The organism is Sinorhizobium americanum (genome assembly GCF_001651855.1).
In the GTDB taxonomy this organism is placed as follows: Bacteria; Pseudomonadota; Alphaproteobacteria; order Rhizobiales; family Rhizobiaceae; genus Sinorhizobium; species Sinorhizobium americanum.
Window position 1 is genome coordinate 1 of sequence record NZ_LNQC01000073.1, and the last position, 57,671, is coordinate 57,671.

Consider the following 57,671-nt stretch of genomic DNA (forward strand, 5'->3'; position numbering starts at 1 on the left):
TCCCAAGAAACGATGTCAGCCGGCAAACAACCTTGCAAAACCGCAGAAAAACAGGCGTTTATGGATGGGCACTAGCTAGCGGTTTCGCTTTACCTCGTCGGCCAAATGCGCTCGATCATTACGGAATCGCATTGCTCGTCAATGAGAAACTGACGTAAACGCTCATTTTCCTGCACGTTGACGCCCGCGATATCGACGGAATGTGTGCTAATGGGAAGGCATCCGGTTTGATCAGGCCGGTGAGGCTTTGGGGAAGTTGAAGGGCAGCAGGTCGGTGATATCTGCATCTTCGGTGCGTCAAGGCCATACGGTGAGGACGTGGCGCAACCACGCTAATGGCTCGACGTGTGAGGCGCGGCAGGTCAGCATGAGGCTGTAAATGACGGCGCTGGCCTTGGCTCCATCGGCGGTATCGCTGAAGAGCCAACTCTTCCTGCCGGTGGCAAAAACTCTGATATCCTGTTCGAGAAGGTTGTTGTCGATCGGCATGCTGCCGTCTTCGGCGTAGCGCGTCAAATATTCCCATTGGTTCAGGGTATAGGAGACTGCATCGCCGAGCTTGCTGTCCGGCAAGACCTTCGGGGCGATTTCGTCGAGCCATGTCTTGAGGGCATTCAGGATGGGTACGCTGTGTTGCTGGGGAAGCCGCGAATGCTGTCGGCCTGCGTCTCGCCGTGCTCCTGCTTCTTGTCCCCTGCCTGCCTTTCAACCCGATAGAGCTGTTCGAAGAACCGGAGCGCCTGCTCCGGCGGCGCGCCGGGTTTGTTCCTCGTATTGAGAGCATTGACAAAACGTCGTCTCGAATGGGCCATACATCCAAGGCGGATCGCGCCCTCCAAGCGTGCACCCGGCGGAATAGCCGTGGCTCATCAAGATGCCGCGGTAATCGTCGAGGAAGGTCTGCGGGTGGCGCCGCGCTGCATGTCTGCTTCGACTACATGCTGTTCCGGCACTAGGGTCAACTTCGATGTCAAGAAGCTTTTCTTGGAACGTAAGCGGCAAGCTGAGGCCGTTCAGCGGGTGTAGTTCCACGGCATCAGCGCGTCGATTTCGCTGCTCGGCCAGCCACTGGCGATGCGCTCGAGCGTTTGGGTGAGCCAGGCGAGCGGATCAACGTTGTTCATTTTTGCCATTTATGCCGACCGTCGAACTATGCCGAACGCCTCTTCTGACGGGGACGGTACGCCGCGCGTTCCCGGCCAGTTCGGCCGGGAAGCGGTGGTTGACACTCGGCATAGTTCTCATGCTCAGAGGGCGTTCAGGAATTCCAGAAGCCGGTCGTTTGGTCGAAATCGCTCGGTCTTGGCGCGTTCGTACGGCTTCAGCTTTGCGAGTGCGGATTCCTTCAGTTCAAGATGTGCATGAAGATAGGTCAGTGTCGTTTCCATCGCCTCATGGCCCAGCCACAGGGCAATGACCGAGCAGTCGACGCCCGCCTGTAGCAACTCCATGGCAGCGCTGTGCCGCAAGACATGGGGCGATACCCGCTTTGAGCGAAGGGAGACGCAGTGCTCGCGCGCTTTGGCGACATATTTGTTCAACAGTGCCTGCACGCCGTCGGCGCTGAGCCTGCCACCGTGCATATTCGGAAAGAGAGCCGTTGCGCCTCGCTTCCCTGGTTCCTTGAGCCAACGCCGGAGGGCTTGCTGTGCAACCTTGGTGAGCGGCGTACTTCGCTCTTTGCGGCCCTTGCCGACGCATTGCACATGCGCACCCTGGCCGAGCATTATCGAGTCTCGGTCAAGATCGATGATCTCCGAGACCCGCAGCCCCGTTTGCGCGGCCAGCAATAGCAGTGTGTAATCGCGGCGTCCCAACCACGTGCTTCGATCCGTGCAGTCCAGGATCGCTTCGATCTCGGGCCTGGTTAGAAACTGAAGCTGCCGCTTGTCACATCGCTTGCTGGGGATCGCGAGCACACGTTGAATGTGGGCGCTATGTGTGGGCTCCTCGAACGCCGCATATCGGAAGAAGGAGCGAATTGCCGTGAGGCGGAGATTCCGGGTCCTCACCGAAGCGGCTCTCTTCGTCTCAAGGTCCTCCAGGAATGCGCCGATGAAAGGGGCGTCCAGATCCCGCAGTGTCAACTGAGATGGGGACCTCCCAAGGCGCGTCTGTGCGAATGCAAACAGGAGCCTGAAGGTGTCGCGTTAGGAGGCAATGGTGTTGGAACTTACACCTCGATGCTTCATGAGCCGATCTGTGAACCACCGTTCGATCAGCACGGGTAGGTCGTTCGTGCGCCTCATGACCGAACCTCCCAGCGCTTATCCAATCGCCGCACCGCATGGTTCATCAGTTCCGGCGCGGCGGACAGATACCAGTAGGTGTCGCGATCATTGGCATGGCCGAAGAAGGTCGAGAGAACCGGCAGTTCGCGTTCCACATCTTCGCCAGCGCGATGCCAGTTGATCAGGGTCTGGACGGCGAAACGGTGACGGAGATCATGAATCCGTGGGCCTTCGCGATTCCCCTCCTGCCGCAATCCGATTTGGCGGGATAGTCGCCAGAACACGCGGTGCACGTATTGATGCAGCAATCTGCCGCCCCGTTCGGCGACGAAGAAATAGGGACTGCGTGGCGTACCAAGGTGTGCATCGCGTCGGGCGGCATAGTCTGACAGGACAGCGATTGTCGTGGCATGCAGCGGGACCAGCCGTGACTTGCCGAACTTTGTCTCTCGGATGGTGAGAATGCCCTGGTCGAGATCGACATCGGCCCGGAGCAGGCCGAGCGCTTCGGAATGGCGCAGTCCAGCGACCGCTATCAGTCCGAACAGACAATGATATGTCCAGCGTCGAAGAGCGTTGGCCGGCGGCAGCGACAGGGCCGCCGCCAGAAGCGCCTGAATCTCAATGTCGCTGTAGATGTAGGGCCTTGTCCGCCGTGCCGGCGGCACAGCGTCGCTTGGTGGCACTTCCGTCAGAGGATCGAAATGAGTGAGGTGCTGGGCAAAACAGCGCACATCGCCAGGCGGATGGACCAACTCGGCTGCCGGCCCATCAACGTCACCCACTCCATTGCCAGCTCAGTCGTGATTGTCTCGGCGCCGCGGGCTTCCATGAAAGCGACGAACTCCGACAACCGTCGTGCCGGACCGTCATATTTGTATCCCAGCCCTTGGCGCATGCCGACATAGCGGTTGAGCGCAGTGCGAAGCCGGCTCATTGGGCACGTCCCGGCCACGGCAGGCTCAGTTCACGCAGCTTCTCAACATCGAGCTTGGCATAGATCCTTGTACTGTCGATGCTTCGATGGCGGAGCAGTTGGCCGATCTCGGCAAAGCTGGCGCCCGACCGCAAAAGGTCGGTCGCGAGGCTGTGGCGGAAAAGATGGGCGCCGTGATGCGCATAGCCGTCAATGCCGGCCCGGTCGAGTGCTTGCTTGGCGATCATGGTGATAGCACAACCGGAGGCAAAACCGACGTGCGGAGCGAGCGTCCTCAGAAATAGTCGACGGCACGCTGAAGCTGGCCGCTCATGCCGAATATAAGTCGCGATAGCTGTTCCGACGTCGTGACGTAGCGGCATAATTGCTTGCCGCCGCCCCTTACCGTGCACGAGGATCGTGCCCGACTGCCAGTCGATATCGTCAAGATTGAGGGTGGCAACTTCGCTGGCGCGCAAACCGAGCTTGGCCAGGATCATCAGAACCGCATAGTCCCGATAACCCATTGCCGTCGTCCGATCACAGGCATCGAGAACCTTCTGGATCTTCTCCGGCGGCAGGAATGTTGGAAGACCGGCAAGTCGCCCGACGGATGGACGGCACGCAATCGGCCAACGCCGTGGAAATAAAGCCCTTCAAATGCAAGTAGCGCAGGAAGGCACGCACCACTCCGCACATTGCTTTGCCACTGTCGGCGGAGCCATCGAGCGCATGTCGCTCGACATAACCGATGACGATCTCCGGGGTGAGCGCTACAAATCCATCTGCGCCGGTAGGGCAGACCTCCAGCAGAAATCGATGTGACAGAAGCTTGTGGCTTCCCACCGTCGAGGCGGCAAGCCCTCTCTCATTCGACAGGTATGCCGCGAATACTCCGACAATCTGCTCGTGCTCCGTGCGCTCAACCGGCAGGGCGGCCGGTATTAAGCCCTCTTGCCGTAGCGCTGAAAGCAAGCGTCGGAGCGCCGATCGGTCGCCCGTGTCGGGACTCCAATGTTTGAAACGATGCTCAAGAAAACGGTCGACATGACCTTCGCTTAAATCCTGCGGATCATGTCCATCGCCGACGTGCCAGTCCATCAGGTCTCGAAACAGGCTCAGCGACCGCCAAGTGCATCGCCTACCCAGGCCTTCGTTCGACATCTTGGCGGCGTAAACGCGCGCAAACTCCCGATACGGACCGTGGATCAGCTTCCGATATAGGGCGCTGCGCTTCAAATAGTCACTTGCGTTCATGCGTCCTCTCCTTCGCGTCAATTGCGACGGAGAGACCCTACGCCATGCCGATTAGGCTACCGCTGTGCTACCGAAAACGTTGGCAAAGCTTGCTTGATCGGCATAGTTCGACGATCGGCATAAAGCGCCTTATGCCGCGCGCGGCATAATGCCGTCTGCAGCAGCGTCGCGATGGTCGCCCAGCTCCTTCCGCCGCCGTCGCTGCTGGCGAAGAGTGAGTTCTTTCTCGTAATCGCCTGGGGCCTGATTGCTCACTCGACGATGTTGGAGTCTAGCTCGATGCGGCCATCGGTCAGGAAGCGCTCGAATTTGGCGCGCCGCGAGATGGCATAGCGGAGCGCCTCAGCCAGCTTCGATTTGCCGGAGACCCGCGGCAGGGTCTTCTGCCAGAGGGCGAAGAACTCGGCGACGACCGCCGCAGAGGTTTGCTGACGCGCCGCGACACGGGCGTCAGGGCTTTTGCCGCGGATGGTCTCCTCGACCTGCCAGAGCTTCGCCATCCGCTCGACCGTCGTCGTTGCGATCTTCGAGCTTTCCGCGACATGCAGCTCATAGAACTTGCGCCGACTGTGTGACCAGCAGCCAGCCAATGTGACGCCGTCATTGCCACGATCGGAGCGGATCAGCTTGTTATAGGCGGCATAGCCGGTGGAGTGGACGCCCCCCGACGGCATCAATTGTGCCAGAATGCGGGTGTGCTTAGGACCTGCAAGGAGGACGTCCAAGAATGAGATTAGCAACATCGGCTTGGATCTGGCAAAGAACGTGTTCCAGATTCACGGCGCTGGCCCCGACGGAAGAGTTGCTCTGCGCAAGAAGTTGAACCGCGGAAGATTGCTTGCGTTCTTTGCCAACCTTCCCATTTGTGTCGTCGCAATGGAAGCCTGCGCCAGCGCCCATTATTGGGGACGGGAGATCGGCAAGCTGGGCCATGAGATCAGGCTGATTAACCCGTCCTACGTGAAGCCCTTCGTTAAACGCCAAAAGAACTATGCTGCCGACGCTGAAGCCATTGCAGAAGCGGCGTCGCGACCGACGATGCGGTTCGTGAGTGTCAAAAGTGCCGAGAAACAAGCAGCCTCCATGGCATTCAAGGTTCGTGACCTGCTCGTCCGTCAGCGCACGCAAACAATCAATGCATTGCGCGGGCATCTTATGGAGTATGGGCTGATCGTTCCCCAGGGGATAAAATACATTCCGCTCCTGCGCGAGCAGATCGCGACAACCTGATTTGCCTGAAGTGGCGAGGGTGCTGTGCAACGGATTGCTGGACCAGGTCGTGTTTCTCTCGGAACAGATTGCCGTGCTGGAGAAGGAGCTACGCACACGTGCCCGACAAGATGAGGTCGCTTCGCGACTGATGACCATCCCTGGCGTCGGCGCGATTTGCGCCACGGCTATCGAGGCGTTGGCGCCATCGGCCGAGACCTTTTCCAAAGGGCGCGATTTTGCAGCATGGGATTGGGCTCACGCCTAAACAAAGCTCTTCCGGCGGCAAAGACCGCCTCGGCAACGTCTCCAAGATGGGCCAGCGTGATCTTCGTCGTCTACTTGTCCTTAGTGCAACCGCCGTTGTCCGTTGGGCAAGACGATACGGAGTGCCGGCCGGTTCTTGGTTGGCAAGAATGCTTTCGAAGAAACCGCTGAAGCTTGTTGCAGTTGCCTTGGCAAACAAATTGGCGCGGACCGCTTGGGCTTTGATGGCTCGCGGCGGCGTCTACCATGCTCCGGCGCCTGGCACTGCGTAAGCAGCTCCAGAAGTCGCGAGACGTCGGAAGTGTGTAAGGTCTAACGGAGGATTATGGGCAATCGGTCAGAGACAGGATCAGAAGAACCATTAAGTCGATGAGTGCTCAGAGCACGCGTAGCCGAGTTGGATCTGATCCACGTATTCCATAAGGGCCCGCGACGTGTGGAAGTCGCTTTTTGAGGCCGGACACACGTCAGAACCCGACCACATGCCTGTACCGAAGTAAGATTTTGCTTGCATTTACCGGGGCGTCCACACACGTCGACTTGCAGGATGCCGCGGTAGCCCTTGAGATGCCGTGCGACGCACTTGCCGGCCCGACTGTCCTCCAAGCGGTAGACGACCATGGGCGGGCTGCCGCCAAATGGTCGGTCATCCCTGGCATAGGCCCATAGATAGGCTGTCTTCGTCGATCCGGAGCCGGGAGCGAGTGTCGGCAAGGTGGTTTCGTCGGCGAAGATCCGCTCCCCCTTCTTGATCTCATCAAAGAGGTAGTCGGCAAGGATCTCCAGCTCAAAGCCGAGCTTGCCCATCCATTGCGCCATCAGCTTGCGGTCGAGGTCGACCTTGTCGCGGGGTAGATCGCCTCCTGTCGGTAGAGCGGCAGGCCATCGGCATATTTGGAGACGGCGATCTGGGCCAGAAGTGCTTCCGTCGGAATGCCGCCTTCGATGATGTGTGCCGGCGCCGGTGCCTGGATGACGCCGTCCTCGTTTTTAAAGGCATACTTCGGGCGGCGCGTGACGATGACGCGGAACTTCGCCGGCATGACATCCAGCCGCTCCGAGACGTCCTCGCCGATCAGCACCTTCTGCTTGCCAGCGTGCTCCGGCAGCTCCTCCGGCTCGATGACGACTTCGACCCGCTCCAGATGGGGTGCGAAGCCCTTGCGTGGCCGCGGCGGACGTTTGCCATCCGGACGCTCGCGGCCCTTGTTGACCTGTGCCCGGATCGCGGCGATGCCGGTCTCGATTTCCTCGAAGACAAAGGCCTGCTGCTCGTCGTCGGTGCTTGGGGAGCCGAGCTTTTCCGATCGGCGGCCGAAGCGGGCGCGATCGAAGGCTTTCAGGATCTGCGTCACCCCCTCCGCCAGACGGGGTCTGCTTGCCGCTTACCTTGGAACCAGACTTTACCGTCAAAGTGGCCGGCGCCGGTCTGAGGGGTAATATACAAGGCCAAGCTGGACCCTTGGCTAATTGGTGCAGGCGTCAAATACCGCTTTTACTGGATGGCTGGGTGCACCTAACAACCGGAAGAGACCGAAAACGCCCGTTGAAAGGCTTGAGGACAGACCTGATCTGGTTGAAGCTGATTGCTCAGCCGAGGCCGTGTGATATGGGCCGTTACCTGATCTGCAAGGGCTGGTCCCGGCGCCGACCTCTTCGACGCCTTGGCCGGAATAGCTTCTTCGGATTCGCTCGGCCGGCCGTTGTTCTCTGGTTGGCCTGACGTTAAATGTTGCAGCGACCGCCCTCCGCGGACACTCGGAGAGTCAACCTTCGTAACGGATGGCCTGCCACGAAAGCCGAAACTTTCCCCGGGTCGATGCCATATCAGTCGGTCTGTCTTTAAACGTCGATAATTCCAAAGGTTATGGCTTTTATAGCTGCGGTCGTTCTGCTGCCGGTGTCCAGTTTTCTCATCGCGTTTTTAATGTGGAAATTTACGGTATTTTCGGATATTCCAAGAATTGTTCCCACTTCCCACGACGATTTACCTTTCGCCGCCCAGAGTATACACTCTTTTTCTCTTGATGAAAGGTCGGGAGCTTCATCGGCCCCATCCAAACTTGCTAATTTTGTCAATCTTACATGGAAATGAAATGCAGCAAGTTCCAAGTATGTGCCGGTTCTATCTTGGAATTCGCGGTCCTTAGGGAAAGCGAAGCTCATGATCGCGATACTTCCATTGGGGTCATGCAACGGAACGCTAATGCCTGACCTTAAGCCGAACGTCGCAGCCTCATCGAAAACGCGTCGTTCTTGGTTAGTCGTGCTTGCGTCGTCGTACACCTCACTCCATTGAAAGGCGCCTGCGCGCTTCCGACTCCTCTTGATGATCGGGTCTATCCTGTCATAACGCATTTTTAGATAGCGCTCCTGCCATTCGACAGGGTAATTCAGCATGACCGCTGAATCGAATCGGACCGGCTTCAAGATTCGTGGTTCAGGAGTAAGCGAGCCATAAGCGATCCACCGACAATCAAAATTTAGTGCAAAAGTACATAATAGATCGAACAACTGCTCAGATTGAGCGACGCCATCGGTCTGCTCTAGAAATCGGCCGAACTCTACCGCAAACGCCCCACTGGTTCCGTTGGGAAAATTCATCGAGCGAGCCAAAGAAGACCGGTCGGATACTTCGATTGCCGGTCCTCGAACTTGAGCGGCGGCAGGTATCGGCGAGCGTTCCATAGTCTCTGCTCCGCAGCCATTCGCACCGGCTATTGTCACCGGCGCACAAGCGGCCGGATAAGATTGCGGCACTGCACGTGGTTCTTTGCCGGCCGCCATCCGCGAAAGTTCTACCACCCGGTTTCTGCTTTAAGGGTTATTTAAACATAAATTTGTGCTTCGCCAGCTTTATACGGGTGTAACATACGAAATACACATGAATTGCAGCTTCGGGAGCCGAGTGCTAGTCTTAGCCGAGCACTACTTTGGCAGAATTTCTTTTAGCGTTCGGAAGCGAATTCGGCAGTGTGGACATCGCTCTGGAGCTGCCGGTGGTAAAAGCGCGTTTACGACCGCGCGTCGGATGGCTGGCAGTGTCGGTTTAGGCGGGCCGTGTCTCTTCCTTTTTTTCCCGCTTTGCCTTGTGTAGGGGTTGATGTTGCAGGAAGGCATACGCGATCATGGTCATCAGTGCGTGTCGATGCAGACCTTGCCATGATCGACCCTCGAAGTGGTCGAGACCGAGTTCTTCCTTCATCTACTGATGGGCCTGCTCGCAGACCCATCGCGCTTTGATGGCAGCCGCGGGAGCTTTCAAGGTCGTAGCTCTATTGCACCGCGCAGGACCTGGCACGAGCTTCCTCGTGCGGGGCAGACGAACAGGCGGGCGAGCGGCCTGCCGATGCTGCCCCCCACGATGCTGCTCATCGCGTCTTTACCCAACTTCCGGCGCCCTGGGCGGGACGTCATCGCATTACCGTCGATCAGGACGAGACGACCTGGCTGCAGGTGAAGTTCGCCGCCATCAAAACATTGCCGCCCGCGGGCAAACAGAAGCGCTACGGTCCGCAGGTTCTGAACTTACATCCATGCCCTCGAAGAGGATCCGCTGGCTGGTCGCGAGCCAGTCGACTGGGATCCAGTAACCTCCTGCCGCCGAAGATCTCTCCGGAGCGGCCGAGAAGCTCGGCTTGTACGCCCTGCGCTGGAAGTCGGCCGAGCGCATTGCGACGGGGTGCGGTCACTCTGGCGCGGCTGCATCGGGTGGGCGAACTGATTGGTTGACTCTGCTCGCCGGCAATGTACGTCAACTACCAGATGCCGTAGTATCGACATCCGCGCGAACCCTTTAGAACTGAGCCAGTTCCACACGCACCGACCGGGAGATAACGACGCCTGAAACACGTGACGACGGCGATGGTGTCCAAATGCAACTGCACAGCAAGGAGCTGCGCGCAAGTCTGTGTCCCTTTGTCGCGGCTTCGAGCTCAGGGCCGGGGATATCGCCCTCCGACGGTGGTTTCGTCCACGGGGCCCCCGGTCAATCCGGCAACGAAAGGCTTTGCCTAGTGCTGAACAGCTTTTTCGGGTTTGCGCGGTCAAATCTAGAACTCTGGTGGACTCGATGTTGGATGTTGTATCAAATGGCTGAGTCCCGTCGATAGTAAACATCTGTCACGTAGATTCTCATCAGATGTGGCAACCTCTGCCCGATTGTCGCGCTATACCCGGCAATTCGGCAAGCTCAGGCAGAGGTCTTATTTCTGCATTGACTAGGCGAAGGTGGAGGCGGAATTGACAAGAATTGCAGTCGGGCGGCTATTCCATGAATCCCACGCCTACGCACGCCCGACGATGTCGGAAAGCATCACGGTCGTGCGCGGAGATAAATTGATTCAGGACGCGAGGGGAAATGGCACAACGCTTGGCGGCATTGTAGACGCGTTGACGGAGCGGACCGACGTTGAGCTCTTGCCGATCTCGGACTCGATGATCGCGCCGAGCGGCCCGATCAATCATGTCTTCTACCTTGACCAACGGCGTTTTTGGGAAGAGCAGGTCAATAACTTGAGCCCTGATGCGCTCATAATCGACCTCCACGGAGCAATGGGAACAACGGAGCTTGACGACGTCGAAGGTGACTTCCTCGCCCATATGCGAACCATCGCAGGAGAGAACGTTGTAATTGGCGTCGGACTGGACCTTCACGCCAACATAACGCCAAGCATGCTGTCAGCCGCAGACATTTGCATCGCCTGCAAACATAATCCGCACGACGACTATCACGACACTGGCAAACGTGTCGTCGAATTGGTCTTCGAGGTGCTTGATGGCAGGCTTGATCCGGTTTACACGCTCGCCAAGGCGCGCATGATCGCGCCCGGCAAGCTGGAGACACATCTGGATCCACTAAAGCAACTGCACGCGCGCGCTCGGACGTTGGAGCAGTCAACACCGGCGATCGTCGATATCAGCCTTTACAACGCCTATCGTTTCGGCGACTTTACGGATATGGGCCAAGCAGCGGTATTGCTGAGCAACGGACGCTATCCCCAATCTGAAGAACTCGTCTACGAATTTGCCCAAGAATTTTGGGCGCGACGTGACGAATTCAATGATGACCTTCTGACCATTGAGGAGGCACTCGATGCGGTGGCAGAAAGGCCGGAGCGATTACCCAAAGCCTTGGCCGACCTTGGAGATCGGACACTTGCTGGCGCACCTGGCGACAGTACTTTGATCCTTCAGGCGGCGATGAATTATCAGCCCATCCTCAAAGGCGCTATGACTGTGCACGATCCCGAAACCGTTGCACAGGCGCATACCGCCGGCGCGGGAGCCACCCTCGCGATGCGGCTCGGTGGCAAGTTGACTCCACAATTTGAGCCGTTCGATATCGTTGGCGTCGTGAAGGTTATCAATCACGAAGACGTCAAACTTATCGGCCCGAATTTTGGCGGCGAGTCAGCGGCGATGGGCGACACGGCTCTTATTGAAATCGACAATCGCTTACAAATTATCGCCACATCGAAACCTGGCTTCATCAGCGACCCCAATATATTCGAATTTCACGGGGTTCGTATTAGAGAGCAGGACTTTGTTGTAGTCAAGTCTCAGTATCACTTCAATGCCAACTTCAACGGTTTTGCTACTTCTTTGTATATTGCTAGCCCCGGACTCGCATTCTATTTACCGGGTGTTTTCAAGAAGAATCGGGCGCGCACTTGGCCTGACGTCGACGTTAGCGCTGATCCGATTATTGCACCACGGGTGCTTGATCGAAAGGGACGTTCTCAAAACAAATTCCGACCCTGACGCGGACTGTCCATTGCCTTATGCAGCACGGACATCGTTGCAGACGACGGGCTAGGGCCACAGTCACAGTCAGGCGTCGCCAGCGTTGGGATCGAGGTCGGGACGTGCCGCTCTGTTCGGATCGGAGGATCCGCTGGGTCGATAACCGTCGGTAAGACCAGGTGTTTGGCAGCCCTTGGGCGCGAGTTGGAGTTGAGGGAGGATCGTCTCCCTCAGAGAGACCAGGAAGCCATGGGCGGCGATACAGAGGCTGGCGCCGCTGGATCACGGCCGCGATCCGATCACCGTCGATCGTAAGCGTCACGAGCACCGCACAGCTATCCTTGCTTTACAGAGGCAGGTTTCAGAATTCAGACGCGGGCCGCTTCGACCCGCTTGGGCATGAAGCGGATGGCGACGATCGCCTTTGCACGGCGGCGACGCCCGCGTCGTGAGACGGGAGTTCACCCCTGTTGTGTCCCGGGTCGGGGCGATGTTGTCGCCGGTTGCGGCATAACTCCGGAGAACGGGCCGCCAGAGCCTTATGGCATAGCCGGTAGCGAGCAGGAAGGCAGTCGACCAGTGGATGGGCTCGAACGAACCGTCGTTGCGCCGCCAAAGCGCGGGCGCCACGTTTCCGGCGTTTCGGCAAGCCCGCTCCGGCGCGGGTCGATGAAGCGGGGCCCGATGAGGGTGGTGCCGTCGAGCCCATACTTGCCGAAGACCGGCGGATACGGCCGCTGCTTTTGCAGGAACGTCTCGAAGGCCGCATCGTCCAGCATCGGGCGCGAAGGCGCAACCGAGGACCCGCGGCGGGCCGAGCGGCGGCGGGCGGCGGCGGGCGGCGAGTATGTCGCCACACGCTCCAGTTGGCACCGTGCTTCCCGGCCTGCCTTCCAATACCACGGCAAGAGCTCGTCGGGCCGATTGACCGATTTACCGGATGGAACCCGAGACGATCTGCTCGAGCACGTCGGCGAGCCAGGTTTCGGGACCGAGACCATTGAGCCGTGCCGAGTTGACCAGTGCTAGCACCGCCCATGTCTCGCCACCACGAGCGGATCCTGCAAAGAGGCTATTCTTCTATTCTTCCTCGTCAGGCAAACTGGTTTAAGCGCACGCTCGACAACGTTGCGATCGACTTCGGTCCATCCGTCCTCGAGGAAGGCGATCAGCGCATGCCAATGCGCCAGCGTGTCATCGATGGCCTTGCCGAGCGGCGAACTTGGCCGAGACCTCATTCGATCCAGCCGCGCCCTCAGTGCCGCCATGGCCTTACGCACCGACAGGCGCTGCTCGGCGCTTATGCGCGGATACATTCCTCGGTCCGGTAGGTCTCGGCAGTAGCGGCGATCACCGCCAGGGTTCTCATTCCACGAAAAATCACAAATGGCATGTGGTGACGCTGCCAGTATTACCACTACGCCCTGCGACAGCGATGCTTGCGAAACGAGCATCAGGTCGCGTGCCGCAGCGGTGCGGGGCATCAGCGTCATCAGCGGACGGGGCGCTGAACGCCTCCAGCGGCTTGCCAGCCATGACGATGATGAGGCAAGACTTGACTGCCGGCCATTGGATGTCCCAACCTGCACATCAGGCAGTCCGGTTCCTATCAATGAGTTCTTGCACCAGCTGTTTGCGGTGCATCTCAGCGCGAGCCCAATGTGCCCGTATGTCCGCGCATTGCAGCTGCGTGTTCCGAAAAAGTGTTCTTGCCGCGAAGATTTGGTCATCTACTGATCTTTTGCCGGGTCCGCCTCCGAACTGCAGAGCATCTCTGCACTCTTCAAGAGTGGCCGGCACCACACCAGCGAGGTGGCTGGCCAACTCGCTTCGCGACTCCGCTGCGCTACTCTTCTGCGATACGCCCTTCGCGATGTCGCCAACTAATGTGTGAGCCCTTCTAAAAGGAACACCTTGCGACGCCATACGTTCAGCGGCGACGACCGTCATCGATGAGCCGTCTTCCAGATTTTGGCGCATCGGCCGAACGTTAAAAGACAAGTACTTCACGATTAGCGACGTTAGGATTATGCCGCGATTTAGCGCTTCTTCTGCTGGGCCTAGTGAAGAGCAGCCGTAGTTGCTTACCTCGATGGCGTTGCTGAAAGGTGCTTTGCAGGTTGCCGTTGCTGCGGAAATATACGCGCCAATGACGGTGCTTGCCGACCCCTTGATGTGTTCAAGCAAAAACGGGTTCTTCTTTTGGGGCAGCATGGAAGAGCCGCCAGCAAGATTGTCAGGAACATCGATAAGCGCGAACTCCCGCGTTGTCCACACCTGCAGGTCTTGGGCCACACGGCTGAGCAAAATCGAAACACCAGCGAAAAGCGAAAGCGCTTGCAGGTGATGGTCACGGCTTGCAACAGTATCAAGCGAGTTGAATGACGGCAGTTCGAATCCCAGAAGATTTGCTGTCTTCGTGGGATCTATGGGCATGCTGGTGCCTCCGCCGGCACAAGCCCCCATAGGGCAATTCCTGATGTCCTCCAGGAGCCAATGGAGGCGCTGGCGCTCGCGCGACAAAGCGAAGAAGACGCCAAGCAGGTAGTGCCCCGGCGATCCGGGGAGTGCGATCTGATACTGACTGTACAACGGAGCCACTAGTCTCGATGCTTCCTCCACCCGCTGAAGTAGGGCATCTTGTGCAGTTCCTATCTGTTGCGAGATGGAACACGCAGTTTCCCGCAGCACAAGGAGGGAAATTGTCGCGTTCAAGTCGTTGCGAGACCTCGCAAGGTGCAGCCAGCCAGCCTTTTCGGGACCAGCTCTCGCGGTAAGTTCTGCCTCATAGGCCAGATAGACACCGCGCGGAGCATCCCGGCCATCCAAAGATTGAAAGCCCTCGTCTTGGAGGGCTAAGATGTGCTTGAGGAGATCGGCAGCCACTGCTTGGCTGACCAAGCCCTGGTCCGCGAGCATCACTAGATGTGCTTGGTCTATGGACGCTTGGTGCCGCAGAAGGCGACCGTCACGCGCGATTTGGATCGGCGGAGCGAGCAACTTCATCGCGTCGGGATGCAGGTTCCACTTGCTCTGGCTTGACCCAGCGACTTTGTCGTTGTCCGCTTCGCAGGCAGCCGCCTCGATATCGATCACAATCGAATCGATCATCCGTTCAGCTGCCATGGTGGCGGCATTGAGTTCATCTGCGATCCCTATGGCGTAGGCTACTCGGTCTCTAAAATCGCCACTTATTTGAAGTTCCTCCCCTTCAGATTTCAGCAGACCCGCCTCCGGCACTGTCTCGTCTGCACTTCGAGAAAAGCTCAGGCGTTTGAGCTCGCCAGGCTTATCCGTGAGGCAGAAACGAATGGCTCCCGCCCTCGTGCTAGCCCCGAGAGGCGCGAATGCCTCCCCTGCGTAAAGTTTGATCACCGTATCCAGAACTGACGTACCCAAGGCATGTGAAAGCATGACTGGAATCATTCCTCCAGCCAGCCTGGGATTGACCTCGATGATGACAGGCCCCGCCTCCGTTATGACGAACTCCACATGAGCCGGTCCGAACTCCAAGCCCAGAGCCGATGCCGCGCCCGCAGCAAAAGAAGCCAGGTCCTTGAGAGACGACTGCGGAAGCGCGGCCGGGAAGTCATGCCCTATTTCAATAAAGCTGGGGATCGGTCCTTTGTGCTTGGCAAGGATTCCAAGGCAGTGTAGCGCACCATCATAGGCAATTAACTCCGCAGAGTATTCTTTCCCCTCCACGTATTGCTGAACGAGGATCTCGGGACTGGTCAGCTCCACTTGATCCAACAGTGCGTTCTTTGCGCTTTCAAACGCTTTAATGGCGGCTGTGGCACTATCGCACAGTCGCACGCCGCTACTACCGCTTCCGGAGACTGGTTTCACCACCACGGGCAGAGCGACTTGCGTAAGAATGTTCTCGACGTCAGTGACGGATGCGGCCAGCCGAGTTGCAGGAATTGCGATTGATTCTCGCTGCAACTGGAGTGCTTGTTTCCATTTATTTCGGCATGTCGATATGGCCTCAGGATTTGCAGCTGGTAATCCCATTGCCGTCGCGGCACGTGACGCAGTTTCCACGAAATAATCGGACGATGAGTATATTCCCTTCAGCCTTGCTATTTTGCTGGCCACTTCGATAACGTCATCTGAATTGCGAGTTTCAGCTTCGATCACTTGAGGCGCCGCGGAGTCTTCTAAAAACGGATAGCGCGCTCGATTGCGTACCACGAGATACGGTTCAAAGCCTAAAGCTCGGGCCCGCTTCAAAAATAGTTCGCCAGTGCCCGTCGTGTTGCTTTCTACGAAAAGGAAGCTACCTCGGCTCATCAAACTTGCTCCAAATCGTTTAAGACAGCTTCCCGGGTTTTCCGCTTCCAAAGATATCGGTTCCAGGGTGGGAGAGCTACCGACGGATGATTTTCGGTCGCCGGCTCATCCAGCACGTCGGCTTCATTTAAAGATCCGTACTGCTTGAGCCACTCGCGGTCGTATACAGCCTCGACGTAGCGGTGGCCTTCATCCGGGCAAATGACTACTACGGTCTCTTCTGGATATCGCCGAGCGCGCCACCGTCCCACGATGTAGCTCGCTCCGGACGTCGGACCGGCGAAGACGGCGTGCCGCTCGTGGAGGAGTCGCGTCGCAGAAAATGCGAGCGAAGCCGAGATGAGATGCACTTCGTCATACAGTTCATGCTTCACGTTCTTGGGCACAAGACTGTTCCCCAGCCCCCGCAGGTTGCGTTCGCCATCCTGTTGGCCAAAAATGACGCTATTGAAGGTGTCCACTCCAATCAGGCGCGCGCCAGGAGCTTTTTGACGGAGGCCCTCTATCGTTCCACAAGTAGAGCCGCCTGACCCCACAGAACCGACCAAAGTTACGTCGGCGTCCAGCATCCGCCATATTTGATCGGCGAAGAGCTTATAGGCTGCAGGGTTGTCTGGTGTTTCGTATTGCCGGGGCCAGAAACAGGAGTGCCCCAACTGTCTCATCCTAGCGTGCAATGCATCTAGGCGGCTTCTTTGATAGCCACCCTGCTCCGCCTTTGCGGTTATTATGAAGACTTCGGCTCCCAAGGAGCTCAGCCTGTTTTCTAGGCCCTTGTCCATCACTGGGTCTGTGAAGATTTCGAGCTCGAATCCACGTTCCCGGCAAACTACGGCCAACCCCAGCGCGAAGGTTCCGCTCGAGGTCTCGAGAACTTTCATGCCATCCGTCAGAGTTTTTCGAGCCAGCGCTTGGTCAATAATGTACTTCGCGGGCAGAAGCTTCATGAACGCGAACTGCGCCAGATAAAGGTTTGGCTCACACCTAATAATGCTGGGGAGAGCATATGCGTCAGAATAGCCGGAAAATGGCAGGCGTTTGCGAACAGCGTCCATATTGCTTACCTCACCGGCAGCCGGTCATGGTCAGATATATTTTTGGCGAGTTGTCGAGGGGCGATACATGGGCGAGCAAGGACCTAAGCTTCCGTGGAAAGTCAGCCGCCATTCGATCAAGCAGGATCCCAATCATTGTGCCGCTGTGCGCGACTATGACCCCGAGAGCGTCAGTGGCCTCGGATGCTTTCAGCATCGAGTTCAGATGCTCCTTTGGGACCCGCTCTTGATGCAGACGCGCACTGGCCGTAGCGATCCTGCCTATTGCGGCCGTGTCGCCCCGCGGAATTGCTATCCGTGCGTGGTCGAGTAATATTTGATACTCTGCTCTGTGACTGGCGGAGATTTCACCTCGCCGTTGATCATAGTCGACGGTTTCGACCGTCCCTCCTTCATCGATACCAACGATTGCAAGCGGCGGCATTTGCCCAAGGAAGGAGAGAAGGCTACATGCTCGCTGCTGATATGCGACCACTCCTGGGTACATCACCCCGTCGGATGGCTCGATCTCCGCCATTAGCTTCTCGACGAATGATGTCCGGACTGTACGCTTAAAGCAGCGGGCGATCGATCGTGCAGCCGCAACAAGATCCGCAGACGAACTCGCCAAACCTTTGCCTTCGGGGAGCTCAGATTGCAAAAGGAGGATGCCTCCTGAGGCGCCGAGCGCAACCACGAGATTCTCAGCCAGCTGTTTTGCTTTGAGTTTATGTGACGGATAAACGGTCACGGATCGTGTGCCTGCAATCGGTATGAAGTGAGCTCGCGCAAAGACCGCGATGGGCATCGTGACCAGGAAGTGTGGGTCCCCGGGAACGGAGCCGCTCGGTAGCTGGCCTTGCAGCAACTCGCCGAATGTGCCACAACAAAGAGCTTCACTAGAATGAACCTTTGGCTGCTGCCCGTTCGCAGCGATCTCGGCCGCTTCTGCGCCATCGAACGTCTGGTGAAGCATGTATGGCCTCCAAACTTCATCGGCAGCCGCTTCGAGAAGATCTCTCGACGTATTCGCCCCGCTTCCCGTAGGGCCGACAGAATCGGTAAAATTTCGGATCGCCATATCACTTCACCGTCAATACATTAAAGTGTGATTGCCGCTACGAGACGAGAAACCGGATCATCGGACAATGGACTCGCGTTTCAGCTGAGATACTTTCAAGTACCTAGGACGCTAGGTGCCGACCTCAGACTTTGGGTGAACGTAGCATTGTCAGCGAATTTACGTCGCAAACATTCTGTGAAATTACTTATAGGTTCTGTTGCACTGTTTGACGTCGGCGTGGCATGGAGCGTTTCAACGAATTTCGGAGGATCAAGAACGCTGTGCAGAAAGTGATCCTGTTTGCGTGAACTGGTATCTATCTCGCCGTTCGACGCGACCCCTTGGGCGCACGTACAGGTGCGGGTCACCCGCGACCGATGCCCCGTCGATCACTGCGTCGTCCACGCCTGTAGCCGATGTCAAGCGAAGCGAAGATTTGACCCCTCCTATTGCCTCATCCAGGAATGTTACCGAAGTTTTGTGCGCTGAGATGGCCGTTCTCTTCTCCTGCCGCGGCGGGAGAAGAGAACGGCGCGCGCTTCATCCAGTCGCCATCGAGTATGATCTGCCCGGCTATTTCCATACGCCAAGCCTTGACGGCCATCTGCACCGTCCGCAGGCTTTTTTCCGTGAAGCGTGACGGATCGGCGCTTATTAGACGCTGCAGGACCAAGGTTGCCGAGAGCGCCGGATCCACCTCAAGCCACGCCCGAATCTGGGGCTCGAATGGTTCCAGCATGGTCGCCCTTTTCGGGTAAGGCTTGGTCCGTCGATATGGCCGCCGATGTGTCGGCCGTTTCTCTCCAGCCTGCCAGGCCGTCTTCAGACTCGCGGTAAATCGGCCTAGATCGATGGCAACCGGTTGTTCGGGCCCCGCATTCAAGCCGCGGCGATCGACCCGCTTTCCGAGCTCCTCCTGGGCGGCACGGATCCCCACAAACAGCATCACCGGATCTTCCCTTTCCAGCATCGCCTGCAGCCGATCCTTGTCGGCCTCGGCCACACCGGAATGGGCCAGCACCCGCGCTATCGGCGGCACGGGCGGATGGTAGCGTTTGATGACACGGGCGCCGATCCGTGTCTTCTCTCGCAGCTTGAACGAAGGCTGGAACAGATTGCCGTAGAGACGTACCACACCGTAGAGACGGCCAAGGGCAACCGTCGCGTCCGCGCCGACGAGCCTTCCATAACCGACCAGCCGTCGCACGATCGCGCCGTTCTTCTGCTCGACCCAAGCCTGGTCATTCTTCCGGTAAGCTCGGGAGCGGGTTACTTCCAATCCCTGGGCACGGCACCAGCAGACCACCAGTTCATTCATGAAGGCGCTGTCGTTGTCGAAGTCAACACCCAGCAGCGGAAAGGGAAACAGCGAGCAAGCCTGCTTGAGGGCAGCGATCACGAGACCGCTTTCGCGCGTCCGCACCGGCACGCACTCGGTCCAGCCCGTAGCGATATCGGTCAGCACCATCGTCTGCGCGAAACTGCCGGATGAAGAGCTCCCCGAATGAGCCACGAAGTCGACCTCGACGAAACCGGGCAGAGGATCGTTCCAGTCCCCGAAGGTGCGCACCGGGACCGACCGGCGAACCGCGGAACTCATTCCGGCACGGCGACGCTGGCCACCGCGAGCCACCACACGTACCTCCGACAGCAGCCGATCCATCGTTGTGGCACTGACCGTCAGCAGTTTGTCGCGGAGCTCGCTGCTCAAATCGAGCCGGCCGTGACGCTCAAGGGCTGGCAGTAAGATCGGGATCAGCGGCTTCAGACGTTTCGAGCAGAGACGATCGGACGCTTCCCATAGAGCTACCAGCGCTTCCCGAACCTCGGGGCCATACTGGACGACATATTGCCGGGCGCAAGGCGGTCCGGTCTCCCTATGGCGGAGTACTCGGATCGCATGCTTACGGTGATATCCGGTAACTGCGACGAACTCATCTAGAATCCTTCGCTTGTCCAACCGGCAGCTCGATCGATATCGCTCGATGAGCGCCTCAACCAATTCCGTCCGTGTCACCATGCTGATCCGCCGTGCCATCCATCCCCCGAGCCGGGATAGCGAGCCGTGACCATCCCATCGGGAGCATCAACACTATCGGTAACATTTTGCTTGAGGCAATGCGGTTAGTTTTTCATTTCGCCCGACAGCCGAGGCCATGCATTTGGGCAATGCGAGCGATCGAGGGCAGTAATTGCGGCGCGAGAGCGTGTCTGAGCGTCACGTCAGCGCCGGTCTGAAGGCTCTCCAATGACGATCCGCGTCTTCCGTGTGGAACGCTGCTGCCGCTGTCAGACCGTCGACTACCCCAAACCGGCCAACACAGCCGTCGTGGTATGCTCTGGCATGTAAACACCCCTCGTTGCAGCCAGAGGCTCCTGTCGTGACTGCGCTAGCGTCGTGAAGAGCGGGCCACGGTGGGTGCACGGCCTGAAGCGCGGGCTCCCGCAGAGCCTGCAAAACGCAGGTCATTGTTGCTGCTTCGCCGGCTTCTTGAGCACTCGCAAAGTCCAGTAATCTGCGTCCTCCTCCCCGAGGAACCTACCGTCGTTCAGACGCTGTTCCTGAGTGAGGACGCCGGCCTCCTGTAGACACATCACCTCATCTTCGAACGGCATTGTCCCAGCGTAAGTCTTGCAGGAACTTGCGATCACGAACCCGTTCGGACGGGTGACCCGCGCCAGCTCGCGAAGTGCATGCGGGTGGACATGCCCGAGGGTGAAGACGCCGCAGCAGACGGTCATATCATAGCTCGCGCTCAAGTAGTTCGAGAGGGGCCGGTTTAAATCAATGTCGTGATCGACGTTGCGGTAGACGCCAGTTTCGCGCGCCATCTCGGCCATCGCCTCGGAGAGATCGAAGCCATCGATCAAGCGGAACCCGAGATGCTCCAGTTGAATGCCAACTAAGCCTGTACCGCAGCCAGCATCCAGGATTGCCGTGGCTGCTCGCTCTCTGCCGATATGGGCCGCCTGCACTGCTCCCGCCAATTCCGCCACGATTGAGGGGCCGCGGTAACATTCGTGATCGACGTCCAGCTCGTAGGAATCGGCCCATTTGCGATAGTATTGCGCCAAACAATCGGCATCACCGCCGAGTGCATGTGAAGCCTTGATCCGCTTTAGCGCAGCTTGTCTAAGTGGGCTATGTTGATCAACGGTGTCCATGTGTTATCTCCTGTAGGACAGATGGAATTGGTGGCCTTTCGCGGCGGCTCTGGCGGCCATTTACCTTCTGCTGCATCATCAAATTGCTTCGCCTTTACTTTGGCTTGGTTGAAGTACTCCGCTTCGATTGAGATCCGCCCAAGAAATGCCATCGCAAATACCACACATGCCTCGGGGCACCAGCTGGCCCTGGCACGAGCCATAGTGTTGCAGCCGGAGCTGATTCGTTGGGATCAGACAGCCTATCACAGGCAGACAGCCTATCATGAGGTCCGTTACAATCATGTGGCACGGCCCCCTTTTCAGACACGTTGAGCCGCGGCAGAGGCCGATATCGAGCGAATCATGCTAAACGCAATGCCGCAGACTCAAGAGTCGTGCCAGTTGCGCCGCAACGAGCCGCAGAAAAGATAACTATTATCTAAATTGGTTACATGAGAATACAGCAGAAAGCCGGTCCCGGAGACTCACCGTGTAGCGTATCCGACAAACCAGAAAGCAGTGTTGGTGGAACGACATCTTGTCAGCAGTGGCGGCGAGCGGCCCCGCGATTGTGCCAGTCCGATGAGAGAGACCATTCGGCGATGTGATCGCAAGATGTTGAAAAAGATAGATTTGTGCTTCAAGAAGGCCGATTTCGACCTTGTACCGCGATCTCTCAATTCATCAGCCTAGCCGCCGCGCGGGCGAACGTCGCGGCGAAATCGATGCCGTCGCGGAATCGCAATTGCCCCGTCACGTCTCCAAACACGATCTCCTTGGGCAGTTACGTGCATAGACTTGTTTAGCCTACCAAAGGCTCATCGGCGGCTACAGCCCTGTAAGCGATCAGCCCCGGAGTTCCGCTTTCGGGGAACCCTAACAGGGAGAGCACCTCACAATAGACCAGAGCTTACTTCAAAATTGATTATTTCAACGGGGTCAGATCAAGCCTCCTCGATTGAGCTGACCCTCGGAGCGAGCTTTAAGCGCATCGCCAGCACGGCAGGACCGGGAAATCGTAATCTGTCGAGCGTCAGCCGTTGCGAAAGGTGTAGCCGTAGCCGTTGATCGCGGGGGCCCCGCCTAGATGCGCGTAGAGGATCCTCGATCCCACTGGAAAGAAGCTCGTTTGGACGAGGTCGATCATCCCTTGCATCGATTTGCCCTCATAGACGGGATCGGTAATAATGCCCTCAAACTGCGCGCACAGACGCATGGCATCCTTGGTTTCCTCGGACGGAATACCATAACACGGGGAGGCGTACTTCTCGAGCAACACCACGCCATCCTCGACGATTTCAGTGCCAAGCCCGACGAGCTTCGCAGTATGTCGGGCAATGTTTATCACCTGGGCTTTGGTTTGGGCGGGAGTGGCAGAGGCATCGATACCGATCACCTTGTGCTGTCGACCGTCCTTTGCGAATCCGACGATCATGCCGGCGTGCGTGGAGCCCGTAACCGTGCAAACGACGATGTAGTCGAAGGCAAACCCAAGCTGTTTCTCCTGGGCGCGCACCTCCTCCGCGAACCCCACGTACCCGAGGCCGCCATATTTGTGAACTGAGGCCCCAGCCGGTATCGCGTACGGCCTGCCGCCCCTTGACCTGACCTCATCGAGTGCTTGTTCCCAACTGCGGCGGATGCCGATGTCAAAGCTGTCAGCGACCAGGCGCACCTCCGCCCCCATTATGCGGCTCAAGAGAATGTTGCCGACCCGGTCGTAGACGGCATCCTCATGTGGTACCCAGCTTTCCTGAACCAAGAGACATTTCATGCCGATCTTCGCGGCGACTGCGGCGACCATCCGCGTGTGGTTGGACTGCACGCCTCCGACCGAGACAAGCGTATCGGCATTTGACGCGATCGCGTCGGGGATGATGTATTCGAGCTTGCGGAGCTTGTTTCCGCCAAACGCAAGACCGGAGTTGCAGTCTTCACGCTTAGCGTAAATTTCCACCTTTCCCCCTAGATGCTTGCCGAGGCGCTCGAGCTTCTCGATGGGCGTGGGTCCAAAGGTGAGCTGATAACGATCGAACTTCTCGAGCATGTTCTCTCCAGCTACACATGATGGACCTGGTTCTATGCACGCGTCATATTTAGGAGCGCGTTTGATTGTAGGTTAGCTGCGCTCCCGATATTCCAGGAATGCCCCTTACCAGTTGCAGCTCGTCCGTCATCGAGACCAAGCAACGGCGTGGCTGCGATAGACTGCCAATGCTATCGAACTGAGAAACGGCATCTCCCGGGATTAGAACGATCAGAATGCTGTCGTCTCCGACCATACCAAGCGTAGTATTCCATGCACGATCCGCTCAATGTTCAAGGTTGATCTACGTGGCGCAAATTTGAGCTCTGATCTTGTCACCGCTCCTCAACGGAGCAGCGATATGCCGCCCATCGGAACGAGGCCACGTCTGAAGGTTCACTCCTGACCTCATCATCGTGCGACGGGTTAGTATCCAAGTTCCTTGCAACTGCCAAATGCTTAGCCATTTAGCCAGCTCTGCTAGCGCAGCTAGACCGCCAGATCAGAAAAAGCACACTTGCGAAATAGGCGACCTGGAGGAGCAGCGAACAAGTCAGCGTCGTGACGGCTACTGTGCGGATGGAATGAGAAGCGAAGTAGACACTCAGTGCGGTGCTGCACAGGACCAGCAACAGGACGCGATAAAAGATTCTAAATGGCAACGCCGTTCTCCTGGTTTGTTCGCCAGATCATGCAACGACCTTGTCGGCCGCAATATGGGTCTGGCAGTTCTTCGGGCAGACGCGGGAGCAGGCTCCGCAGCCGACGCAGCGGCCGGCATGATCGACGACCATAACCATGCGATTGAGCTCGCCATCGAAATCGTCGTCTTGACCCTTGCTGATGCCGAGGATTTCACCCGCGTCATCGACGCCGTAAAGGTGCATGACCTCGCGCGAGCAGATCTTGAAGCAACGGCCGCAGCCGATGCAAGTCGTGCCCTCGATAGCGGTGAGGTACTCCGGCATCCATGTGGAGCCGTCGCGGGTGACGAAAGCGCTCGTCATCGCGAATTCTCCAACGCAGCGAGATCTCTCTTGGCCGAGTCCAACTCGGCGAAGGCGGCGAACGTTTTCTCGGCAATCGCCTTGATCTCTGTCCAATCGACGGGGAGGTCCTCGGCAAGGTCGTGCAATTCCATCTTCGCAGCTCCCGCACACGACCGCAGCTTGCGGACGTTCTGCTTCACCTCCTCAAGCTCTGACATTCATCCGTCCTCGAAAATTGGTTTCATCACGCCCGCACCGTGTCGGGTACGCTTCAACGGCTCCAGGCGCATCGTCGACGTACAGGCCTCCGCCCCAAGGCAGCGTAGAAGATGTCGAGTCTCCACAGCACCTCCGCATCATGGCCAACCTTCACTGATTGTTGCCGCACCTCAATTAGCAAGAGCCGTGCCAGGCGCGCGCAGCGCACGGTAAGCACATGGTTACGCTGTAAAAAACCTCCATGTGCCAAGATGGCGGGTTACATTGAGCCCGACGTGTTTTCTGCCACTGTCAGGTTTTGGACACGAATCCACGCGCTTCGCCCCGCTAAAAAGCGTGGGCACGGACAACTCAACATGCATTCGGGCTAAGGGAAGAGCAGATGGACACCATGACTGCGTTGGCTACCGCGAGGCTCGGCATGATCGTCCGCTTCATGCCACAGCATGAGTTTCTTGACCTTCCGGACCCTTAGGCGGTGGCGGGATCTCGCCATCCCCAATTGCAAAGCCCGCTCCATCCGCGCACGGCCTGTTCCCCCTCGTCCGCCTCCGGATTGAATTCCTAGCTGGACGACATGGGGGGCTCCTCACGACGAAACCGGTCCAACTGCGGCTCGCCCATTCCGCGCCATCGTCAGATCGACGACTTTGATCGTGGCGCAAAAAGACCAGAAAGAGTGCCGGCATGCGCGGGCCGGTGAACTCTCCGCGGACGCGGGTCGCGCCGGCCCGGCTTGAAAACGCCGAAGATGCTACCTGACGATGACAATGTGATTGAGTCGATCCCCGCCGACTCCGGCAAGCGCGACCGTCTACACTCGAAGTTAAGTCGTTGTTCAGCTCCCGGCCTGATCGGAGCGGTTAGCTCCCGTCATGCTGAGTACGCTTTGCTGTAGGTGCGTTTCGAAGCCGCAAGAGACTTGCCCTCAGCACAACTTAACGGGAAAAGGCACCACGGTCTTTCTCTAGCCGTCCGGCTCCTCAAGCGAGTACCCGGCGGACCTGACGGTTCGGATGACGCTGCCGGGGGAGGCTGTCTTCAGCGCCTTTCTAATCCGGCTGATATGTACGTCGACGGTGCGTGCACCGATATGGATATTATCCGGCCAGGCCGCGTCGATCAGCTCGTCTCGGCTAAAGACCTTCCCGGGAGCCTCAAGCAAATGCCGCAGAAGGTTGAACTCGATCGGTCCGAGATGAATGTCGTGCCCATTGCCGCGAACCCGGTGGGCGTCGGGCTTCATCTCAAGGCTGCCGCAGCAAAGCCAGCTGCCATTCTCGATCCCATTTGAACCAGGCTTCGGCAGCGCCAGCTTCGTCCGTAGACAGTCAAGCAGCTTGGCCGGCGCGATCGGCCGCACAAAGCTCTCGTCAATGCCCGCCTTTAAAAGATCGAGGTATTGGTTCTCGGCGCCGGGTCCGATCAGGGCAATAACGGGCAGGCCCCCGGTTCGGGGTTCCCCCTTGAGCCCGGCGCAGATTGTGGAACCTGTCGCGTTTGTTGGTGCACAGTCCAACACCACCGCTTGGAGCTCCCTTTCATCGGCCAATGCAAGTGCTTCCTTCACGTCACCTGCCGGCTCACTCGCGAAGCCGTCCACCCCCAGTATGTGGCTGAGGAACAGATATAACTCCACATCTTGTGAACAGATCAGGACCAATGGCTTCATCAGCACTACCCCGAGAACCGAATCGGCCTCGATCGCCTCGGTTGAATGGGCTGGCCATCGACTGTCCTCAAGGCTTGGCATGATCCGCTTGCGCGAAGATCGCTTCCATCACGCCCGTGCCGCGTCGGGATATGCTTCGATAGCGGCTATGGCATCATCGACCAGTTTCGCACCCGCCTTCGCGAGTTTGCCGAGTGTGTCGAAACCGAACCGGTGGACATCGCGCAGGGTCTTCGACAGAACCACCAATCGGCCGGTAGTGAGAACCACACGGCCGAAGCCCTCAGGGCTCATCATCATGGTCGACGATGCAAGCAGCCCGGAGCGCTCCTCGATCGCAAGCGCTACGCAGGTGTAGAAAATCTGGAGCCTCCACAGGACGTCCGGATCGGGATCACCGATGATCGGGATCTCACGGCGCTGCTCCTTGGTGACGATGAAGTCTGCGAGCAGGTCGGCGTCGGATTTATCTTCCCACATTCCATAGGTGTCCTGTGCGCGGATCAGGCGTGTAAGGCTTTTGAGAAAAGGCGTAGCAAGGGCCCTCTCGTCCGGGTCGACGGCACGGATGACCGGGGTATCTAACGGTGATCTCATCGTTCAGTCCTCGTCCTCGAAGGATTGCCTTTTGGCAGCGCCCGCTTCCATCAACACCCTGCGCAGCCAGGGTGGAGGAGCCGTCCTGAGCATGGTCTGGGTGCGGGTTAATACGTCTTCAATCGACTGGGGCTGTGGCACTTTGATCGGATGGATTCTTGCCGAAACAAGCTTTGCTGCAGAGGGCCCGCCGATGGCCAGACAGAACAGGAGATGACACCCCTTCAACGCCTCCACCTTTGGAGTGATGCGGTCATCGCCCTCGCTGCGGTGCTTGCCGCTCTCGTCGGAAACATCTTCAAAGGCGACGGCTTCCACGAAATTCCAGTCATCGGGCCTCACGTCATAGACGGCGAAGCACTTCGCCGATCCGAAATGGGCGTTGAGGCTCTTCATATCCTGCGTGGCGATCGCTACACGCAAGGAGCCTGTTTTCCCTTTCGGCCCCGGTGGGCGAACCTCGTCAGTGACGAGAGAAAGTCGGCGGGCGGCTGTCATCTGGCATTTTCCGGTTACGGAACGGATCGAGTGATTGAGGCGTCGGCGCGTACTGGTTGGCCTGGAAGATGTTGGCGACATCGAAGATCAAATCGCGTGTCCCCTGATAGAGGACCGTGAGCTTGTGCTGGCTGCCCAGCCGGTCGAAGATCGGGAACCCCACGCGCATGAGCGGAATGCCGAGACGCTCGGCTGCCTGGCGCCCGTGCGAATGGGTGACAAGCAGATCAGCACCTCCGGCAAGTCCTTCGAGGTCGCCAAGGTCGCCGACCTGGACCTGTTTGGCAGGCACTTTCTCAAGAATGTTCGAGGTGCCGGTCGTGGTGACCGCAGCTGCGATTTCGGCGCCCATGCCGGTGAAGAAGGTGGCGAGCTGGTAAAGCTGGTCCGGCTCGGCGGCGATGGCGATTTTCTTGCCGCCGAAATGAAAATGCCCGTCGAGCAAGGCGTCCTGCAGCTGTGCGCGGCGACGGCGGATTTTCGCAGGCGCCGGCGTACCGGAAATTGCCGAAAGCAGGGAGACGAAACGGTCCGTGTCTTTCAATCCTGTAAGCGACTGGAACAGCGCGTAAGGCACTCCGGTCAGTCTCTCCAGCACCTCCGCCGGACGGCGCATATGCTCACCGATGGCGATGCACTGCACCGCAGTGCCAAGCTCCTGGATATCCTTGACGGCCGTGCCGCCATAGGTGGTCGGGACCCAACGGTCATCAGGCACCGTACCGTCGAGCGAACCGGAAAGGTCGGGCAGAATCACCGCCTTGAGTCCGAAGCTTTCCACCGTTTCGCGCACATGCTCGATGTCAGCGACCGTGAGGTTCCAGCCTGGCAAGATCGCGATCCTCTTGCCCTGCCTTACCTGCTCACCGCGCAGAGTAATCCTTTGGATCATGGCAGTGACAGCCTTGGCCCAGCCCTCCTCGATCGCTCCCTCGAAATCCGGCGTGTTGGCCAGCACGATCTCGGTGCCTGCGAGTTCCTTGGCGCGCATCATCTTGATGTTTGCGAGACCCCTTGCAAAATCCTCACCACGGGTTTCCACCAACGCAGTGGTACAGACCCCGATCAATTCCGGGTTCGTGCGGCTCTTCAGATTGAGAATCGCCTCTTCCAGATGGTCCATGCCGCCGAGGATCGTCGCCACCTCGTCCATCGCCGTCGTCTGCAATGGGACGGCTTCCTTGAAATGCCGCACGAGAAGGACCAGGGCGAAGCTGGTGCAGCCCTGGCTGCCATGGAACAAGGGCACCGCATCATTCACTCCCAGAAAGGCGAGCGCGGCACCCAGCGGCTGCGAGGACTTTAGCGGATTGACCGCCACCGATTTGGTTTGGGGAAGGATGCGGGTCATCGGCTCACCTCAACGCTTGCGGAAACCGCCGGCTGTTGTAGGGATGCTCTTTCGAAGTCGTGGAGTGTCTCGGGTCCGCTCTGCGTGCCCGGAAGTTCTTCCTCCAGGGCAGGTTGGTATTCCCATGGTGCCGGCTCCCGCACCTGCCGCCAAATCGGGTTGTGAATGGCAAGGTCGATCTGGCGTACGAGCTCCACCATGCCGTCATAGCCGGCATAGGGGTGGTGTCGCTCCTGGTTGATATCGAGCCAAGGAGTCTTGGCCTTAAGCGCGATGAATTGCGTGCGCCCGCCCGACAGCATGATGTCGGCGTTGCCCTCTGAAAGCATGTCGTAAAGCTCGCGCGCAGACATCGACTCGAACATGTGGTTCTCGTCCTTGAAGATCTGCTTGATGCGTTCCTTGTCCTCGACCGTCGATTTCTTGACGGACGTGCCGACGATCTCGATGCCTATCTCCATCAGCGCATGGACGACCGACCAGGACTTCACGCCGCCGGTGTTGAGCAGCACGCGCTTGCCTTCAAGCCTCGGTCGGTACGCCTCAAGCTTCTTCCACGCAATCGCCTCCTCCTTCTCGATCAGTGTTTCTGTGCGCTGGATCAGCTCCGGATCGCCGCCCTTGTTCACAAGCAGCTTGGCGATTTGCCGGAGTGCTTCCGAGGTGTCGGTTATGCCGTAGAAAGAGCCCTCGAAGAACGGGATGTCCCAGCGCTCCTCCATCTTGCGGGCGAGATTGATGAGCGCGGTCGAGCACACCAGCATGGCCGCCCGAGCACGATGCGCGGAGGCAATGTCCAAGTAGCGCGCGTCGCCCGGAATGCAGGCGCGCACCCGAATCCCGAGACGATCAAGGAGCGGCTTCACCAGCCAGAACTCGCCGGAAAGGTTGAATTCGCCGAGGATATTGATGTCGTAAGGACCAATATTGTCGGGCTCGACCGTGCCGATGACATGATCGAGCAAGGCCTCGCCGGCAAGCTTGTTGCCGAGATTCTTGGAGCCGACAAAGCCTGGCGTGTTGACCGGCACTACCGGCAAGCCGAACTTTTCAGCCGCGCGCTTGCAGACCGCCTCGATGTCGTCACCGATCAGTGCCGTCACGCAAGTCGAATAGACGAAGATCGCCGGCGGAGCATACTGTTCCTTGATTTCGCGGATCGCCCTGAAAAGCTTCCGCTCGCCCTGCCCCATCACCACGTCGAGTTCGGTAAGATCTGTCGTGAAGCTGGTGCGCCATAGCGTTGGCCCCGACGACGCCGCGCCGCGGTTGTCCCAGGAATTGCCCTCGCAGGCAAGCGGTGCATGGATCAGGTGCGCGACGTCGGTGATCGGCTGCAGCACGATCTTGGCCCCGTCGAAAGGGCAGCCGCCGGCTGCCGCCCCGGGGGTCAGCGGCTTCGAGCAGCCTTTCTGGCGCGCCTTTGCATCCTTGCTGCGGTTCTTCTCGCAGGCGGGCTCGTCGAAGACAGCATTGATTTTTATAGAGAGCGGTGACATTGCGCCGGTTTTCAACTCCATCGGGGATTACGGCCGGCCTTCAGCAAAGGCCAACCGCATCTCTTAGCGGGTCAGGTCGAAAGAATAGTCCGTTACACCCGGCTCGCTGGTCTCGCGATCGAGCTTGTCGAAGATCTTGTCGAGGATTGCCGTTAGGACGCGTAGACCCCCTTGGTAGCCCATGAGAGGGAAGCGATGATGATGGTGCCGGTCAAAGATCGGAAACATAAGTCGAATGAGCGGCGTGCCGGTGTCACGCTCCAGGTATTTGCCGTAGGAATTGCCGATCAGCAGGTCCACCGGCTCTGTAAAGAGCAACGAGCGCATCGCCCAGAGGTCCTTGCCCGCCCAGACCTGCGCATCCTTGCCGAAGGGCGAGGATTGAAGCAGTTCCTTCATTTCGGCTTCCCAGGCTGAAGTGCCATTGGTGGCGAGGCAGTGGGTCGGCTCGCCGCCGGTCTCCATGACGAACCGGGCGACGGCGTAGACGAAGTCGGGATCGCCGTAGATCGCGTATTTCTTGCCATGCAGCCAGGCCTGGCTGTCCGCCATGGCGTCGACCAGTCGGCCGCGCTCCATACCGATTGCCCCTGGGATATCCTTGCCGGAAATCTCTGAGACCTTCATCAGGAATTCGTCGGTCGCCTTCACCCCGAGAGGATAGTGGAACGAGGCCGTCGCCTGCCCGACCTCTTTGCAGTATTCCAGCGTCTTGCGGGTATTGTAGTGCTGCAGCGACAGTGTCGCTTCGGCATTGAGTGACGCCTTCACGTCCTTGATCATCGTGCCGCCGTCATACATGCGATACATGCCGTCCGACGGCGTGTCGAACTGATCGGAAGCATCCTGCAGGAAGGTGTAGGACACCTCCATCAGGTCGAGCAGGCGCTTGAGCTCACGGTTGTTGCCGACGCAGAAGCCGTCGAATCCCGGAATGATGTTGATCGTTCCGCGGGTTTCCTTGCGCTCCTGGCCCTTCCAGAAGTGCTCCAGAATGCCCTTGACCATGACGTCATAGCCATCGACATGGCTGCCGACGAAGGCCGGCGTGTGCGCAAAAGGAACATCAAAGTCGGGCGGGACCGAGCCTTCGTTCCTGGCATTTTCGATGAAGCCGTGCAGGTCGTCGCCGATGACCTCCGCCATACAGGTGGTCGAGACGGCAATCATCTTTGGATCATAGAGCGTATAGGTGTTGGCGAGCCCGTCTACCATGTTCTTCAGACCTCCGAACACTGCTGCGTCCTCCGTCATCGAGGACGACACCGCCGATGATGGCTCCTTGAAATGCCGCGACAGGTGCGAACGGTAATAGGCTACGCAGCCCTGGCTGCCATGAACGAAGGACATGGTCCGCTCAAAGCCTGCGGCCGCGAACACAGCTCCGAGCGGCTGGCAGGCTTTCGCAGGATTCACGACAAGCGCTTCGCGGGCGAGGTTCTTTTCGCGGTACTCCCAACTTTTGGTGTATTCGCCTTGATCGGTAACGATCTGGTCCGGGTGCGGACATTCAAAATTCAGCCTCTTCTCGGCAAGCATCTGCCTGTATTCCGGCTCGCGGAACAGCGGAGCATGGTCGAGAACTTTTTCGGCCGACTGCGGCATGGTGGTTACCTCTTTTCATCTGGCGCACCAGGACGGCGGCACAGGGGACGTCGAGATGTTTCGGATTTCCCCTGAATGGAGTCGGGGACGTTTAGGGCCCCCTGCTCCTCGGAGGCCCTGGTTCTCATTCGGCAGCCATCGCCATTGGCGGCCCGGCCTTTTTTTTCCAAGGGGCGTCGTAGAGGTCCCAGACCGGGCTGTTGATCGCCAGATCCATGTCACGGGCGAAGATGGCGAAGCCGTCATAGCCGTGATACGGCCCGGAATAATCCCAGGAATGCATCTGGCGGAACGGGATGCCCATCTTCTGCACCGGATACTTTTCCTTGATACCGGAGCCAACGAGATCAGGGCGGATCCCCTCGATGAATTTCTCCAGCTCGTAGCCGGTCACGTCGTCATAGATGAGCGTGCCTTCTTTAACGTAGTGCCCTGTGCGCTGATAGTCGTCGTTGTGGGCGAACTCGTAGCCGGTGCCGACGATCTCCATGCCGAGGTCCTCATAGGCCGTGATGACGTGGCGAGGGCGGAGCCCGCCGACATAGAGCATCACGGTCTTGCCTTTAAGGCGCGGCCAGTACTTGTCGATTACCGCGTCGACCAAAGGGCGGTACTTGGCAATAACCGCCTCGGTCTTATCCTCGATCGTCGGTCCGAAATGCTTGGCTATCTTGCGCAGAGACGCTTCGATCTGTGAGGGACCGAAGAAATTATATTCCATCCAGGGAATGCCGTACTTTTCCTCCATGTGCCGGCAGATGTAGTTCATCGACCGGTAGCAGTGGATGAGGTTGAGCTTGGCCTTCGGCGCCCGCTCTACCTCAGCAAGCGTCGCGTCCCCCGACCAGTTGCCGACCACCCGCAGCCCCACTTCCTCCAGGAGGATGCGGCTCGCCCATGCGTCGCCGCCGATATTGTAGTCGCCGATGATGTTGACATCGAAAGGGCCGGCGTCGAAGTCTACTTCCGTCTTGTCGAGGACCCAGTCGCGTATCGCGTCGTTGGCAATGTGGTGACCAAGAGATTGCGAGACGCCGCGGAAGCCCTCGCAGCGCACCGGCACGATCGTCTTGTCGTGCTCGTCGGCCTTTTTGCGCGACACCGCCTCGATGTCGTCACCGATCAGGCCGATCGGGCATTCCGATTGAATGCTGATGCCATTGTTCAGCGGGAACAGCTCTTCGATCTCGTCTATGATCTTCTCCAGCTTCTTGTCGCCCCCGAAAACGATGTCCTTCTCCTGGAAATCGGAGGTGAACTGCAGCGTCACAAACGTATCGATGCCGGTTGTGCCGACATAGTAATTGCGACGCTGCGACCAGGAATACTGGCCGCAACCGACCGGCCCGTGTGAGATATGGACCATATCCTTGACCGGACCCCACACCACACCTTTGGAGCCAGCATAGGCGCAGCCGCGGATCGTCATCACGCCGGGAATCGACTTGATATTCGACTTGACGTCGCATTCGGAAAGGATCTCTCCCTCCTTGCCGGCCTCGTCTCCGCTTTTCGCGACGCTCAGGTGCTTCTTGCGGCGCTTTGCCGCCTTGTCTGGATAACGCGACAGCACCTGCTCGATAAGCTTCTCATTGAGAGCGCCGTCATTCTCATGGTCGAGGCTCATGGGCCCTGGTCCCTTTCAGGTTCGGTGACGCCTCGCCGACGAGGCGTTGTTCTTCAGGAAGAGCGCGCCGGGGTCGATGCCGGCGCGCTCCTGCCGGCGGCGGGGGAGGTTAATGGGCAGCCGCCAGCGTGGCTTCCTTGGCCTGAAGTTCGGCAAGCATCTGCTCGTCGGTCTTCATGATGCCAAAGTCGAGCAGCATGTCCTCGAGCTCCTCCATGGTGATTGGTGTCGGGACGGTGCCCTGGCCCGAATTGGCATGGATCTTCTCGGCCAGTGCGCGATATTCCCCGGCCTGCTTGGAATCCGGCGCATACTGGATGACCGTCATCTTCCTGAGCTCGGCGTGCTGGACGACGTTGTCGCGTGGCACGAAGTGAATGAGCTTGGAATTGAGCTTGGCAGCCAGCGCCTCGGAGAGATCGAGCTCGCGGTCGGTCTGACGCTCGTTGCAAATCAACCCGCCGAGCCGCACGCCGCCAGAATGGGCATATTTCAGGATACCCTTGGCGATGTTGTTTGCGGCATAGAGCGCCATCATTTCGCCGGACATGACGATGTAGATTTCTTGCGCCTTGTTTTCGCGGATCGGCATCGCGAAGCCGCCGCATACCACGTCGCCAAGCACGTCGTAGGAGACGTAGTCGACGTCGTCATAGGCGCCATTCTCCTCAAGGAAGTTGATAGAGGTGATGACGCCGCGGCCGGCGCAACCGACGCCCGGCTCCGGGCCCCCTGACTCCACGCACTTGATGCCTTTGTAGCCAACCTTGAGGACGTCCTCGAGTTCGAGGTCTTCCACCGAGCCTTCCTCTGCCGCGAGATGCAGAACCGTGTCCTGCGCTTTCGAGTTCAGGATAAGGCGGGTGGAGTCGGCTTTGGGGTCGCAGCCGACGATCAGGATCTTCTGCCCGAGATCAACAAGGGCCGCGAGCGTATTTTGGGAGGTGGTGGACTTGCCGATGCCCCCCTTGCCGTAGAATGCGATTTGACGCAAATCTGACATGTTGCCTTCCTTCCTTCGTTCCATCCAGCGCGCAATGGCGGTTGGCAGCCCGCGCCGCCTCGCAATGAAGGGTTCAAAACTCGTGCCAATTTGGCTGAGCCCGCCCAGCCAAGAGTCTTTTGTTTGTTTCCAGCTATTTAGCCGCCGACACAACGAAACATGTTGGCAACAAGCCTGTGTCGCGGTTTCGACAAAGCCTACAGAGCTGTCCAAGCGCCACCGCTCTCTTAGCAGTGTCGCGGACATGATCCTTCGCGACGGCGAGAGCCTTGCGCTGCACATGCTCTGCGTGAGCCCACGATCCGATGGGTTTTCTAAAAGTGCTTTCGGGGAACGATGGTAACCGGCCGATTGTTACCGCGGAGATCTCGCCTTGACGCGAGCGATGAGTTCTTCGTCGTCGACAAAGCTGGCGAGGAAGTCATTCCAGGCTTCGGGCGAACGGCGAGCAGTGGAGAGCATCTGGTTGAGCTCATCGATGCCATCGTCGGTCAGTGCGGTGATTGTCACATCGTCACCGTGTACAACGCTGATGATACTTCCATAGGTCAGGTTGTCGGAATTGCGGACGATGGCCTTGAGGAGTTCCAGGTCTTCGCCGAGCATTTCGGCGACATGGTTGATGGTGAAGACGTAGGTGATGGTGGCCATCAGGCGGCCTCTGCGAAGATCACGGCAACGGGTGCCCAATCCATGGGAGCAGTTCGTCCAGCCGACTGATGTTGTGATCGTGGTTGCGGTCGAGCACGTCGGCCAGATAGGCTAGCGGATCGACGCCATTCATCTTGGCCGTCTCGATGATCGTCATGGCACGGGACAGAGTCTCGGCCCGCGTGTTGGCGCCGGTGAATAGCGAGTTTTCCGTCCAATCCCAATTGGGCGCCTCTCGGCGACATCTGCAATCTCTTCTCCGTTACAGAATGCAGAAACGACTTCAATGCGGCCGGATATGAGGCCGATTAAATGCTACACGCTTTAGCACCCGGGTCGAACTTTTATTCGCGATGATTCCATTGACAGCCCCGGTCCGGCCCAGGTCATGCGCCGTCGACACTTACAACTTCTCTTTTCGAAAGACTGTATCTTGAGCCATCGATGGCAAGACGCAGCTGTGTTGGGCATAAATCCTCGAACTCTGAAAATCGTGCCACGATTTTATCGATCTGTGCGATGACATCATCAAAAGGAATGCCGGAATTTGGAGGGATTTGTTTGTTCCACCATCGAAGCTTGCATAGCCTTCGGGCTATTTCATCGGGGAACCGATTTTTAATGAACCTTGCCGGAACACCACCTATGATCTGGTAAGGCAAGACATCCTTAGTCACAATCGCCCCGGCGGCTATGACGGCGCCATCGCCAATGTTCAAGCCCTGCTTTATTAGGACATTGTCCCCTATCCATACGTCATTGCCGACGACGGTGGTCGCTGAATTGCCCCGGTACCGGAGGCCTTGGGCAATGCTCCATTCCTCGTACGGCCGGAAATAATCTACGCCGTCGTACTGAAAAGGGTGAATGCTAAGCCAATCGTGAGGGTGGTTTGGAGCGCCGATCTTAACACGCTCGCCAATGGCACAATATCGCCCGATCTTGCTGCGTTTAATGACTGTCCCTTTTCCGAGATAACTCATGAACCCAATGGAGCATTCGTTCATCGTTGTGGTCGAAGCTAACCTTATGGGGACTTCGAACGACAGCGTTCCTCCGATGTGGCATTCTCCGGTCATCACCAAGCCGTGTCCCCTCGTAGACGATGCCAGTGACTTTTTGTCAGTCGAAAGAATTATCATTGTCACGTACGTTTTTCTGTCTCAATCGCACAATCTTCGGGGATTAAGTAATCGTTCCTATCGATGCCCCGTTCATTTAGCGAGTCGATCCAAAACTGCTCAGGGACATCGTCGCCCAACGAACGTTTGTCCCAGAAAACACCTCGCCTCACTATCTTCGCCGGGATGCCAGCTAAAATGCACCGCCCTTCGTCTGGAGTTTTTGTGACCACGGACGCCGCGCCGATAATGGTATCGGAATGAATGGTCACCCCTTTCATTATGCTGACGTCGTAACCCGCCCAAACACGCGGAGCGATCAATACGGACTTCGAAAAATTCACACGCTTGAGGGTTGCTATATCTATGACAGAATGGGAGTCGCCCGATCTGACAATTAGTCCTCGAGCAAACATTCCCATTGGCCCAATCTGTACTCTCGTGCCGTATTCCGCTTGAATGACCGCCTCGATGAATTGGCAATGATGGCCAATATGAATGGTGTTGTCATTGCCCTTAAAAACAAATTTGGTGTTAAGGCGGCAGCTGCGCTCAATTAGAAGTCTGTTGCCACTACCATGAAACTCCACATTGAAGTTCTCGACATCGCAATTGCCGCTCATGACGATTCGGTTTTTATCGCCGTGAGAAAGAACTGAGTGCGACGTTGGCAAAACGACAGATTCGTGGATTTTGACAACATTGCCCACACCGGCGCCAAGCAAGTTCGTAACTTTGTTGCTGGGACTACGCAAGTCAAATCCCTTCTATCGCCGCAAGCCGGCAGCTTTCCCAACAGCTCGCAGTATCGGGTGCTTAACACGATTAAAGTAAACCGTTGGATTGCTCTTGTAAGAATTCCTTTCGTTGTCGGTCAGGTGTGGCTTCAAAATCGGGTAGGCGACACTCAGCACTATGCGGCTCCGCAACGACTCGCGACCGTTTGTCACCGCAGGTAGGCTTTGGTGGCTGCCATTCCGTCGTTTGCCTGTCGTCGGTTCCGCTAAAAGTTCCGTAGGGGAAATTTTTGGAGACTCATTCCTTCCCGGTGATTTGCGCGACCTAATTGCCTGCGCGCCGGCGAGCCAATAAGAAGGGGTTGTGTTCAGGATAGACTTGTCAACTTGGGGCGCAACCAAATAGCGCCGTTGAGCGCCACTGAAGCTATCATCCAGCGGTTGCCCGAGGAAAAGCGCCGCGTCTGAGGGGGCTGGAGTCGCAAGAAATGTCTTCATAAGTGCGGCCATCACGTCCGGGCGGAAATCAACGGCATCAATGTTTGATCCAAGAGTCCGGCAGATATCATCGACGAAGCACTTTGCACCTTCCTGAATTGGTGCCACCAAATCGAGGCGTTGCTCCGACACATGATTTCGACCAAAATCTGGCTTAAACTCTAGTCCCCTGCGTTTGATGGACAGCACGCTCGGAATGAGGTCGCAAAGCATATGCTCGAGGAGCAGACGGGTTGACAAAATCTCGTCATCATCTGTGATGGTGCAATTTTCGGCGTAGTAGCCATGTATAAGATGGCCTTGAGCGCGCCACCGTGAGGCCGCCTCCAGTGTCGCAAAATAATAGCCTCTAAGCGGCTCTCCGACCAAATCCCCAAGACTACCCTGCATGTTGGCGTTCCAGCCAACGTCGACGACAGCATTTTCTTGCGAGGCGACAAAACCTACTGACGTAAGGTACGCCTCATAATTCGATCGCTCCTGTTCGCTCTGCGCTAGAATAGCTTCGGAGAGCAGTCCCAGCAGGAGCTTGAGCTTTGAACTCCAGTTAGGCACTTCCTGGATAACATCATCAATCGTGGTAAAGCCAGCCTCAGCGATGTCGGATTGCGGAACGGTTATGGCTGAAAGCCCGAACCTACCTTCCAGAAGCGAACGAAGCGATGCATGTCGATCGATGGTCTGACCGCTCAATTCTAGAATGTCAGGAAGGGACTTAAGTTGTGCAACCCGGATACAACGGCGCGAGCCCAGAAGATATTTACTCTCTACTCCAGAGTAGTTTTCAAGTTCTAGACGATCAAACACGTCTTTAAATATTCTTCCTTCCCTCGCGAGGAAGTACAGAGTCGATACATTGTCCTCCACCGCACGCCGCCGGACCCAAGACACAAAACCTAAGACAAGTGGTCCCAGAACGTTGTATCCTAGAAGCCATGGATCACCTTTCGCAATGCTGTCAGTTGCGACTTGTTTAGGATCATCGAACATCTTATGGGCGATTGCAGACGCGATGACGCTGCGTCCAAGGCCCGTAATCGGCGGTCGCTTTCCGAAGGTCTTTGAGAAATACGGATGCGATCGCAAATACTCGGTCGATTTGGGAATGTGAAAAGCCGTTATACCCCTTTTTGTGGCCGGTTCGATGTCGGTTTTCAATGTGTCGCCGACGTGAACGACGTCTTTGTTGTTGAGCTTGCGTTCGGTGGTGATGAAATCAAACAGCGAGCCCGATTTCTTCGTCAATCCAATCTCTGTGGACAGATATACTTGGTCGACTTCTACCAAAGTTGCCGACAGAATGCTGTCGATGGCATGCCTTGGCAAGTACATGTCGCTTGTAATGCAAACCGGTGTTCCAGTAGCACGCGCTATTCTTAACATCTCTATGCCAATGGGCCGGGGCTGACACGCTTTGATTTCTAGCTCAATCTCCCTTTCCATAATCTTTTCGCACAGCTCAGCAGGAATATTCTCAGAGGCCGCAAGGCACGTATAAATGTCCCGAAGAGTTATCTCTTCTCCCTCAGCTTCAGTCCTGGCTTTGAGTTCGGCAGTAAGTCGCTTTCCAGCCAGATCGAAGGGAACGTGCTGCATCTTAGCCCGCAGATCATACTCCAGCAGCTTGTAGAGATCTGCAGGGGCCTCGAACCCCCGTATGACCAAAGTATCGAACAGATCAAATGAAATGAGTTTCGGTTGATGCTTCTGTATTAGACCAGAGAACTGCTGTGCTTTAGAAACTGGCGTTGGCGACAGTTTGATGCTCTGATAAACCTTTGCAATGTCACCTTCAGTGAACGACGAAAGCAGTTTGTCTTCATACAGGCTGTCCAGGTCGCTGAAGCGGGGATAGCGTTCGACGCCAACAAGACCTTGCCGTGATCGCATCTCCTCAATGAGGGCTGTTATAAATCCCCCATCGTTGACGACCTTGTTTGCCAGCGGAGCGTGCCGTCCGAGAACAAAGGAGAGGACTCTATTTCGTTCAACTGTGGTGGTTAGCTCTTTCTTATCGAAGGGCCTAAGGAAGGTATCTCCAATGACCTTGAGCGGCACATCCCATATTAGAGCTTGAATTCCTATCCCCGAGGATGCAACGAGAAGCTGCGAGCATTGGGGCAAAACATGTTGGCTCACTGACGAGAGCTTTTCGGTCGCCGCATCATAGATCACGTTAGGAAAATGCGTCTCTAAATAGTTGACGAACTGGGGAGTCATAACCGTGTCGCGGTATAGACGAGAAATATACTGTGTTACGTAGACCGGCTCATCAGGTACAGAGCTTAGCGCCTCGACACAAAACTGCGCTTGGCTCACAAATCCAGTGTCTCCACGAAATGCGTAGTGCTCGGAGATTTGCAGTGGGAGAAGGTTGAAGTTCGTCTTTCCTGTTCTGGCAAGCTTGTTTCGAACGGGGAAGGGATATTTTCGAAATAGTCCCTTTGCAGTTGCGGAAAAAGAACTGGCTAAATTGGTAGTCTCTCCCACCTTGATAATGGAAGCCGCGCTCTTGAATAGAGTTCCCTTCTTGTAGAGGCCCTCGTTGTCAAAAATCACAGTATGAGGGTAAGGAGTTCTACTGAATTGGCCCGGCATCTGGTTGATTATTAGAGCCTCCGGGTAGAGGCTACGAAGGTATGGCACTGGCGTTTCCCAGCACAAGACAACATCGATTTCCTCGGGAAGATGCGGCCTCAGCCATGTGGAAATCCGCTGGCTCACATCAGCCGCAGGGCCAAGTTCATATAGTTCTTGCGATGGGTCGGTCCATCCACCAACGATCTTGGTCGACTCTAGTGCGTTCAACTCAATGAAGTTGGCGTTGAAATTTTTATCGCGAAGGAATGATGTAAACGTGTCTGGGAACGCCACGTGCACGGCGCATCCTGCTTCAGCAAGAGTTTTTCCCTGCTTCAGCAGGTGCCCAACAAAAGCGTTGTAGCCGAAATATAATTCGCCGCCTTGAGTGGGCCAAGGCGTAGTCCAGATAAGTACGTTCACGGTTTTCCCCTCAGCGTTGCCACGCCTACACAAATAGAGAAAAGACTTGCCCGCTGAACCACCCATTCAATGAACGACCGTGCGTTGCACAACCTCTGGGTTCAATCGGGTATTGCTCGCTTATCACCTCTGAGGCCTCGACTGCAAGAGGACTTTTGGCGGCTTCGAAAAGTGTGGCTGTCAAAGGTCACATGGAGAGTCGCCCTTGCACTCAGGCCCCCACGCCTCAGGCGCTTCAGACTACAAAGAAATCGCCGCGGTGACCCCAAGATTTGTGCCGACCGTCGCAAAATGAACTGAGCCGCCCGCAGCATTTCCGTTGCTGTCGTAGAACAGCTTGCCAGTGTCACTCTCTTAGATGATCCGATCACTCGCATCGGCAACAAGGCCCGTGGTATTCTTGACGAACTGTGCTGCCGTTAGCGCCCCAGGATCGCTGTGAAGACAGAGTTTTCCAGCCGGATGGCGTCATCGGCGACATTGTCCACGTTGGTTGTGGCGCTCAGTTCCAAATTGAGGAAGAAGGTGTCGTTTCCAAGCCCCCCGTCAGCTTATTATCTCCCCACCGTTCACAATGTTGTTGCCACTGTTGCCGACGAGAATTGGCGAGACCAAGCAAGGTCAGGCTTTCGACCGCACCCACAACTTTCGTGCTGGGAGACTGAAGGACATTGAAGACCCGACGGTGTCAACGCCGCTACCGCCATGGGAGACTTCATCGATGGGCGTCACCGGTTTCATTGACGACATAGGTATCATTGCGCCGCCGTCCGTCCAATCATTGTCGCCGCCGCTTTTGCCCGTCTGATCTAAGCTGCGAAATCGGATTGCCTAGTCAGAAATTTATAGGACCACTCCTGAAATGCTGTCTTTCGGTAAAGCTAAGTTAGATCTGTTTTACCAAAGGATGCGTTACTCTCTGTCATATTCGAAAGGCTCCGCCATGTTTACAATAAAAAGGAAAACCCTTGAAGAGAACGTTGCAGATTTCATCTTCAACCGATCACCAGATGCATTTTGGGTAGCGGATATGACAAAATTGTTGCGTGCAATGCGGCAATGGCCCAGATGATCGGAACCACGCCCGACAAGATCGCGGGGTTGCATCCCGCTCGTTTTTCGCTAGAAGTGCAACCCAGCGGTTTATCATCAAAGCGATCAAACCGATTATCGAGGAGTTGAAGCGTACAGGTCTCACCCAAAGAAGTTGACCGCACGTGGGCTCAAGGGCGAGGCTTACCGTAGCGAGATCGTCAAAGCCTTCAAAAAAGGCTGACAGGTGGTCCGCTCCAATGCCGTCGAAGATCCGCTGTGCTATCTCGGCAGCCATGTGCTGCGCAACAAGGCGGATATCAAGGACCAGCTTGATGAATTCGAGCAATTGATGTTCGACTCCCGTGCGGAGGAAGCTCTTCCGGAAGGCGATTTCGCGCGCTGCACAGGCACTCTTTTCAGGACGTTTATGTGGCTGCGTGAGGGACCGAAGGCCGCGGTCGATGCTCGGCAACCCCGGACCCCGGACATTCCGGGGCTGTTCATGTTCGACGAACTCCTGAACATCCGGTTGCGGGATACCGCGAGGCGCAACATGCATTCAGGCGGGCGTGCGCCTGTGCTTCTTCCTCCAGAAATCTCTAGCAATCCAAATACACTATCCAGGTCAGTCGGCCGCAGTTCCTGAATTCCGCCATCAGAGCTTTTCAGGACCGAAGACGAAGAGACCTCAAAGGGCAACCAGATAGGCCACCAGCGCATCCTTTTCTTGCTGTGCAAGCTTTGTTCCGAGAACCAGATTGAAGAACTCGACCGTATCGGCGAGTGTCAGCAGCCGCCCATCGTGCAAATACGGCGGAGAGTCCTTGATGCCGCGCAGAGTGAAAGTCTTGATCGGACCATCCGGTGACATCAAGAGATCGTTGGCCTTTTGGCCGATCTTATAGAAGCGCTCAAGCTTCAGGTCGTGCATGTTGTTGTCCATGAAGGCGGTCCCCGGGAAATGGCAAAGGGCGCAGCGACCCTTGCCCATAAATACCCTTTCGCCCTCCAATTCCTGCTTACTCGCAAGGCTTGGATCGAGGCGTCCTAACGCATCCAGCTTGGGCGCCGGCGGGAAGTCGATCATATTCTCCATCTGCGCCATCAGCGAGGCCTGGCTCGCGCGATCGAGCAGGTTCACGCCCTTTCTCGCCGCGCTTACATGATCGCCGTTGAAATAGGCCGTGCGCTGCTCGAACTCAGTAAAGTCTTCAACCGACCGAAGAGACCGTTTCGAGCCATGGATCTGCTGATTGAACAGTCCGCGCAGGCTGGTAGTGTCGAGACGAAACCGCTGCGCCTGTGGCCGGACGTCAGGGGTCAGGTGGAAGGCGGCATTCGTATGGAAGTTGGAATGGCAGTCCAGGCAGGCGACGCCCAGGCTCTCTTCGGCAACCTTGCGATCCTCGGTCTCATTAAACTCTTCTTGCGGAAAGGGCGTTAGCAGCAGCCGAAGCCCTTCCATCTGCACCGGCGTGATGATGCCGCTCATGATCTCATAGAAGTTCCTGGTCGTCAGAAGCTCGCCATGCGACACGTCACCAAGTTCCGGATGCGTGGTCAGGAAGATTGGCGGCGGGAACTCCGGCGTCAGGTGATCGGGGAGGTCGAAGCCGACATCGAAACGCCTGAGATCCCTGCCTTCCTGGCGGCCGATTTCATTAATCTGCACCTCGGGAAAGACTTGGCCGCCCGTCGACTGCTTTACATGTGGCAGCGGCAGAAAGCCGCGCGGCAATAGCCCCTGGTCTCTGATCTCGTCTGGGCTCTTGGCGGCCAATGTGTCCCAGCTTACGCCCTTCGGGAGTTTGACGCGAACGCCTGCCTGAACCGCCTTCCGGCGTCCTGACATCATCACGCCTTTCACGGGACAGTCAGAAAGATCGTATCGCTCCTCAAGCAAGCTGCTCTGACGTTTCATGACGCGCGGCTTCGTACGTTCGTCGAGTTCCTTCGCCTCGGAAAACGGGAACGTCGGAAAGCTCCTATAGATCAGATCAGCAGGCAGCGGGTAAGTCGCGGTCGCAAGAGCATGCGCGGAAACTGAGAATGCGATGGTTATAGCGATCAGAATAAAAGCTATGATCTCACGTGGACCTGACATGTTTGCTTCCGCCTTCTCCAGGACGGTAGCTTCGTCTGCCGGTGATCAGTCACCTTCAAAAGTTGTGCCAACAGATCAAGGACATTGTTTTTTCGATGTACTCGGCTGCTTGAACGAGAGCGTGGCCTGACCGTGGGCGAACATCAGCGTGTCAGATACCTGACACGCTAATTCGGCGGCTGCAGTCTGAATTGCTCTTCCAGCCAGCGACGAAGCGGATTACATTCTCCTGGATGCCTGGGTGGGATATTCGTCCCGCGGGCGGCAAAAGCAGTGGAGTACAATCCCCCGCGGAAAAGCCACTACCCCACTGACCTGATAGAGCTCTCACAGCCGCGAGCTCGGGCAGCGAGGCGGTTCTTTCACAACACGGCCGCCTTTGATGATCGTGCGAATGCGCTTGGGATCGGCAAGGATCGACAGGTCCTTCAGCGGATCGCCGTCGATAACGATCACGTCTGCGAAAGCCCCTGGTGCGATGATCCCAACCCTTTCCTCCAGCTGGAGGACCCGGGCCGCATCCACGGTGGCGGAGCGGATCACTTCGTGTGCCGGTAGGACTCGGCCGCGTAGCTCGAATTCTTGCGCTTGATACTCGTGCATCCCGCCGAGTAGATCCGAGCCGTAGCCCATCGTTACTCTGGCCTCCCGCAAGGTCTCCAATGCCGTCAGACCCGCGGTTAGGACGAAATCGATCTTTTCGAGCGAAGCCGCCGGCATCCCATGTTCGGCGCCCTCGCGTGCCAGCGCGGCATATGTGATGTTCGTAGGAACCAGTACGGCGCCGGACTTGCGTGCCCGCTTGGCGGTTGCCGGGGTAATATGATTTCCATGCTCAATCGACCGCACCCCGGCCTCAAGCGCCCTGGAAATCGCTTCATCCGTGTAGAGGTGGGCGGCAACATAAGTGTGCCTGTGCGCCGCTTCCTGGACCACCGCCTGCAGTTCTGGAAGGCTGAACGCGACCGCATCTATGGGGTCGGTTGGCGAAGAAATACCTCCGCTGCCCATGACCTTGACGAAGCGCGCTCCCGCCTTCAGCTCCTCCCTGGCCGCCCGTCGCACTTCCGGTTCGCCGTCGCAAATGCGGCCAAGCGCACCGAGCTGGTCGAGGTAATAATCTGCGGGGCGCTGATTGTGGTTATGGCGAAAATCAGCGTGGCCGCCTGTCTGAGACAATGCCTTGCCGCAAATCACAAGACGCGGTCCCTCGATAAGCCCGTGCTCGACGGCGTCCACTAGGCCTTGATCGGCGCCGCCCATGTCGCGAACCGTCGTAAAGCCACGGCTCAGCATTCCGCGCATGGTATTTGCGGCATGGAGCGCGACGAGCGTGTTGGGTAGCTCAGCGTTCGCGGCGAGGTTTCCTTTAACGGCAACCACATGCACGTGGCAATCTATCAGCCCCGGCATGACGAACCTCCCCGCCGCGTCAAAAATGCGGGCGTCGGCCGGGGCCTTCAAGCGCTCTCCGACTTCGGCAACGAAGCCATCCGCGAGCAGAACATCAACCCGATCCGCAGCACGGTCAGCGGTGCCATCCACGATGGCAGCATTGCGAATAACGATTGTTTTCATCCATGCGCCCCACGGTTTTCGCGCAGTATCGGCCGCTGACAGAATGCCATCCCCTCCGGGAAATGACGTGCGGGGCTCCGGTCCCGTCTCGATAGGTTGGCCAAAGCACTGATCGTGAGCCTTCACGGAGACTCAGCTAAAAACGATCGCTTCGCCGAAATAGTAGCGGCGGCGAAGAAGGCGGCGCGCTCACCGTTGTCCATGCCGAAACCATGACCGCCGACATCGGGTTCGTTGAGGTAGGCCGGATAGCCGATCGTCACGTTTCGTGGTGGCGAGCAGGATCGGCGGTAGAATCGCCTTGGTTTGATTCTCTCCAACTTATCAGGACCGCCGCATTCGCCGCTCCAGCTCGCGCCTGCGAGTAGCTTCGTGGAGCGGCGCATATCGGTAATCGGAAAAAACTGCGATCTGCCGAGCAGTGCCAGTGTTCTTACCGATTGCTTCGCGACCCCAGACAAGGGCGCCTTCGCCGTCGATGTCTTCAAACCAGAGATAAGGATCTCATCGGCGGCATTCAGTCTCGGGTGAGAATCGATACCGCTCATGTAAGAACACCATGATCGTAAAGCACTCCGAGGGCCGGAATTTCCCAATCAGGGATGTCGCATTCCTTCCTCGCTTCCTGATAGTCAAAAGTTGTGCCAACTGCACTACCTTCTTCCCGGATGGGTTCACGACTAAAGTGGGAGCAATCAAACAGCTGGCCGAACACTCCCGTGTCGCAGACTCGACATTCCGACAGCCGCCGGCTGCTGGCTCAATGGTCTCAATGCGCTCCGGCGCTAAGCCAGAGGTGGGACGCTCAGGAGTGGCATCATGATCGCGGGAGCCCGAGCGCATGCTGCCTGCCCATAAACGATCGACGCTCGTGCGGATTAAACCGATCAGACGTAGACGAATCACGCCCCGGGACGCCGCAGCGTTCGAGCTTCCCCGGCCGATCCGGACAGCTACCCCTGTTTTGCTTCGAGGCGGCCGCTCCCTCAACTGCGCCGGGAGCGGGGAAAGCGTATGGTGATCGCCGCCGGCAGCATTGACGCGCTTCACTGCCAAGGGGTGACCTACCGCCTGTTTTTGCTTGGCCCATGTGAAGGCCGCGGATCAGAGCTGGGCCGGACAATATCCGTGCTGGCCGGGATTGATGAGGAGCTCGGACGCAGCAAGCGGAGAGGTCAGTCGGGACCCCTCCTCTACCAGCATCTCGCGCAGCCAACGACTGGTCGGATCACTATCGTGAAGCGCAGGCCATTGAACGGCCTCGGTGAACGGAAGGTGTTGTGGTAGCGGAAGCTCGACAATTTGGAGCGGAAGAATTTGCGCGAAATGCTGCGCCAGGCGCAACGGCATGGTTCCTATACGATCGGTGTCCGACAGCATGGGCGGAATCATGCTGTAGCCGTGCACAACGACGTCGATCCGTCTCTTTTGATCGTACTCCAGCAAGAATCTCTCCTCCAGGCCTAGCCTCAGGGTGTCCCCGAACCCAACGACAACGTGCCCCATCGACATGTATCTCTCGAATGTCAGCGGCTCTGACAACTGCTTGTTCGAACGACAGCCGACACACACGTGTACATCATCGAACAATTTCGTTCGAGGATGAGCGTTAGACATGAATATCTCCGGCAGAATCAGAAGGTCGACCTCGCCGCGCTGGAGAAGGTCCTCATTGTCGTCGGTGGGAGGCCGAAAATCAAAGCTGACGCCGGGAGCTTCACGCGTTGCACGCTCCACAACCCTTTCGAAGAACACGAGCGTCACGTAGTCGGAAAGGATGATCCTGAAGCGACGATCCGATCGGGCCGGATTAAACGGCTCCCAGGATATGATGGAGAGCTGAATATGCTGCAGAGCCTCCCGGGCCGCGGCCGCCAGCCCTTGCGCACGAGGCGTGGGGATAAATTCGCGCCCCGCCATTGTAAACAACTCATCACGAAAATAGCTGCGCAATCGCGCGACGGCTGCGCTCATCGCCGGCTGACTGAGATTGATGCTGCGCGCCGCCGCCGTGACGTTACGCTCGGTCATAAGAGCGTCGAGCGCGACGAGGAGATTTAGATCAAGGCCTTTAAAACGCATGTCTCTTTATCCATAGTGTGGATGTATGTCGCATCCTTTATTAGTAATATAAATTGACGTTTTCACAGCACAGAGACCCGGTACGGAAACTTTCATTCGCGAATTGGACATTAAACGCGAATTTGAACATTGCGGTGATTTGTGGACGCGTGTTCGGGAAAGGCGAGCGATCCAGCCTCGCCCCGCGGCGATTTTCAGCGGGTAAACGGTCGGCCCTTTCCGTCATGCCATCCCGATTGTTCTGACTTCGGTCGACACGTTTTGGCGGTCGTCGACAGCGAGTACGGGTGTCAAACAACGCGGAGCGAGTTCCTCCTGCGTCGCTTGCGAAGTTCATCCTTGAAGCGGACTGCGAATTGCCGACTAGATGAAGCGGGTGGACGTGACGGATGTGGTGAGGAGAACGTCGGCGACCCCGAGGGCGATCATCCGACGGCGCAGAGGCTTATCTGCGGCATCCCTGTCTTTCGATTTTCGCGCGGACCGTCATGCTAGTATCGCGTGAGCGCCTTCGCCATGCCTTCTTAGGGGGACCTACGAGAATGCGACCCGCTAACGCGCCTCCTCGTTGCGGACGGATTTTCTCCATAGTGTGCCCTATAAAGTGCGGAGAACCTCCCGAACTGAAAAAATCCCCATTTCAGGCAGATTTCCTTCAAGAGCATATGGTTCTCTGGATCGAGGAGGTCCTCCCGCGCTGCCCGCAATCGAAGCATCTGTAGATAGGCTGCAGGCGTTGTGTCCTTGAAAGCACGAAATCCCGCTTCGAGTGCCCTGGTGGAAACACCCGCTGCATCTGCCACCATCGGCATCGTAATCGGCTTGTTGATATTGGCGCACATGAACTCGATCCCGCGGCGCACATGTCCGGGAGCAATCATGCAAGGCTTCTTATTCAATAGATGCGACAACCGATGAGGCACCATCCTTATTACCATGTCGGCGAGTGCCTGCGTAATATGGGCCATCGCTACAGGGGACTGAATGAGGGGGCCATTATCGCGGATGCCTTCGATTATCGCTTCCGTGACGTTGCCGATTGTCCTGCCGACCGGCATTGACAGATCCACTTCGGGCAACAGGTCGAGCGAGCCATTAAACGGCACATCGAAAATTTCGCCAATGGTCCGCTGAATCAACGACCAATTAAGCACCAACTCGTCTATCAGATTGGATTGCCCGTGCATTGAGATGCCGTCAGGCTCGAAGTTCCTGTAAAGAAGCAGTTTCCCGGGTTCGGCCCCGGCCATGCGAGAACCGTACGTGACCCCCATGCCACCTCTGCGCGGCACCACGATCGATAGGTGCTCTGTTGCACCGGCACACCACTGAGCACGGAACTGAAACCCTGTCTGATGGTGACCAGAAATCAACACTGCGCTCTCAGAGGCCGAAAGATCGATCCCCCAATGGAAGTCTTGAGCACGGCCGACGAGCTCGGCGTCGAATGTGCCGAAAACCCCTCCCAGGGTTTCGATCATGCTGTCGAACGTGGAACCACGATATCGAAAAACGGCATCACCGGCGCTATTTTCCATCATGCATTCTCCAGGTTCAGTATTGCTGCTTTTATCGTTCCTGCTTGCTTCAATTTCCAATGACCTGACGAGAGATGTGCATGCATTCCAATTGCGGCGCGATAGTGCCGGATGTCCGCGCCGCGCCTTGTTACCGTCGAAGACTTGCTTGACAGGAGGTCCTTGCAGCCGAAAAAATCGTCTCCTAATTGCGTTGAAGCGCGGCTCGGACTGACCATGATTTCCGCCGAATTCGCACTGAGCGATTTATATAGCGACTGCTCGTCCTGGGAATAGGCCAGTAGCCAGGCGGCGGCACTCATCGCCGGCTGGCTGAAATTGCGTGCCGCGGCCCGTGGCGCTGAGGCTCGGTCCTCAGGGCGTCGAGCGCGACGAGGAGATTTAGGTCAAGAAAGGTCACTGCCAGAACTCCAACGGACGCCCGGCAGATCCGCCGACCGGGCCATGCGCCGTCGGTCCCGCCGGGCACCGGCTTTGGACTGCGGGCGAGACCGCGTGAGCTCGCCAATGAGCGTCGGCACTTGGGACAAGCAGTCAAGGCGGCTCATAGCTCTGGTCCGTTCCGGTCGATCATCTTGGCGGCGGGCCAGTCGGAGAGCGGCCGGCTAACAGGCAGGACGATGACAAGTGGATCCTCGACGCGCGTCGGCGGCAGGTCGACACGCGCGTGTGGCAGCGTGGATCGTACGCTGATCCCAGACATAACAGTCACCAGGCCGTGTCGGCCGAACCGCTCAATGTGTTTCCGCAGCTGGTTGCGGACGGTACCGAAAGCGAATGGAACTTGAAACTCGTGCAGTGTTGGAAGCATGACATGGATCGAATGGGCGATTCCGAGCCCTTCGAGATCTGGACGCACTCCATACAGGCCGAGTTCAGCCACGAGCAGGTCGACTCCGTCAACCTTGATGAAGCGGCGCAACAAGCCCATGTGAGCCGCTACGCCGCTGGAATCGTAGGCGATGGCACGAAGCTCGGGTCTTGCCCCTGCCCAGCTTTGACTGCCTTCGAACGGCTTCGCATTAAACGCACCTGTCGGTCCATAGGTCCTTCGAAAGAAGTCCGTGAGTTCGACATGGTCGGAGAGTTGCAACTCGTTTTCCCAACACAATTTCCACTGCACGTTAGAACGCATGCAAAGACCTTTTTTGCTGTTGAATTAAGTTCGGAGGTGTCGACCTTACGCGCAAGTTTCTTGCTCGCTTCGTCGAGACGCAGTCGGATCACAGCGCGGGCGCCACCGGTTTAACAGGCCCTCATGATCGCCGAGGATCTGGCGGATCAGAACCTGCATTAACCCGCAGGAATAGCTGGCGACCGATCTCACACAGCCGCAACAGGCGATGTTCAGGAAGCGGGAGACGCCGGGCATGGAAGCGGCCGGCGCATTGCCAGGTATAGCAACCGCCGACGTCTCGGAGGCGGGCGAGTTCAATGGACAGGAGGTCAAACGGCGCATCCCAATTCAGCGGAACACATTCTTCAAGTCCATGCTGTTCGTCCGGGCCCCGGCCGTTCTCCAGTCACCCCTTGCGCACCATGGTGTGTACGACGCGCGCGCTTTGATGTAGAGCAGCGGAAAAGTTTTGGACGACATCGATCGGACCCGGGTCGCGGCATGCGGCAGCTGTCTATCGTCCCCTCGTGCCGAAAACGCGCCCCAATGCGAGGTGTAGGGGCGTCTGGGCTTGTTCGTTTCCGGGAGGCTGCGAAGTCCAGCATGAAAGGATCCTGTTCCGACGCTTAGGCCCGCCTGTGGCCTAGTATTGCGACGACGGCAAGCGCATTAAGCTCGCCAGGCCCTTTTAGCGCATCCTAAATTGGGCGTATTTCGATGAACTGACAATCTATATAGAATATCTGCCAGGCCGCTGTTCAGGGATGGCCAGGCACGTGACGAGCGAATGAGGGTGTCCGGCGCCCAGCGGCATATCAAGCGGATGTCGGCAGACACGCGATCCGAGGCCGGTGTTGCCCCCATGAGCGCTGGTCCGCCTGAACAATTCTGGTGGAGGTGAAAACCACCAGCAGGCCAATCCGCGGCTGAAGGGGTGATGCGGTCCTGCGTTCTCGCAGCGGACATGGTCGCGTCCCCACATGAGACCTTGAAAGCCATCGCCTCCTTGAACCCGCGATTGATTTCCCCGGCGGATGCCTCATGATCACGGATCTAACTGCGGCCAGCTACGCCGAACAAAAGCGTCAGTGTCCTCAACCGTACCGCATTCGAGATTAACTCGCTTGGATTAGCATGCCTCTTTGCTCACACCACCGACGACGTCACTGCCAGAGGCCGCACCACGAGCTCGGCAGAGCCGAAATCAAGATCTGTAAAGGCAGGGCGTCATATAGGCTCCATATATTGAGGATGTGGATCGATGCCATCTACACAATCAATTTATCAAACCTGGTCAAATGCTATTAGATAAGGTGAAGTAAAGAACAAAGGTAGGAGTTTTGCGTGCTCCCATAGGTACGATGCGGTCCGTCTCCATAATAGCGACTGGTCCAGGATCACTGTCTCAGCCACTTAGAAAATAGCTGAGGGAGATCCAGGCGACTTCCGTCGTGATCAACCGCGGCGCGACACACAAGCGGCGCGGTCCCGACTACCGTGATCGTTGGGCTACAGGCGACTGCACCGATAGCTTCCTACAATGGTACCGCCGCTCTTCCGGAGCCTCGCCTAACAACTACAGTTCGGCTCGAGGCCCTTATCAGGATAACTACATGCCGCAAGAAATCTCAATCTCCGATGTCAAGGATCTGATCGGCAAGGAGATAGGCGTCTCCGACTGGATCACCGTGACACAAGAGACCATTGACAACTTCGCGGGGGCAACCGGAGACTTCCAGTTCATTCACACCGACCCGGTTCGCGCAGCAACGGAGACACCGTTCGGCGGCACGATCGCGCATGGTTTCCTGTCTCTCTCGCTGCTCTCGGCGATGAATTACGATTGCCTGCCTAAGATCCGCGAGCTCACGATGGGGATAAATTACGGCTTCGATAAAGTTCGCTTCATGGCACCGGTCAAGTGTGGCGCACGCGTGCGCGGCCGATTCACCCTGGCCGACGCTCGCTTCTGTGCCGCCAGCATGCTGATGATTGTCTATGACGCCACAGTTGAGATCGAGGGGGAAAGAAAGCCGGCCCTGAATGCAATGTGGCAGACAATGATCCAATTTGATGCAAAGCTCATGCCTGAGCAGGCCCGGCGGGCGACTTTTGGCGGCACACGCAGGCGCACTATTCCGGCCGCCGCACAATAGAGGTCGGCTTTCCCTGACCGGGCATCCGCCTCGACTCGCGAGGGTAGCTGAGCCTCCTCTTCGGCCCGAGCTGGCAATTCTTACATGCTCGCCTTGCACAAAGGATCGGCCGCAAAGAAGAAAGCTCCTATATCGCTCTTCAGATGCAGCTTCGCGCATTCGGCAATGTCAGCGGTCAAAAGTTTCTAGGTCTCAAAGGGTCACCACGTTTGTCGGATCATGCGGTGCCTGCCTTGCAATTGTCATACTTAAGGAACTATGCTGCACTGCACCATAATCGGTTTGTCCTGCCCTGTGGTTGCCGTCTCCCTGTGGTGCATGATCGAAGGAGTTACCATGCCAAATTCAGCGAACAATACAGGTGCGCCGGTGGCGAAGCGAGGCCACGTTGATATCGGTGATACTGTTCGGCGATCTCGAGAAGCGGTTGGATACAGCATCGAGGATCTTGCATTGACCTGCGGACTGACTGGCGCAGAAATCACTAGGATTGAACTGGGTGATGATGTCGACCCGGACAAGCTCAGGCGCATCGCGGCGGCACTTCGAGTGCCAACCTCCACCTTCCTGCTGGACTAACGGAACGGGCGTCACGCTGGCAGCGATACCAGACGCCTCTTGTTTGCAAATACGCATTTTATACCGCTACGGATGGATCTCGCCATGATCCGCGACTACCAAATGACCTTATAGCTGTTGTCCACGGACGTACCGGCTTTTGGCAGCAGCAAGGTCGGGTTCAGCCCGGCCTTTTTGTGTACGCTACCTGACTAAACTGGCCCGCTCTGTTGTGCTGCTGCCAATAGGGGGTACACTGCTCTCATCAGCGGCTGGTTACACGGGCGCCGCTGGCTGGAAGATCTGCGCTTTCGCCCCAACCGAGCGAGATGCGCAATGTATTCTGGCAACGATTCCTATAGCCCTGCTCTCTCACCTGACGACCTCGACTTGCTCCAGAGCATCCTTGATGAGGAAATCAGGGTCCGACGCATTCCGATCACTAGCGACCGAGCCGATGAGCTTGCCGGAAAGCTCATCAGGCTGTTTCAGTCGGGAGTGAGACAGCCTGATGTCCTTCGTTTAATGATCAGGACCGGGTGAAAGCTCGCTCGTCCAATTGTGGCGGTGACGACGCGCGCGTGGATAAACCACCGGCATCCCGCCCATTTAACCCGTAAGTTCCGGGCCTGACCCTTCGTCGGTTTTGACGAAGAGCGAGGCAAGACAGGGATGACCCACGCCGGCATTGGGACTTAAGTAGTTTTCTCAATGTCGTTCTTCGCGGCCTAACCGAAAGGTCACCTGTACGCCCTGCGCCATCCAGCGGCCGTGCTTCTGTTTCCGAGCAGAACCACCGTTCGCCGTATCTCGTGTCGATGCGAGTTGAACCGTAGAAGCGCTGTCCCGGCACGTGGTAGATTTTCTCCCCGGTTTCGATGATGACATTTCCCTTGATATCGCAGGACCATCTTGCGACTGAGCGCCCTTGCCAGGAGGAGATGAGGTCTGGAAGAGTGAAACCACCGGATGCACCAACCGCGAGCGCAGCGATCACCAGCCCGGGCGCTCGAAACGGCAGCGATCTTTGTGCGCGCCTATGGCGATAGTGCATGCCCTCTCCCCACCTGTCGTTCTGAGGAAATCGTACTGCAGAGCGTCCGTCGGCAATAAGTGCACAAGCGGGTTAGGGCATCCTTTGTCGTCAGCGGAATCAACCCCGCTGCCGGCCGAGTGTGGAGGGCCGCCCGGATCGTCTCATTCTGATCTCCCGCTCATGCCGAAGCCGCTTCTATAGAGGTCTCGGATTACGAACGTCGGCTTTAGAACTGTGGGATTTCGTCGCGCCTAGACTGCATCCAGATCGTCTGGCATCAGACGTGCCGATCTCCATGTCGAACACTTCCAACAACGGCGTCATCGCGGGATGGAAAGCCTCAGAAGCATGCTGCCGGAGACAAGAGCGATGCCAAGAACCTGCCGGGGGCCAAGTTCATCTCCGAAAAAAGCTGAAGCGAAAACGCTTCCTGCTACCGGCACGAGCAGCGTCAAGTACGCGGCCCTGCCCACGCCGATACCGGCAATTGCGTAGTACCAAAGCCGAAACGCGACAGCACCGTTCAACACACCCGAATAGAGAATAGCTAGCACATCGTTCCAGCTCGGAAGTGGAATTGATCCGTTAGGCACCACCGTGAAAATGAAGAAGAAAGGAAGGTTCAGGACGAAAGCCAATATGCATTGCAACGCCACCCTACTGATTCCGGAAATTGAGTGGGATGGTTTTCCTGCCAGGATTGTTGCAAAAGCCCAGGCACTCGCGTTTATAAGAACCAGCATCGCACCCGCCCCGAAGCTGCTGCCACCGATGTACAACAATACGCCGACGACCGCTACGACAGGTGCAATCATTGCGAACGGATGGAGGCGCTTTCCTGACACAATCTCGATCAGGCTCGTAATGGCGGGCATCGTGTACATCAACGTCAGAACCGCCGGCGCGGGAAAAAATGCAAGAGCTATCACGTTGACCGTCGACACGACGAACCCGTTGATGACTGCAACGATGAGCGTGTTGTGTCGTTCTCCGTTTGACGCTGTTCGAAGCTCCCGGATGCTCTTAGGAAGGAATACAGCTATTGGAAGAAGGCCCGCCAGTAGACTGTAAAAGCGAAAGGGCCAAACACCCAGATCTTTGATTGCCTCGCGAGAAAGGGAGAACGCTGTGCTCCAAATCAAGACAACGGCTCCCCCGGCCAGCAGGGCCAGCAAGGACCTCATATCAAAGACAGCTCTACTCTTCCGCGTCATATCTGACGACTACTGCTATTCGTTTTGCCTTCGGCCGAGCAGTCACCATCGACACAAAATGCGGAATCAAGCGGGAGCTGGTATCAAAGATCAGCGTCTGAAACTCAGTTGGGACCAAGCATGCTCTAATCGCTTTGCGATCTTCGGTCTGCACCATCGTGAGGCCGCCGTGGTTCGGTTCCCACCCCTTCGTCAAGTTAAGAACGAGACCGAAACTCTGGCCGGGATCTGTATGCGTAGATAGAAACTCCCCTTCGTCAAACCGATTGAAGTAGAAGCGCCGGATGGCCGTGGCTTGTCGTCCTGTAATCTGCTTCAAGAGCTCAAACATGGGTTCCGACGACAAAAGTGTCTTCACACCCCAAAATACGAAGTTCCGGTTGTTGGTTGGGGTGTCTTCCAACCGCTTGAACGAATAGGAGAATTTCCCCGCAGTGTAATCGGCGATTGCCAGTTCGTGAGCAGCGGCTGCCCGGCTATCCTGATAGTAATCCGCCACACCATCTCGATTTTTGATGATTGCTGACCAGAAGCGATCCTCGATCCTCTCGACGCCCTCACCGATCCGAGGCAAGCCGGGCAGGAATTCGGATAAGTCGAAATAGACAAATCCTTCGACGTCAAACGTCTCGCGTAGCGATTCAATCTTGCTCAAAAAGCACCTCTTCACGCGTTGCGTATGTCCTTAACGACATGTGGAATCGCTTCCCCACGAGGTTGCAGTTGTCGTACTTTGTAATAAGTTTCAGGACCTGGTCGGCTGCAAGACCTGCCATTACCGCCAACGATGGTGAGCTTTGCCACGCGTTGACGCTGCGATTGCCGTTGGCGAATTCATTTTTCAGCCGGGCTTCCTGGAAGCTTCTGACCAGTGCGTCATCACTATAGAATCGGTCTTGCGAAATGCGCCGCAGGTCTTCGAATGAGGGGTGGCTGCCGTCATTAAGATAAATTGGACCGACCGATATATCGAGCGGGTCACCGCCAAGTTCGATCACCGGGATCTGTCGATCGCGAGCGATCTCGTGGACTATCCTCTCGACGCTGTCCTTGCGATAGTACCCCAAGCTCGCCCAAGCCAGAATTGCAACGGTAACTCCTTTCAGCAGCTCTCCCAAGCGAACACGATCCGGTAGGGCAAACTCGTAGAAGGGTTCGACGCGAACATGCGGATTATGTTTCCGAACGTTTGCGGCCGCGGCATCTACTTTTCGTGCCCCAAGATCAGTGGTGTTGTAGAGAACCTGGCGATTGAGATTGGAAAGCTCGACATCGTCCCCATCCACGATCCGCAATGTGCCGATCCCCGATCGTGCAAGGAGGAGGGAGCACCACGTTCCCCAACCCCCCATTCCCAACACGAGCACACGGGCCTGCTTTAACCGCTCTTGATAGGCTGTCGCATTATCCACTCGATCTTCGTCGATGAGTGAGAATTGCAGCATCTGCCTGTCGTAGCGCTCGATCTCCTCTGAGCTCAGCAAGCTGGAAAATCGGGAGCTCTCTTCAATAAGTCCGAAGCCAGCAAGAGCTGAGACAAAATCGTGCACGTCACCGTCCGTGACGTCGTAATGTTCTGCCTTAAGCTCCTTCAGTATCCTCGGCATTGTATGCTCGCCGTCTAGTCTCGAAAGCACAACTGCAACCCAAGGCGGAGGAGACTGGATGATCTTTGATTTTCCGGGTATTTCACCGATGCAAATGCTCCCGTCCTCTGCTACCAGAACATGGTGGGACCGCTTTAATAAGGGTTTTGCATACTCCACGAGATGCCTCGCTCAAAAGGAAGGGCGAAGTCGCGCATTGACTTCGCCCCCGGATCTACAGCCTAGACGAGGATAATCTTGCCTTTGCTGTACGTTGCGTCTTCTTCGCTGATAGCGGAGATGCGCTTTTCAAGGTCAGAAAATACAAGCTTCTTCATACTCGTTCCTTTCTTTCGAAAGCGCGCCACAATCGGCGCAACCCACCGTCGGTGACCTTTCGAGCACGTCAAGACGTGACATCGCGAGGCGCAGACAATTGTGATGGAGCCTTACTCCACCGATTGCGCTCGGCCGTTTTCGGCAGAGCACTTGCGGTCACCAGGTCGCCAGCGCCACGCTCGAAGGAGATTCAAATATCGTGCCAGTCGGGCCGGGAGCGTGGTAGATCTTTTTTCCCGTGTCGGTCAAAGGCTTGAGTGGATGTGCTTCGAGGTGGCTCGCCGAACATGATCGTCGTAAAGCGGACAAATCCGACGCGACGCGTCCTCCTGCTCCATTCACGACGTCCCGATCTGTTATCGGAGCAAGCCACAGTTACGCCGGTGCTTGAAAACCAAACCCGTTCTAGGAAGCGTGGCCGAGTGGTTCCAGCAGATTGTCCGATCTGCAATAGTCATCAATGGACGGCATCGCGTCACACCTTCGACTTCCGCCACCCCGCGGCCCAAGCCTCGAACTCCGAACAGAACCAACGCTCCCCATATTGCGGGCTGATCTTTGTCTGCGAGTAATATCTCTGACCAGGCACGTGGAATATCCGCTCGCCGGTGTCGATGCTGACATTGCCTTTGATATCGCAGGATCCAGCAGAACCGCCAGTCAGTGAGGCAAGAAGGTCGCCCGCAGTCATGCCCCCGGTTGCACCGACGGCAAGCGCGCCGATCAGCAGTCCAGGATAGGACAGCACAGACCGTTTCTGCTGACGGCCCCGGTGTGCGCGGTAACGCATGCCCCTCTCCGCCAAGTTTCGGGTCATGAGGGTAAATGGCATCTCATGTTAGCAAAAGCTGCCCAAATGGGCTAATTCGCAGCAACGGGGAAAGCAACGCCCCCGAGGGGGGCGTTTCCGTATAGAGGATGTCGAAGGCAAAGAAGATGATTTCGTCGGGGGCATGCGCAGCAGGTCGGCGACCGAGTGCCCGTTGCAGCATGCCGAAGTCGGAGCGGCCCTGTCGTCGAGTACAACTGGCAGCGCTCACAAAGGGGCTGTCGGGACAGCTGCATGTGGC

Annotated in this window: 42 protein-coding genes and 12 pseudogenes; 5 read left to right on the forward strand and 49 right to left on the reverse strand. The window is 57.3% G+C overall.

What is annotated here, in order from left to right; genetic code table 11:
* Window positions 1-231: 231 nt before the first annotated feature.
* The 7 genes and pseudogenes from tnpC (ATC00_RS34110) to ATC00_RS21960 form a co-directional block, all read right to left on the reverse strand.
* Window positions 232-909, reverse strand: a pseudogene (gene tnpC / locus ATC00_RS34110) (IS66 family transposase); the annotation flags it as partial.
* Between the two features lie 104 nt (window positions 910-1,013).
* Window positions 1,014-1,130 (reverse strand): annotated as a pseudogene (locus tag ATC00_RS31435) (transposase domain-containing protein); the annotation flags it as partial.
* A 117-nt stretch (window positions 1,131-1,247) separates the two neighbouring features.
* Window positions 1,248-2,249, reverse strand: a pseudogene (locus ATC00_RS21945) (tyrosine-type recombinase/integrase).
* Window positions 2,246-3,168 (reverse strand): annotated as a pseudogene (locus tag ATC00_RS21950) (tyrosine-type recombinase/integrase). Before ATC00_RS21950 ends, ATC00_RS21945 begins: the two co-directional pseudogenes overlap by 4 nt.
* A complete protein-coding gene (locus tag ATC00_RS33690) occupies window positions 3,165-3,674 on the reverse strand; it encodes a tyrosine-type recombinase/integrase (RefSeq protein WP_234782399.1) in 510 nt (169 codons plus the stop codon). The pseudogene ATC00_RS21950 and the gene ATC00_RS33690 overlap by 4 nt, the downstream one beginning before the upstream one ends.
* A gap of 13 nt (window positions 3,675-3,687) precedes the next feature.
* Window positions 3,688-4,404: a hypothetical protein gene (locus ATC00_RS33695; protein ID WP_234782400.1), complete on the reverse strand. Its 717-nt coding sequence runs from the start codon at window positions 4,402-4,404 to the stop codon at window positions 3,688-3,690.
* Between the two features lie 149 nt (window positions 4,405-4,553).
* Window positions 4,554-5,147 (reverse strand): annotated as a pseudogene (locus ATC00_RS21960) (IS66 family transposase); the annotation flags it as partial.
* On the opposite strand from ATC00_RS21960, the pseudogene ATC00_RS31440 reads away from it, so the two are divergent.
* Window positions 5,092-6,152: pseudogene (locus ATC00_RS31440) on the forward strand (IS110 family RNA-guided transposase). The pseudogenes ATC00_RS21960 and ATC00_RS31440 sit on opposite strands and share 56 nt — an antisense overlap.
* 262 nt (window positions 6,153-6,414) lie before the next feature.
* On the opposite strand, the pseudogene tnpC (ATC00_RS21975) reads toward ATC00_RS31440, so the two are convergent.
* From tnpC (ATC00_RS21975) to ATC00_RS34115, 3 genes and pseudogenes are all read right to left on the reverse strand, one after another.
* Window positions 6,415-7,241: pseudogene (gene tnpC, locus ATC00_RS21975) on the reverse strand (IS66 family transposase); the annotation flags it as partial.
* Window positions 7,242-7,722: 481 nt separating this feature from the next.
* Window positions 7,723-8,685 (reverse strand): helix-turn-helix transcriptional regulator, encoded by a 963-nt coding sequence (locus tag ATC00_RS21980; protein WP_234782401.1) that lies wholly within the window; start codon window positions 8,683-8,685, stop codon window positions 7,723-7,725.
* A 112-nt stretch (window positions 8,686-8,797) separates the two neighbouring features.
* Window positions 8,798-9,145, reverse strand: a pseudogene (locus ATC00_RS34115) (IS701 family transposase); the annotation flags it as partial.
* A 977-nt stretch (window positions 9,146-10,122) separates the two neighbouring features.
* Between ATC00_RS34115 and ATC00_RS21985 the strand changes: the two are divergent.
* Window positions 10,123-11,643 (forward strand): M81 family metallopeptidase, encoded by a 1,521-nt coding sequence (locus ATC00_RS21985; RefSeq protein ID WP_072642871.1) that lies wholly within the window; start codon window positions 10,123-10,125, stop codon window positions 11,641-11,643.
* Between the two features lie 915 nt (window positions 11,644-12,558).
* On the opposite strand, the gene ATC00_RS34120 is transcribed toward ATC00_RS21985, so the two are convergent.
* The 25 genes and pseudogenes from ATC00_RS34120 to ATC00_RS33705 all read right to left on the reverse strand — a co-directional run.
* Window positions 12,559-12,657: a transposase domain-containing protein gene (locus tag ATC00_RS34120; protein ID WP_072642870.1), complete on the reverse strand. Its 99-nt coding sequence runs from the start codon at window positions 12,655-12,657 to the stop codon at window positions 12,559-12,561.
* Entirely contained in the window at window positions 12,651-12,941 is a 291-nt protein-coding gene (locus tag ATC00_RS33280; RefSeq protein ID WP_064254436.1) for an IS66 family transposase, read from the reverse strand. The genes ATC00_RS34120 and ATC00_RS33280 overlap by 7 nt, the downstream gene beginning before the upstream one ends.
* Window positions 12,942-13,215: 274 nt before the next feature.
* The gene (locus ATC00_RS22000; RefSeq protein WP_064254437.1) at window positions 13,216-15,918 is read right to left on the reverse strand and encodes a lyase family protein; all 2,703 of its coding nucleotides are present in this window, start codon (window positions 15,916-15,918) and stop codon (window positions 13,216-13,218) included.
* Window positions 15,918-16,973: a cysteine synthase family protein gene (locus tag ATC00_RS22005; RefSeq protein WP_064254438.1), complete on the reverse strand. Its 1,056-nt coding sequence runs from the start codon at window positions 16,971-16,973 to the stop codon at window positions 15,918-15,920. The genes ATC00_RS22000 and ATC00_RS22005 overlap by 1 nt, the downstream gene beginning before the upstream one ends.
* A gap of 10 nt (window positions 16,974-16,983) precedes the next feature.
* The gene (locus ATC00_RS22010; protein ID WP_234782402.1) at window positions 16,984-17,928 is read right to left on the reverse strand and encodes a GHMP family kinase ATP-binding protein; all 945 of its coding nucleotides are present in this window, start codon (window positions 17,926-17,928) and stop codon (window positions 16,984-16,986) included.
* 541 nt (window positions 17,929-18,469) lie between these two features.
* A complete protein-coding gene (locus ATC00_RS22015; protein WP_064254440.1) occupies window positions 18,470-20,053 on the reverse strand; it encodes an integrase catalytic domain-containing protein in 1,584 nt (527 codons plus the stop codon).
* A gap of 428 nt (window positions 20,054-20,481) precedes the next feature.
* Complete coding sequence (locus ATC00_RS22020) at window positions 20,482-21,180, reverse strand: class I SAM-dependent DNA methyltransferase (RefSeq protein WP_064254441.1); 699 nt, start codon at window positions 21,178-21,180, stop codon at window positions 20,482-20,484.
* Between the two features lie 1,015 nt (window positions 21,181-22,195).
* Window positions 22,196-23,209 carry a 1-aminocyclopropane-1-carboxylate deaminase gene (locus tag ATC00_RS22025; protein ID WP_064254442.1) on the reverse strand — a complete coding sequence of 338 codons (1,014 nt, stop codon included), beginning with the start codon at window positions 23,207-23,209 and terminating at the stop codon, window positions 22,196-22,198.
* Window positions 23,210-23,655: 446 nt separating this feature from the next.
* On the reverse strand, window positions 23,656-23,850 hold the full coding sequence (locus tag ATC00_RS33990; RefSeq protein WP_082912499.1) for an exopolysaccharide production repressor protein: 195 nt from the start codon (window positions 23,848-23,850) through the stop codon (window positions 23,656-23,658).
* Window positions 23,851-23,877: 27 nt separating this feature from the next.
* Window positions 23,878-24,195, reverse strand: a complete 318-nt coding sequence (gene fdxB / locus ATC00_RS22030) for a ferredoxin III, nif-specific (RefSeq protein ID WP_064254443.1) — start codon at window positions 24,193-24,195, stop codon at window positions 23,878-23,880.
* Window positions 24,192-24,395 (reverse strand): CCE_0567 family metalloprotein, encoded by a 204-nt coding sequence (locus tag ATC00_RS22035; protein ID WP_064254444.1) that lies wholly within the window; start codon window positions 24,393-24,395, stop codon window positions 24,192-24,194. The genes fdxB and ATC00_RS22035 overlap by 4 nt, the downstream gene beginning before the upstream one ends.
* Window positions 24,396-25,363: 968 nt before the next feature.
* Entirely contained in the window at window positions 25,364-26,149 is a 786-nt protein-coding gene (locus ATC00_RS22040) for a winged helix-turn-helix transcriptional regulator (RefSeq protein ID WP_064254445.1), read from the reverse strand.
* 27 nt (window positions 26,150-26,176) lie between these two features.
* On the reverse strand, window positions 26,177-26,665 hold the full coding sequence (locus ATC00_RS22045; RefSeq protein ID WP_064254446.1) for a NifX-associated nitrogen fixation protein: 489 nt from the start codon (window positions 26,663-26,665) through the stop codon (window positions 26,177-26,179).
* Between the two features lie 3 nt (window positions 26,666-26,668).
* Window positions 26,669-27,163 carry a nitrogen fixation protein NifX gene (gene nifX / locus ATC00_RS22050; RefSeq protein ID WP_064254447.1) on the reverse strand — a complete coding sequence of 165 codons (495 nt, stop codon included), beginning with the start codon at window positions 27,161-27,163 and terminating at the stop codon, window positions 26,669-26,671.
* The gene (gene nifN / locus ATC00_RS22055; protein WP_064254448.1) at window positions 27,129-28,514 is read right to left on the reverse strand and encodes a nitrogenase iron-molybdenum cofactor biosynthesis protein NifN; all 1,386 of its coding nucleotides are present in this window, start codon (window positions 28,512-28,514) and stop codon (window positions 27,129-27,131) included. The genes nifX and nifN overlap by 35 nt, the downstream gene beginning before the upstream one ends.
* Entirely contained in the window at window positions 28,511-30,013 is a 1,503-nt protein-coding gene (gene nifE / locus ATC00_RS22060) for a nitrogenase iron-molybdenum cofactor biosynthesis protein NifE (RefSeq protein ID WP_064254449.1), read from the reverse strand. The genes nifN and nifE overlap by 4 nt, the downstream gene beginning before the upstream one ends.
* Before the next feature lie 63 nt (window positions 30,014-30,076).
* A complete protein-coding gene (nifK, locus tag ATC00_RS22065; protein ID WP_064254450.1) occupies window positions 30,077-31,618 on the reverse strand; it encodes a nitrogenase molybdenum-iron protein subunit beta in 1,542 nt (513 codons plus the stop codon).
* 124 nt (window positions 31,619-31,742) lie between these two features.
* A complete protein-coding gene (nifD, locus tag ATC00_RS22070; protein ID WP_064254451.1) occupies window positions 31,743-33,245 on the reverse strand; it encodes a nitrogenase molybdenum-iron protein alpha chain in 1,503 nt (500 codons plus the stop codon).
* Between the two features lie 109 nt (window positions 33,246-33,354).
* Window positions 33,355-34,248 carry a nitrogenase iron protein gene (gene nifH / locus ATC00_RS22075; RefSeq protein ID WP_064254452.1) on the reverse strand — a complete coding sequence of 298 codons (894 nt, stop codon included), beginning with the start codon at window positions 34,246-34,248 and terminating at the stop codon, window positions 33,355-33,357.
* 354 nt (window positions 34,249-34,602) lie between these two features.
* Window positions 34,603-34,899 carry a hypothetical protein gene (locus tag ATC00_RS22080; protein WP_064254453.1) on the reverse strand — a complete coding sequence of 99 codons (297 nt, stop codon included), beginning with the start codon at window positions 34,897-34,899 and terminating at the stop codon, window positions 34,603-34,605.
* A gap of 19 nt (window positions 34,900-34,918) precedes the next feature.
* Window positions 34,919-35,139: pseudogene (locus ATC00_RS31475) on the reverse strand (transposase domain-containing protein); the annotation flags it as partial.
* Between the two features lie 146 nt (window positions 35,140-35,285).
* The gene (locus tag ATC00_RS22090; RefSeq protein WP_234804716.1) at window positions 35,286-35,978 is read right to left on the reverse strand and encodes a CatB-related O-acetyltransferase; all 693 of its coding nucleotides are present in this window, start codon (window positions 35,976-35,978) and stop codon (window positions 35,286-35,288) included.
* A 65-nt stretch (window positions 35,979-36,043) separates the two neighbouring features.
* Entirely contained in the window at window positions 36,044-36,775 is a 732-nt protein-coding gene (locus tag ATC00_RS22095) for an acyltransferase (RefSeq protein WP_153045267.1), read from the reverse strand.
* Between the two features lie 12 nt (window positions 36,776-36,787).
* A complete protein-coding gene (locus ATC00_RS22100) occupies window positions 36,788-40,258 on the reverse strand; it encodes a hypothetical protein (protein WP_153045268.1) in 3,471 nt (1,156 codons plus the stop codon).
* A 235-nt stretch (window positions 40,259-40,493) separates the two neighbouring features.
* Window positions 40,494-41,024: pseudogene (locus ATC00_RS33705) on the reverse strand (calcium-binding protein); the annotation flags it as partial.
* A gap of 513 nt (window positions 41,025-41,537) precedes the next feature.
* On the opposite strand from ATC00_RS33705, the gene ATC00_RS33710 reads away from it, so the two are divergent.
* Window positions 41,538-41,939, forward strand: coding sequence for a hypothetical protein (locus ATC00_RS33710; protein WP_064254457.1), 402 nt, complete (start codon window positions 41,538-41,540; stop codon window positions 41,937-41,939).
* Between the two features lie 42 nt (window positions 41,940-41,981).
* On the opposite strand, the gene ATC00_RS22110 is transcribed toward ATC00_RS33710, so the two are convergent.
* The 7 genes from ATC00_RS22110 to ATC00_RS22130 all read right to left on the reverse strand — a co-directional run bounded on the left by ATC00_RS22110 (window position 41,982) and on the right by ATC00_RS22130 (window position 49,730).
* Window positions 41,982-43,397, reverse strand: a complete 1,416-nt coding sequence (locus tag ATC00_RS22110) for a hypothetical protein (RefSeq protein ID WP_064254458.1) — start codon at window positions 43,395-43,397, stop codon at window positions 41,982-41,984.
* Window positions 43,398-43,724: 327 nt separating this feature from the next.
* Window positions 43,725-44,975 carry a metal-dependent hydrolase family protein gene (locus ATC00_RS22115; RefSeq protein WP_064254459.1) on the reverse strand — a complete coding sequence of 417 codons (1,251 nt, stop codon included), beginning with the start codon at window positions 44,973-44,975 and terminating at the stop codon, window positions 43,725-43,727.
* Window positions 44,976-45,097: 122 nt separating this feature from the next.
* On the reverse strand, window positions 45,098-45,523 hold the full coding sequence (locus ATC00_RS34125) for a hypothetical protein (RefSeq protein WP_174556968.1): 426 nt from the start codon (window positions 45,521-45,523) through the stop codon (window positions 45,098-45,100).
* A gap of 556 nt (window positions 45,524-46,079) precedes the next feature.
* Window positions 46,080-47,057 carry a LysR family transcriptional regulator gene (locus ATC00_RS22120; RefSeq protein WP_064254460.1) on the reverse strand — a complete coding sequence of 326 codons (978 nt, stop codon included), beginning with the start codon at window positions 47,055-47,057 and terminating at the stop codon, window positions 46,080-46,082.
* A 524-nt stretch (window positions 47,058-47,581) separates the two neighbouring features.
* Entirely contained in the window at window positions 47,582-48,598 is a 1,017-nt protein-coding gene (locus tag ATC00_RS22125; protein ID WP_064254461.1) for a helix-turn-helix transcriptional regulator, read from the reverse strand.
* Window positions 48,595-48,897, reverse strand: coding sequence for a hypothetical protein (locus ATC00_RS32305; RefSeq protein ID WP_153045269.1), 303 nt, complete (start codon window positions 48,895-48,897; stop codon window positions 48,595-48,597). Before ATC00_RS32305 ends, ATC00_RS22125 begins: the two co-directional genes overlap by 4 nt.
* 242 nt (window positions 48,898-49,139) lie before the next feature.
* Window positions 49,140-49,730, reverse strand: coding sequence for a NodA family N-acyltransferase (locus ATC00_RS22130; RefSeq protein ID WP_064254462.1), 591 nt, complete (start codon window positions 49,728-49,730; stop codon window positions 49,140-49,142).
* Between the two features lie 1,595 nt (window positions 49,731-51,325).
* Here ATC00_RS22130 and ATC00_RS22140 point away from each other — a divergent pair.
* Entirely contained in the window at window positions 51,326-51,868 is a 543-nt protein-coding gene (locus ATC00_RS22140) for a MaoC family dehydratase (RefSeq protein WP_064254464.1), read from the forward strand.
* A gap of 336 nt (window positions 51,869-52,204) precedes the next feature.
* On the forward strand, window positions 52,205-52,447 hold the full coding sequence (locus ATC00_RS22145) for a helix-turn-helix domain-containing protein (protein WP_064254502.1): 243 nt from the start codon (window positions 52,205-52,207) through the stop codon (window positions 52,445-52,447).
* 719 nt (window positions 52,448-53,166) lie between these two features.
* Here ATC00_RS22145 and ATC00_RS34130 read toward each other — a convergent pair.
* The 7 genes and pseudogenes from ATC00_RS34130 to ATC00_RS34140 all read right to left on the reverse strand — a co-directional run.
* Window positions 53,167-53,480, reverse strand: a pseudogene (locus ATC00_RS34130) (sunset domain-containing protein).
* A gap of 302 nt (window positions 53,481-53,782) precedes the next feature.
* Window positions 53,783-54,637, reverse strand: a complete 855-nt coding sequence (locus ATC00_RS22155; RefSeq protein ID WP_161951939.1) for a DMT family transporter — start codon at window positions 54,635-54,637, stop codon at window positions 53,783-53,785.
* Window positions 54,638-54,659: 22 nt separating this feature from the next.
* The gene (locus ATC00_RS22160) at window positions 54,660-55,331 is read right to left on the reverse strand and encodes a hypothetical protein (RefSeq protein WP_082912500.1); all 672 of its coding nucleotides are present in this window, start codon (window positions 55,329-55,331) and stop codon (window positions 54,660-54,662) included.
* Window positions 55,318-56,442 carry a HesA/MoeB/ThiF family protein gene (locus ATC00_RS22165; protein WP_064254466.1) on the reverse strand — a complete coding sequence of 375 codons (1,125 nt, stop codon included), beginning with the start codon at window positions 56,440-56,442 and terminating at the stop codon, window positions 55,318-55,320. The genes ATC00_RS22160 and ATC00_RS22165 overlap by 14 nt, the downstream gene beginning before the upstream one ends.
* A 62-nt stretch (window positions 56,443-56,504) precedes the next feature.
* Window positions 56,505-56,600 (reverse strand): pantocin A family RiPP, encoded by a 96-nt coding sequence (locus ATC00_RS34135; RefSeq protein WP_072597249.1) that lies wholly within the window; start codon window positions 56,598-56,600, stop codon window positions 56,505-56,507.
* 476 nt (window positions 56,601-57,076) lie between these two features.
* Window positions 57,077-57,391 (reverse strand): sunset domain-containing protein, encoded by a 315-nt coding sequence (locus ATC00_RS22170; protein ID WP_064254504.1) that lies wholly within the window; start codon window positions 57,389-57,391, stop codon window positions 57,077-57,079.
* 115 nt (window positions 57,392-57,506) lie between these two features.
* Window positions 57,507-57,614 (reverse strand): annotated as a pseudogene (locus ATC00_RS34140) (non-homologous end-joining DNA ligase); the annotation flags it as partial.
* Window positions 57,615-57,671 lie beyond the last annotated feature (57 nt).

What these genes read in the sequence shown, in the direction of transcription:
- ATC00_RS33690 (WP_234782399.1), bottom strand. Translation starts at nt 3,674, where the DNA reads ATGGGTTATCGGGACTATGCGGTTCTGATGATCCTGGCCAAGCTCGGT.
- ATC00_RS33695 (WP_234782400.1), bottom strand. Translation starts at nt 4,404, where the DNA reads ATGAACGCAAGTGACTATTTGAAGCGCAGCGCCCTATATCGGAAGCTG.
- ATC00_RS33280 (WP_064254436.1), bottom strand. Translation starts at nt 12,941, where the DNA reads ATGTATCCGCGCATAAGCGCCGAGCAGCGCCTGTCGGTGCGTAAGGCC.
- ATC00_RS22000 (WP_064254437.1), bottom strand. Translation starts at nt 15,918, where the DNA reads ATGAGCCGAGGTAGCTTCCTTTTCGTAGAAAGCAACACGACGGGCACT.
- ATC00_RS22005 (WP_064254438.1), bottom strand. Translation starts at nt 16,973, where the DNA reads ATGGACGCTGTTCGCAAACGCCTGCCATTTTCCGGCTATTCTGACGCA.
- ATC00_RS22010 (WP_234782402.1), bottom strand. Translation starts at nt 17,928, where the DNA reads ATGCTTCACCAGACGTTCGATGGCGCAGAAGCGGCCGAGATCGCTGCG.
- ATC00_RS22015 (WP_064254440.1), bottom strand. Translation starts at nt 20,053, where the DNA reads ATGGCACGGCGGATCAGCATGGTGACACGGACGGAATTGGTTGAGGCG.
- ATC00_RS22020 (WP_064254441.1), bottom strand. Translation starts at nt 21,180, where the DNA reads ATGGACACCGTTGATCAACATAGCCCACTTAGACAAGCTGCGCTAAAG.
- ATC00_RS22025 (WP_064254442.1), bottom strand. Translation starts at nt 23,209, where the DNA reads ATGCTCGAGAAGTTCGATCGTTATCAGCTCACCTTTGGACCCACGCCC.
- fdxB (WP_064254443.1), bottom strand. Translation starts at nt 24,195, where the DNA reads ATGACGAGCGCTTTCGTCACCCGCGACGGCTCCACATGGATGCCGGAG.
- ATC00_RS22035 (WP_064254444.1), bottom strand. Translation starts at nt 24,395, where the DNA reads ATGTCAGAGCTTGAGGAGGTGAAGCAGAACGTCCGCAAGCTGCGGTCG.
- ATC00_RS22040 (WP_064254445.1), bottom strand. Translation starts at nt 26,149, where the DNA reads ATGCCAAGCCTTGAGGACAGTCGATGGCCAGCCCATTCAACCGAGGCG.
- ATC00_RS22045 (WP_064254446.1), bottom strand. Translation starts at nt 26,665, where the DNA reads ATGAGATCACCGTTAGATACCCCGGTCATCCGTGCCGTCGACCCGGAC.
- nifX (WP_064254447.1), bottom strand. Translation starts at nt 27,163, where the DNA reads ATGACAGCCGCCCGCCGACTTTCTCTCGTCACTGACGAGGTTCGCCCA.
- nifN (WP_064254448.1), bottom strand. Translation starts at nt 28,514, where the DNA reads ATGACCCGCATCCTTCCCCAAACCAAATCGGTGGCGGTCAATCCGCTA.
- nifE (WP_064254449.1), bottom strand. Translation starts at nt 30,013, where the DNA reads ATGTCACCGCTCTCTATAAAAATCAATGCTGTCTTCGACGAGCCCGCC.
- nifK (WP_064254450.1), bottom strand. Translation starts at nt 31,618, where the DNA reads ATGCCGCAGTCGGCCGAAAAAGTTCTCGACCATGCTCCGCTGTTCCGC.
- nifD (WP_064254451.1), bottom strand. Translation starts at nt 33,245, where the DNA reads ATGAGCCTCGACCATGAGAATGACGGCGCTCTCAATGAGAAGCTTATC.
- nifH (WP_064254452.1), bottom strand. Translation starts at nt 34,248, where the DNA reads ATGTCAGATTTGCGTCAAATCGCATTCTACGGCAAGGGGGGCATCGGC.
- ATC00_RS22080 (WP_064254453.1), bottom strand. Translation starts at nt 34,899, where the DNA reads ATGGCCACCATCACCTACGTCTTCACCATCAACCATGTCGCCGAAATG.
- ATC00_RS22090 (WP_234804716.1), bottom strand. Translation starts at nt 35,978, where the DNA reads ATGACCGGAGAATGCCACATCGGAGGAACGCTGTCGTTCGAAGTCCCC.
- ATC00_RS22110 (WP_064254458.1), bottom strand. Translation starts at nt 43,397, where the DNA reads ATGTCAGGTCCACGTGAGATCATAGCTTTTATTCTGATCGCTATAACC.
- ATC00_RS22115 (WP_064254459.1), bottom strand. Translation starts at nt 44,975, where the DNA reads ATGAAAACAATCGTTATTCGCAATGCTGCCATCGTGGATGGCACCGCT.
- ATC00_RS34125 (WP_174556968.1), bottom strand. Translation starts at nt 45,523, where the DNA reads ATGAGCGGTATCGATTCTCACCCGAGACTGAATGCCGCCGATGAGATC.
- ATC00_RS22120 (WP_064254460.1), bottom strand. Translation starts at nt 47,057, where the DNA reads ATGCGTTTTAAAGGCCTTGATCTAAATCTCCTCGTCGCGCTCGACGCT.
- ATC00_RS22125 (WP_064254461.1), bottom strand. Translation starts at nt 48,598, where the DNA reads ATGATGGAAAATAGCGCCGGTGATGCCGTTTTTCGATATCGTGGTTCC.
- ATC00_RS32305 (WP_153045269.1), bottom strand. Translation starts at nt 48,897, where the DNA reads ATGAGTGCCGCCGCCTGGCTACTGGCCTATTCCCAGGACGAGCAGTCG.
- ATC00_RS22130 (WP_064254462.1), bottom strand. Translation starts at nt 49,730, where the DNA reads ATGCGTTCTAACGTGCAGTGGAAATTGTGTTGGGAAAACGAGTTGCAA.
- ATC00_RS22140 (WP_064254464.1), top strand. Translation starts at nt 51,326, where the DNA reads ATGCCGCAAGAAATCTCAATCTCCGATGTCAAGGATCTGATCGGCAAG.
- ATC00_RS22145 (WP_064254502.1), top strand. Translation starts at nt 52,205, where the DNA reads ATGCCAAATTCAGCGAACAATACAGGTGCGCCGGTGGCGAAGCGAGGC.
- ATC00_RS34135 (WP_072597249.1), bottom strand. Translation starts at nt 56,600, where the DNA reads ATGAAGAAGCTTGTATTTTCTGACCTTGAAAAGCGCATCTCCGCTATC.
- ATC00_RS22170 (WP_064254504.1), bottom strand. Translation starts at nt 57,391, where the DNA reads ATGCGTTACCGCGCACACCGGGGCCGTCAGCAGAAACGGTCTGTGCTG.